Annotated in this window: 58 protein-coding genes and 1 tRNA gene (2 of these 59 running past the window's edge); 26 read left to right on the top strand and 33 right to left on the bottom strand. The window is 68.2% G+C overall.

Features of this window, described 5'->3' with window-relative positions; all coding sequences use genetic code 11:
* On the top strand, window positions 1-514 hold the final stretch of the coding sequence (locus G9373_RS07565) for a GAF domain-containing protein (protein ID WP_007296469.1). 1133 nt of this gene lie to the left of the window's left edge; the window shows 514 of its 1647 coding nt (coding positions 1134-1647); the start codon falls outside the window, past its left edge; the stop codon is at window positions 512-514.
* A gap of 8 nt (window positions 515-522) precedes the next feature.
* Here the strand turns inward: G9373_RS07565 and G9373_RS07570 are convergent, their stop codons facing one another.
* Window positions 523-1158, bottom strand: coding sequence for a response regulator transcription factor (locus G9373_RS07570; protein WP_005254213.1), 636 nt, complete (start codon window positions 1156-1158; stop codon window positions 523-525).
* A 172-nt stretch (window positions 1159-1330) separates the two neighbouring features.
* On the opposite strand from G9373_RS07570, the gene G9373_RS07575 reads away from it, so the two are divergent.
* Together G9373_RS07575 and G9373_RS07580 are read left to right on the top strand one after the other, a co-directional pair.
* The gene (locus G9373_RS07575) at window positions 1331-2194 is read left to right on the top strand and encodes a nitroreductase family protein (protein WP_133985084.1); all 864 of its coding nucleotides are present in this window, start codon (window positions 1331-1333) and stop codon (window positions 2192-2194) included.
* A 23-nt stretch (window positions 2195-2217) separates the two neighbouring features.
* Complete coding sequence (locus G9373_RS07580; protein WP_065492129.1) at window positions 2218-3168, top strand: acyl-ACP desaturase; 951 nt, start codon at window positions 2218-2220, stop codon at window positions 3166-3168.
* Here the strand turns inward: G9373_RS07580 and G9373_RS46285 are convergent.
* From G9373_RS46285 to G9373_RS07600, 4 genes are all read right to left on the bottom strand, one after another.
* A complete protein-coding gene (locus G9373_RS46285; protein WP_054245480.1) occupies window positions 3165-3914 on the bottom strand; it encodes a hypothetical protein in 750 nt (249 codons plus the stop codon). The two genes, G9373_RS07580 and G9373_RS46285, sit on opposite strands and share 4 nt — an antisense overlap.
* A 90-nt stretch (window positions 3915-4004) precedes the next feature.
* Window positions 4005-4895, bottom strand: coding sequence for a universal stress protein (locus G9373_RS07590; protein WP_054245520.1), 891 nt, complete (start codon window positions 4893-4895; stop codon window positions 4005-4007).
* A 49-nt stretch (window positions 4896-4944) separates the two neighbouring features.
* Window positions 4945-5985, bottom strand: coding sequence for an LLM class F420-dependent oxidoreductase (locus G9373_RS07595; protein WP_167114543.1), 1041 nt, complete (start codon window positions 5983-5985; stop codon window positions 4945-4947).
* Between the two features lie 72 nt (window positions 5986-6057).
* The gene (locus G9373_RS07600) at window positions 6058-6942 is read right to left on the bottom strand and encodes a universal stress protein (RefSeq protein WP_005254220.1); all 885 of its coding nucleotides are present in this window, start codon (window positions 6940-6942) and stop codon (window positions 6058-6060) included.
* A gap of 250 nt (window positions 6943-7192) precedes the next feature.
* On the opposite strand from G9373_RS07600, the gene G9373_RS07605 reads away from it, so the two are divergent.
* Window positions 7193-7669 (top strand): Rrf2 family transcriptional regulator, encoded by a 477-nt coding sequence (locus G9373_RS07605; RefSeq protein ID WP_005573596.1) that lies wholly within the window; start codon window positions 7193-7195, stop codon window positions 7667-7669.
* Between the two features lies 1 nt (window position 7670).
* The gene (locus tag G9373_RS07610; protein ID WP_005254222.1) at window positions 7671-8852 is read left to right on the top strand and encodes a globin domain-containing protein; all 1182 of its coding nucleotides are present in this window, start codon (window positions 7671-7673) and stop codon (window positions 8850-8852) included.
* 18 nt (window positions 8853-8870) lie between these two features.
* On the opposite strand, the gene G9373_RS07615 is transcribed toward G9373_RS07610, so the two are convergent.
* On the bottom strand, window positions 8871-10379 hold the full coding sequence (locus G9373_RS07615) for a glutamate-cysteine ligase family protein (protein ID WP_005573594.1): 1509 nt from the start codon (window positions 10377-10379) through the stop codon (window positions 8871-8873).
* 118 nt (window positions 10380-10497) lie between these two features.
* Here G9373_RS07615 and G9373_RS07620 point away from each other — a divergent pair, with 118 nt between their 5' ends.
* Window positions 10498-10758, top strand: a complete 261-nt coding sequence (locus tag G9373_RS07620; protein ID WP_005251602.1) for a hypothetical protein — start codon at window positions 10498-10500, stop codon at window positions 10756-10758.
* A gap of 4 nt (window positions 10759-10762) precedes the next feature.
* On the opposite strand, the gene G9373_RS07625 is transcribed toward G9373_RS07620, so the two are convergent.
* Complete coding sequence (locus tag G9373_RS07625; protein ID WP_167114546.1) at window positions 10763-11551, bottom strand: M23 family metallopeptidase; 789 nt, start codon at window positions 11549-11551, stop codon at window positions 10763-10765.
* 113 nt (window positions 11552-11664) lie between these two features.
* Entirely contained in the window at window positions 11665-13143 is a 1479-nt protein-coding gene (gene cycA / locus G9373_RS07630) for a D-serine/D-alanine/glycine transporter (protein ID WP_005573593.1), read from the bottom strand.
* 176 nt (window positions 13144-13319) lie between these two features.
* Between cycA and G9373_RS07635 the strand changes: the two genes are divergently transcribed.
* Entirely contained in the window at window positions 13320-13577 is a 258-nt protein-coding gene (locus G9373_RS07635) for a hypothetical protein (RefSeq protein ID WP_005573592.1), read from the top strand.
* Here the strand turns inward: G9373_RS07635 and G9373_RS07640 are convergent, their stop codons facing one another.
* A complete protein-coding gene (locus tag G9373_RS07640) occupies window positions 13578-14348 on the bottom strand; it encodes a dienelactone hydrolase family protein (protein WP_005573591.1) in 771 nt (256 codons plus the stop codon).
* Window positions 14349-14419: 71 nt separating this feature from the next.
* On the opposite strand from G9373_RS07640, the gene G9373_RS07645 reads away from it, so the two are divergent.
* Window positions 14420-14492 (top strand) — tRNA-Arg (locus G9373_RS07645).
* 410 nt (window positions 14493-14902) lie between these two features.
* A complete protein-coding gene (locus G9373_RS07650) occupies window positions 14903-15346 on the top strand; it encodes a VOC family protein (protein WP_005573590.1) in 444 nt (147 codons plus the stop codon).
* A 42-nt stretch (window positions 15347-15388) separates the two neighbouring features.
* Here the strand turns inward: G9373_RS07650 and G9373_RS07655 are convergent, their stop codons facing one another.
* Complete coding sequence (locus G9373_RS07655) at window positions 15389-16264, bottom strand: amidohydrolase family protein (RefSeq protein ID WP_005251588.1); 876 nt, start codon at window positions 16262-16264, stop codon at window positions 15389-15391.
* 64 nt (window positions 16265-16328) lie between these two features.
* On the bottom strand, window positions 16329-16856 hold the full coding sequence (locus tag G9373_RS07660; protein ID WP_005573589.1) for a ribonuclease H: 528 nt from the start codon (window positions 16854-16856) through the stop codon (window positions 16329-16331).
* Window positions 16857-16928: 72 nt separating this feature from the next.
* On the opposite strand from G9373_RS07660, the gene G9373_RS07665 reads away from it, so the two are divergent.
* From G9373_RS07665 to G9373_RS07700, 8 genes are all read left to right on the top strand, one after another.
* A complete protein-coding gene (locus tag G9373_RS07665) occupies window positions 16929-17855 on the top strand; it encodes a DNA-3-methyladenine glycosylase (protein WP_043793517.1) in 927 nt (308 codons plus the stop codon).
* 127 nt (window positions 17856-17982) lie between these two features.
* Window positions 17983-18678 (top strand): energy-coupling factor ABC transporter permease, encoded by a 696-nt coding sequence (locus G9373_RS07670; RefSeq protein WP_005573587.1) that lies wholly within the window; start codon window positions 17983-17985, stop codon window positions 18676-18678.
* Window positions 18675-19037 (top strand): PDGLE domain-containing protein, encoded by a 363-nt coding sequence (locus G9373_RS07675; protein ID WP_005573586.1) that lies wholly within the window; start codon window positions 18675-18677, stop codon window positions 19035-19037. The genes G9373_RS07670 and G9373_RS07675 overlap by 4 nt, the downstream gene beginning before the upstream one ends.
* A 2-nt stretch (window positions 19038-19039) precedes the next feature.
* Complete coding sequence (cbiQ, locus tag G9373_RS07680; RefSeq protein ID WP_005254234.1) at window positions 19040-19804, top strand: cobalt ECF transporter T component CbiQ; 765 nt, start codon at window positions 19040-19042, stop codon at window positions 19802-19804.
* Window positions 19801-20595 carry an ABC transporter ATP-binding protein gene (locus tag G9373_RS07685; protein ID WP_005573585.1) on the top strand — a complete coding sequence of 265 codons (795 nt, stop codon included), beginning with the start codon at window positions 19801-19803 and terminating at the stop codon, window positions 20593-20595. The genes cbiQ and G9373_RS07685 overlap by 4 nt, the downstream gene beginning before the upstream one ends.
* Before the next feature lie 51 nt (window positions 20596-20646).
* Window positions 20647-21717 carry a methyltransferase domain-containing protein gene (locus G9373_RS07690; protein WP_005573583.1) on the top strand — a complete coding sequence of 357 codons (1071 nt, stop codon included), beginning with the start codon at window positions 20647-20649 and terminating at the stop codon, window positions 21715-21717.
* A 180-nt stretch (window positions 21718-21897) separates the two neighbouring features.
* Window positions 21898-22500 (top strand): hypothetical protein, encoded by a 603-nt coding sequence (locus G9373_RS07695; RefSeq protein WP_037203198.1) that lies wholly within the window; start codon window positions 21898-21900, stop codon window positions 22498-22500.
* 191 nt (window positions 22501-22691) lie between these two features.
* Window positions 22692-23120, top strand: a complete 429-nt coding sequence (locus G9373_RS07700; protein WP_005251571.1) for a hypothetical protein — start codon at window positions 22692-22694, stop codon at window positions 23118-23120.
* 54 nt (window positions 23121-23174) lie between these two features.
* Here the strand turns inward: G9373_RS07700 and G9373_RS07705 are convergent, their stop codons facing one another.
* The gene (locus G9373_RS07705; RefSeq protein ID WP_043793516.1) at window positions 23175-24371 is read right to left on the bottom strand and encodes a CaiB/BaiF CoA-transferase family protein; all 1197 of its coding nucleotides are present in this window, start codon (window positions 24369-24371) and stop codon (window positions 23175-23177) included.
* 8 nt (window positions 24372-24379) lie between these two features.
* Entirely contained in the window at window positions 24380-24745 is a 366-nt protein-coding gene (locus G9373_RS07710; protein WP_005254240.1) for a metalloregulator ArsR/SmtB family transcription factor, read from the bottom strand.
* A 167-nt stretch (window positions 24746-24912) separates the two neighbouring features.
* Here G9373_RS07710 and G9373_RS07715 point away from each other — a divergent pair, with 167 nt between their 5' ends.
* Genes G9373_RS07715 through G9373_RS07735 form a run of 5 tightly spaced genes read left to right on the top strand, consistent with a single transcriptional unit; the run spans window position 24913 to window position 30118 of the window.
* The gene (locus tag G9373_RS07715) at window positions 24913-26481 is read left to right on the top strand and encodes a long-chain-fatty-acid--CoA ligase (protein WP_043793507.1); all 1569 of its coding nucleotides are present in this window, start codon (window positions 24913-24915) and stop codon (window positions 26479-26481) included.
* On the top strand, window positions 26478-27521 hold the full coding sequence (locus G9373_RS07720; protein WP_005573577.1) for an MBL fold metallo-hydrolase: 1044 nt from the start codon (window positions 26478-26480) through the stop codon (window positions 27519-27521). Before G9373_RS07715 ends, G9373_RS07720 begins: the two co-directional genes overlap by 4 nt.
* Before the next feature lie 12 nt (window positions 27522-27533).
* Window positions 27534-28295, top strand: coding sequence for a crotonase/enoyl-CoA hydratase family protein (locus G9373_RS07725; protein ID WP_005573575.1), 762 nt, complete (start codon window positions 27534-27536; stop codon window positions 28293-28295).
* A gap of 47 nt (window positions 28296-28342) precedes the next feature.
* Window positions 28343-29221 (top strand): LysR family transcriptional regulator, encoded by an 879-nt coding sequence (locus G9373_RS07730; protein ID WP_005573574.1) that lies wholly within the window; start codon window positions 28343-28345, stop codon window positions 29219-29221.
* 12 nt (window positions 29222-29233) lie between these two features.
* Window positions 29234-30118, top strand: coding sequence for a LysR family transcriptional regulator (locus G9373_RS07735; protein ID WP_005573573.1), 885 nt, complete (start codon window positions 29234-29236; stop codon window positions 30116-30118).
* Here the strand turns inward: G9373_RS07735 and G9373_RS07740 are convergent.
* The gene (locus G9373_RS07740) at window positions 30100-31062 is read right to left on the bottom strand and encodes a nitronate monooxygenase family protein (protein WP_120660482.1); all 963 of its coding nucleotides are present in this window, start codon (window positions 31060-31062) and stop codon (window positions 30100-30102) included. The two genes, G9373_RS07735 and G9373_RS07740, sit on opposite strands and share 19 nt — an antisense overlap.
* A gap of 270 nt (window positions 31063-31332) precedes the next feature.
* Between G9373_RS07740 and G9373_RS07745 the strand changes: the two genes are divergently transcribed.
* Window positions 31333-32157: an enoyl-CoA hydratase-related protein gene (locus tag G9373_RS07745; protein ID WP_005569548.1), complete on the top strand. Its 825-nt coding sequence runs from the start codon at window positions 31333-31335 to the stop codon at window positions 32155-32157.
* Here G9373_RS07745 and G9373_RS07750 read toward each other — a convergent pair.
* The 5 genes from G9373_RS07750 to G9373_RS07770 all read right to left on the bottom strand — a co-directional run bounded on the left by G9373_RS07750 (window position 32126) and on the right by G9373_RS07770 (window position 37747).
* A complete protein-coding gene (locus G9373_RS07750) occupies window positions 32126-32557 on the bottom strand; it encodes a hypothetical protein (RefSeq protein WP_120660481.1) in 432 nt (143 codons plus the stop codon). The genes G9373_RS07745 and G9373_RS07750 overlap by 32 nt on opposite strands.
* 177 nt (window positions 32558-32734) lie before the next feature.
* Window positions 32735-34384: an AMP-binding protein gene (locus tag G9373_RS07755; RefSeq protein ID WP_005569544.1), complete on the bottom strand. Its 1650-nt coding sequence runs from the start codon at window positions 34382-34384 to the stop codon at window positions 32735-32737.
* A gap of 17 nt (window positions 34385-34401) precedes the next feature.
* Window positions 34402-35166: an SDR family NAD(P)-dependent oxidoreductase gene (locus tag G9373_RS07760; protein WP_120660480.1), complete on the bottom strand. Its 765-nt coding sequence runs from the start codon at window positions 35164-35166 to the stop codon at window positions 34402-34404.
* A gap of 34 nt (window positions 35167-35200) precedes the next feature.
* On the bottom strand, window positions 35201-36334 hold the full coding sequence (locus G9373_RS07765) for a thiolase family protein (protein ID WP_120660479.1): 1134 nt from the start codon (window positions 36332-36334) through the stop codon (window positions 35201-35203).
* Between the two features lie 84 nt (window positions 36335-36418).
* Window positions 36419-37747 (bottom strand): MFS transporter, encoded by a 1329-nt coding sequence (locus G9373_RS07770; RefSeq protein WP_005251536.1) that lies wholly within the window; start codon window positions 37745-37747, stop codon window positions 36419-36421.
* A gap of 331 nt (window positions 37748-38078) precedes the next feature.
* Here G9373_RS07770 and G9373_RS07775 point away from each other — a divergent pair, with 331 nt between their 5' ends.
* Together G9373_RS07775 and G9373_RS07780 are read left to right on the top strand one after the other, a co-directional pair.
* Window positions 38079-39236, top strand: a complete 1158-nt coding sequence (locus tag G9373_RS07775; protein ID WP_167114549.1) for an acyl-CoA dehydrogenase family protein — start codon at window positions 38079-38081, stop codon at window positions 39234-39236.
* A gap of 49 nt (window positions 39237-39285) precedes the next feature.
* Entirely contained in the window at window positions 39286-40050 is a 765-nt protein-coding gene (locus tag G9373_RS07780; RefSeq protein WP_005261385.1) for a trans-aconitate 2-methyltransferase, read from the top strand.
* 26 nt (window positions 40051-40076) lie between these two features.
* Here the strand turns inward: G9373_RS07780 and G9373_RS07785 are convergent, their stop codons facing one another.
* The 6 genes from G9373_RS07785 to G9373_RS07810 all read right to left on the bottom strand — a co-directional run bounded on the left by G9373_RS07785 (window position 40077) and on the right by G9373_RS07810 (window position 46936).
* Window positions 40077-41018, bottom strand: coding sequence for a TAXI family TRAP transporter solute-binding subunit (locus tag G9373_RS07785; protein WP_054245493.1), 942 nt, complete (start codon window positions 41016-41018; stop codon window positions 40077-40079).
* The gene (locus G9373_RS07790) at window positions 41015-42430 is read right to left on the bottom strand and encodes a HAMP domain-containing sensor histidine kinase (protein WP_005261383.1); all 1416 of its coding nucleotides are present in this window, start codon (window positions 42428-42430) and stop codon (window positions 41015-41017) included. Before G9373_RS07790 ends, G9373_RS07785 begins: the two co-directional genes overlap by 4 nt.
* A 1-nt stretch (window position 42431) precedes the next feature.
* Complete coding sequence (locus tag G9373_RS07795) at window positions 42432-43091, bottom strand: response regulator transcription factor (RefSeq protein ID WP_005261382.1); 660 nt, start codon at window positions 43089-43091, stop codon at window positions 42432-42434.
* Between the two features lie 15 nt (window positions 43092-43106).
* Window positions 43107-44474 (bottom strand): MFS transporter, encoded by a 1368-nt coding sequence (locus tag G9373_RS07800; protein WP_005261381.1) that lies wholly within the window; start codon window positions 44472-44474, stop codon window positions 43107-43109.
* Window positions 44475-44612: 138 nt separating this feature from the next.
* Complete coding sequence (locus G9373_RS07805) at window positions 44613-45767, bottom strand: CoA transferase (protein WP_065492146.1); 1155 nt, start codon at window positions 45765-45767, stop codon at window positions 44613-44615.
* Window positions 45764-46936 (bottom strand): acyl-CoA dehydrogenase family protein, encoded by a 1173-nt coding sequence (locus tag G9373_RS07810; protein ID WP_005261379.1) that lies wholly within the window; start codon window positions 46934-46936, stop codon window positions 45764-45766. The genes G9373_RS07805 and G9373_RS07810 overlap by 4 nt, the downstream gene beginning before the upstream one ends.
* A gap of 147 nt (window positions 46937-47083) precedes the next feature.
* On the opposite strand from G9373_RS07810, the gene G9373_RS07815 reads away from it, so the two are divergent.
* A complete protein-coding gene (locus G9373_RS07815) occupies window positions 47084-48118 on the top strand; it encodes a LacI family DNA-binding transcriptional regulator (RefSeq protein ID WP_054245498.1) in 1035 nt (344 codons plus the stop codon).
* Here G9373_RS07815 and G9373_RS07820 read toward each other — a convergent pair whose 3' ends face one another.
* From G9373_RS07820 to G9373_RS07855, 8 genes are all read right to left on the bottom strand, one after another.
* The gene (locus G9373_RS07820; protein ID WP_054245499.1) at window positions 48119-49642 is read right to left on the bottom strand and encodes an acyl-CoA synthetase; all 1524 of its coding nucleotides are present in this window, start codon (window positions 49640-49642) and stop codon (window positions 48119-48121) included.
* A 45-nt stretch (window positions 49643-49687) separates the two neighbouring features.
* The gene (locus G9373_RS07825) at window positions 49688-50296 is read right to left on the bottom strand and encodes a hypothetical protein (RefSeq protein WP_043791242.1); all 609 of its coding nucleotides are present in this window, start codon (window positions 50294-50296) and stop codon (window positions 49688-49690) included.
* Between the two features lie 160 nt (window positions 50297-50456).
* Window positions 50457-51239 (bottom strand): enoyl-CoA hydratase, encoded by a 783-nt coding sequence (locus G9373_RS07830; RefSeq protein ID WP_005569535.1) that lies wholly within the window; start codon window positions 51237-51239, stop codon window positions 50457-50459.
* Window positions 51240-51282: 43 nt separating this feature from the next.
* Window positions 51283-52464: a fumarylacetoacetase gene (gene fahA, locus G9373_RS07835; RefSeq protein ID WP_133985090.1), complete on the bottom strand. Its 1182-nt coding sequence runs from the start codon at window positions 52462-52464 to the stop codon at window positions 51283-51285.
* Window positions 52461-53318: a hypothetical protein gene (locus tag G9373_RS07840; RefSeq protein WP_120660477.1), complete on the bottom strand. Its 858-nt coding sequence runs from the start codon at window positions 53316-53318 to the stop codon at window positions 52461-52463. Before G9373_RS07840 ends, fahA begins: the two co-directional genes overlap by 4 nt.
* Window positions 53315-54514 (bottom strand): homogentisate 1,2-dioxygenase domain-containing protein, encoded by a 1200-nt coding sequence (locus tag G9373_RS07845; protein WP_005569532.1) that lies wholly within the window; start codon window positions 54512-54514, stop codon window positions 53315-53317. The genes G9373_RS07840 and G9373_RS07845 overlap by 4 nt, the downstream gene beginning before the upstream one ends.
* Window positions 54515-54613: 99 nt before the next feature.
* Entirely contained in the window at window positions 54614-55168 is a 555-nt protein-coding gene (locus G9373_RS07850; protein ID WP_005261372.1) for a MarR family transcriptional regulator, read from the bottom strand.
* A 133-nt stretch (window positions 55169-55301) separates the two neighbouring features.
* A protein-coding gene (locus G9373_RS07855; RefSeq protein ID WP_133985092.1) for a polyamine aminopropyltransferase crosses the window boundary here: on the bottom strand, window positions 55302-56640 show its 3' portion. The gene runs 233 nt beyond the window's last position; only the last 1339 of its 1572 coding nucleotides appear in the window; its start codon lies beyond the right edge, outside the window; its stop codon occupies window positions 55302-55304.

Below are 56640 nucleotides of genomic sequence, written 5' to 3' on the forward strand. Positions count from 1 at the left end.
GCAGAGCACGCACGCGGTCGGAGACGTCCCGGACGGCGTGCGCTCCATCGTGGCCACCGCGGTCGAACAACTCGATCGCACGGTGCGCGAGATCCGCACCACCATCTTCGATCTGCAGGCCACCGGCATCGCATCCGCGACGAGTCTGCGCCGTCGCCTCCTCGACGTGATCGGCGACCTCACCTCCCAGTCACCGATCGCGCCGAACGTACAGTTCTCCGGCGCCATCGACACTCTCGTGCCCAGCCGCATCCACCAGCACGCGGAGGCGGTGCTGCGGGAAGCCCTGAGTAATGCGCTGCGGCACGCGCGGGCCACCACCATCGACATCTCGGTGGCCGCCGGGGACGACCTCACCGTTACGGTCGCGGACGACGGCATCGGGATCGCCGACGGCGCCCGGCGCAGCGGACTGGACAACCTCGATCGGCGCGCCGAGCACTGCGGCGGCGCCTGCACCGTCGACGCCGAGGGCGGCGGAACCGTCGTCACCTGGCGTGTTCCGTTGACGTGATGAAGAATTCAGCGCTGGTTGCGTAGTTCGGTGGCCAGCACGGCCGCCTGCGTGCGTCGTTGCATCCCGAGTTTGGACAACAGCCGCGACACGTAGTTCTTGATCGTCTTCTCGGCGAGGAAGAGCCGCTCGGCGATCTCCCGGTTGGTGAGCCCCTCGCCGATCAACTCGAACACGGCGCGTTCCTGCTCGGACAGTTCCGCCAGGGGGTCTTCCCGCCGCGCGGACCTGATCCGGTTCATCAGCGCCGACGTCGCCCTGCTGTCGAGCAGCGAACCGCCCTCCCCCACCGTTCGCACGGCGGCGACCAGGTCGGTGCCGAGGATCTGTTTGAGGACGAATCCGGACGCTCCGGCCATGATGGCGTCGAACAGCGCCTCGTCGTCCGAGTACGACGTGAGCATCAGGCACCGCAGTTCGGGCAGAGCCGCGCGGAGGTCCCGGCACAGTTCGACACCGTTGCCGTCGGGCAACCGGACGTCGAGCACGGCGACGTCGGCGCCGCAACCCGGGATGCGCGCCATCGCCTCGCCGACGGACGCGGCCTCCCCGACCACCTCGAGGTCGGGCACGCTGCCGAGTAGATCGACCAGGCCTCGTCGCACGATCTCGTGGTCGTCGACCAGGAACACCCGCGTGGTCATGTCTGCACCTCCACCGTCTTCTCCTCGAACCGTACCGCGCCGGCGACCGGAGCCCACCCCTCCGGGACCTCTCCCCCACGCATTGGGGACCTTCGACCCAAGCGCAGGCGCCGCGGTGCGCGGAAAGCTGAGGATGCGGGGGAACACCCGGACACCACAAGTGGAGGTCGCGATGAACAGCTGGTCGCTCAGTGACATCGAGGTGGTCTCCCGCGCCATCGTCTCGGCCCCGTCGATCCACGACACCCAGCCGTGGGATCTGCGGCTCGACGGCAGCTGCGCGGAGATCAGCGAGCGTCGCGGCTTCACGGACACGCCGCGCGCCGACCGCGTGATCTCGTGCGGCGCGGGCGTCGCGAACGTGGAGCTCGCGTTGCGGGCGCTCGGCAGGAAGATCGAGACCGACCTGCTGCCCGATCCGCGCAGGCCCGACCTCGTCGCGTCCGTTCGGGCCGTGGGCACGGCCTCGCCGTCGAGTACCGAGCTGAGGCTGTTCTCCGCCATGGCTCGCCGCCGGAGTCATCGAGAAGCGTTCGCCGACATACCGGTTCCCGCAGCAACCATTGACGACATCATCCGCGCGGCGGCGACGGAGGGCGTCCGCGCCCGGCTGCTCGCCGCGGACGAGGCGCCCGCGCTCGCCGACGTGCTCCTCTATTCCGCTGACCGGGTTCGGCAGGATCCCGGTCACCAGCGCGACCTCTTCCCGTGGACGTCGCACTGGCTGCCGCAGGGCGGTCACGAGTCGGTCGACACGATCCGCACCGTCGTCACCCGCGGCGTCCCCGATTCGGCACGCCTCGCCGCGGCGATCGAGGGCGAGACCGTCCTCGTGTTCGTCTCGGACACGCAGGAGTCGATCGACCTGGTCCGCACCGGAATCGCGGTCGAACGAGCGTGGCTGACCGCAGTCGACGCCCGGCTGGGCGCCTCCATCCTCTCCCACCCGCTGCGCGTCGACGATTCGGCGCGTCGCCTCGCACATCGACTCGACGTGCCGGGCCATCCACAGCTGATCCTGCGAATCGGATACTGACAGACCAGAAACGGAGTGCCCTTGTGAGCCGCGTACTCACGGACCGCGAACTGCTGCACGAACTCGAGGACGTCGCCGAGGACAACGTCAACCGCCACCTGGCCATGGCGAAGGACTGGCATCCCCACGACTACGTTCCGTGGGACGACGGCCGCAACTTCGCGGCGCTGGGCGGGGAGGACTGGGATCCGGAGCAGTCCCAGCTCAGCGACACCGCGCGGGCGGCGATGATCACCAATCTGCTGACCGAGGACAACCTGCCGTCCTACCACCGCGAGATCGCCCAGCACTTCTCACTCGACGGCGCCTGGGGCACGTGGGTGGGCCGGTGGACCGCGGAGGAGAACAAGCACTCCATCGTGATGCGGGACTATCTGGTCGTGACGCGAGGGGTCGACCCGGTAGCGCTCGAGCAGGCTCGAATGGACCACATGACACAGGGCTTCGATCCCGGTGGCGGGTCCATGCTGGATTCGGTGTCGTACGTGACGTTCCAGGAACTGGCCACCCGGGTGTCGCACCGGAACACGGGTAAGGCGTGCGGTGATCCGATCGCGGACCGGATGCTCGCCCGGGTGGCGGCCGACGAGAACTTGCACATGATGTTCTACCGCAACATCGTCGGTGCCGCCCTGGACGTCGCACCCGACCAGGCCATTGCCGCGATCCACAAGGTGGTGACCAACTTCCAGATGCCCGGTGCGGGCATGCACAATTTCCGCCGCAACGCGGTCCTGATCGCGAAGGGCGGCATCTACGACCTGCGCCAGCATCTCGACGACGTCGTCCTACCGGTGCTCCGGAAGTGGAACATGTTCGAGCGTAACGATTTCGGACCGGACGGTGAACGCTGCCGCGAGGAACTGGCGGTGTTCCTGCAGAGCCTGGAAGCCAAGGCCGCCCGGTTCGAGGAGTCGCGGGATCGCGCGCTCGCCCGCGAAGCCCGGCGCGGCGGGCGCGTCGCGGCCCGCTAACGCACCTCGAAGACCAGTGGGAACCGCGACGCGGCGTCGTCGAGTTCGGGTGCCGGAGCCCCCTTCAGGAAGGGTCGAACATCCCTGCCACGAGGTCGTTGGTGGTGTCGACCACCTCCTGGCGGGGAGCCGTGCCGAGGCTGAAACCGGCTGGCAGGCGGATTCGAGTAGTCGTCGCCCCCAGAACCTGTCCCGGCCTTCGGGCTCTCCGCGTGACGCGAGTTGAGCACGCTGAGCAGTGGAGTGCCGGGATCCTGGGAGACGATCGGGCTCGCCGTGTTCGCGTACAGGAGCGCTCCGTCGAAATCGACCCCGGCGTCCACCCGCGGTTCGTCGAGGAGGACCTGCGTGGTGGTGGCTCCGCCGTTCGAATGACCGAACATCCCGATCCGGTCGGGATCGACGGCCTCGGGGAGACCGTCCGGCAACAGCCCGCCGATCCCGTCGGGGTCGTCACCGCGGGAGAGGGATTCGACGGTGTCGACGACGAAACTCGCATCCTCCACCCGGGTGTCGAGCGCCTTCTTCTGGGTGTCGGCGGCGTACGGGTCGGTGATCTGTGACGTGACGACGCGGCCGTTCGGGAACACCGTCGCGAGGGCCTCACCCGTGTGGTCCATGCTGATCACCACGTAGCCGCGGCTCGCGAGATCCTCGGCGGCGATCGTGTACAGCGTCCGCGGCGCATGGAAGCCCGGCGAGAAGAGGACGACGGGAAGCGAGCGGGGAAACCACTGAGCCGGCAACCAGTCCCCGGAGTATGAGGGTTGCCTTCACTCGAGCCTCCTCTGCGAAGTCGAGCGAAGGCTACCGCACCATCGTCGCGATCGGGGGTGCTAGCTTTCCGGCCTGACGATCATCACCGGGCAATCCGCGGTGTGGAGCAACGCATTGCTGGTGGAGCCCAGCAGCATTCCCGTGAAGCCACCCCGGCCGCGGCTGCCCACGACGATCAGCTGCGCCTTCTCGGCGAACTCGCTGAGCACCCGCACCGGGCGGTCCCGCGCGACGACGCGTTCGACCGTCACATCGGGGTACCGCTCCTGGTACCCGGCCAGGCGCTCCGACAGCACCACTTCTTCGCCCGTCTGGATGCTGCTCCACAGCGCGTCCTCCGGGCTGGCGCCGAGTGACGGCTGCACACTGACATCGCTCCACACGTTGACCGCGACCAGGCTCGCTCCGCGGGCGGCGGCCTGCTCGAATGCCACTTCCACCGCCGCCTTGCTGCTTTCCGAGCCGTCGATGCCGACCACGATCGGCCCCTCGGTCGGTGGCTGCCCGTCCATGGTCCGCCCCCGCACGACCACCAGCGGGCAATGACCGTGCGCCGCGACCGCGGAGGTGGTGGAACCGACCAGCAGACCGGTGAACTCACCGTGCCCGCGCGAACCGAGCACCACCATGTGCGCGTTCGCGGAGAGCTCGATGAGTGTCTGGCTCACCTTGCCCTCGTGCTGTTCGGTGGTGATGTCGAGCGGCTCGTCCACCGTCTGCTTGGCGTGCACCCGCGCGCTGCCGAGCCGGGCCTTCGCCGTGTCCTCGAGTTCTTCCTTGAAGCTCTCGGCCAGGTACGGCTCGGTGTAGTAGAAGGCAGGAATGTGCACCACTGTCACGATGTGCAGCGGGAGCGACAGTGCGGCGGCGGCGCGAGCAGCCCACGCCACGGCGGCCGAGGCCGCCTCGGATCCGTCCACACCCACGACGATCGGCTTGATTCCGGTCATGGTCACCTTTCCTGATTCTTCCGGCTGGGCACTGCTGGGGTTCGCGGGGCTACCCGCAGATCTTGCGGAGCTTCTCGACCAACGCGACGCGTCCCGCACGATCCGCGGCGAGCGGGGTGACGGTGAGCGTGGTGACCCCGGACTCGGCGAAGGCGGCCACCCGCTCCGCGACGTAGCTCTCCGGACCGATCAGCGACACGGCCCGCACCAGATCGTCCGGCACCGCGGCGGCGGCCTCGTCCTTCTTGCCCGACAGGTAGAGGTCCTGGATGGTCTCGGCTTCCTTCTCGTAGCCGTACCGGACCGCGAGGTCGTTGTAGAAATTCTTGCCCTTCGCGCCCATGCCGCCGATGTACAGCGCGAGCCCGGGGCGGACCCAGTCGAGCATGTGCTCGACGTCGTCGCCGATGGCGAGGGCGGGCGACGCGAAGACCTGCAGCTCACCGAGGCTGGGGTCGCGCTTCGCCTTGCCCTTGGCCAGGGGCTCGCCCCACACGCTCGCCGCCTTCTCCGGGTGGTAGAAGATGGGTTCCCAGCCCTCGGCGATCTCGGCGGTCAGCTCCACGTTCTTCGGCCCGAGTGAGGCGATGACGATCGGGATGCGATCACGCACAGGGTGGTTGATGATCTTCAGCGGCTTGCCCAGCCCGGTGCCCTTGTCGGCGGGCAGCGGAATCTGGTAGTACTTACCCTGGAACTCGACCTTCTCGCGGCGCCACACCTTGCGGCAGATCTCGACGACCTCGCGGGTGCGCCCGAGCGGGGCGTCGTACTTGACGCCGTGAAAGCCCTCGATCACCTGCGGTCCGGAGGCGCCGAGGCCCATCACGAAGCGTCCGTCCGACACGAAGTCGAGGCCGGCGGCCGTCATGGCGGTCAGGCTGGGCGTGCGGGTGTAGATCTGGAAGATCCCGGACGCGAGTTCGAGTGTCGTGGTCTTGGCGGCGAGGTAGCCGATCTGGCTCACCGCGTCGAACGAGTAGGCCTCGGGCACGAACGCGATGTCGAGTCCGGCTTTCTCCAGGTCGGCCACCTCCTCGACCGTCTCGGCGAAACCGCCGCTGTAGTTCAAGCCCATACCAATGCGCACGTCGTTCCCCAATCCTGGCGTTATCTGCAACCTGTTCCTGCTTCAACTCAGACACTACTGCGAGCAATGGCGTCAGGGGCGTGCAGGCCTCACGACGACCACCGGGCAATGTGCCCCACCGACCAGGCTGTTGCTGGTCGATCCGAGCAGCATCCCCTTGAAACCGCCGCGCCCCCGGCTGCCGACCACCAGCAGTTGCGCCTTCTTCGACCACTCGAGCAATCGCGCCCGCGGATTGTCGATGTACACCTCCCGGGTGACCCGCACATCGGGGTACTTCTCCTGCCAGCCGGCGAGGCTCTCGGCGAGAACGGCGTGTTCGTCCTCCTCGAGCCCCTGCGGCACCAGCGCCGCGGCCCGCGGGTCCTCGAACGCTGCCGGTCCGAGGTCGCTCCAGACGTGGACGGCCACCAACGGCGCGTTCCGCAGCGACGCCTCCTGGAAGGCCACCGAGATCGCCCGCTCACTGGTGGGGCTGCCGTCGACGCCGACCACGACGGGTCCGTCGGCGTGGGCGTCGCCGCGGACCACGACGACCGGGCAGTGGGCGTGACTGGTGACGTTGATCGCCGTGTTCCCGAGCAGTGCGGTGGCTGCCGCTCCGGACCCGGACGCGCCGACCACCACGATCCGGGCGTTCTCGGACAGGTCGACGAGCCACTGGGCACTGCTGCCGATCGACAGTTCGGTGTGGACGTCGATGATGGGATTGACCGCGAACGCCTGCTCCTGCGCCTCGGCGAGAATCGCCTTGCCACTCGCTTCGACCCACTCGTACACGCCGCCCGAATCCATGTAGGGACCGCCGAACCCGTACGGAGCGAAGTCGAGTGCGTGGATGATCTTCAGGTTCAGTCCACGTTCGGTGGCCAGTTCGGCGGCCACCCGAACAGCGGACTTCGAGGTGTCCGATCCGTCGACACCGACGACGACGCTGTTGCGGTCCCGTGTGCTCATGACTTCACACTATCCCCGGCCTCCACTTCGCGTCTGCCGCCCTTCGCCTTTCGACGAGGGACTTAAGTCCCCACCATCTCGGGCTCTCCGCCCGTAGCCGTGACGGCCGACTTCGGCGATGATGAAAAGATGGAGTGGTCTGTCCAGCGCGAAACCGACTGGGCCACTGCATTTTCCGCTCAGATTCTGTCGGGAGCGACGTCGGTCACAAATTTGGTATCCGAGATGAGAATTAAAGTACCTTCGGGTCATGCAACTCACACAGTTCACCGACCTCGGACTGCGGGTGGTCATGCGACTGGCCGTCGCCGGGGACGGCGAACGACCGGGGAGCCGGGCGATCGCCGAGGAACTGTCGGTCTCGTACACCCACGCCGCCAAAGTGATTACCCGGCTGGGTGAGCTCGGCATCGTCGACGCACGCCGGGGACGCGCGGGCGGTCTGGCCATCACCGAACTCGGGCGCACCGCCTCCGTCGGCTGGCTCGCCCGCCGACTCGAAGGCGATTCGGAGGTCGTCGACTGCGACGGCGCCCAACCGTGCCCGCTGCGATCGGGGTGCCTGCTGCGGTCGGCGCTGCGACGCGCACAGAATGCGTTCTTCGAGTCGCTGGACGCCCTCACGATCGAAGACCTCACCCGGTCCCCCACCGGAACCGTGCTGCTCGCCCTCCCGCGAGTATCTGCCGCCACAACTTCCCAGATTTCTCGAACGATCGGAGAATGACATGCTCTCGCCCACCTCGACGGACGTCATCCGCGCCACCCTGCCCGTGGTCGGCGCCGCGATCTCGGACATCACGACGCTGTTCTACCGCAAGCTGTTCGACGCGCACCCCGAACTCGAACGAGACCTGTTCAACCGCGGAAATCAGAAGCAGGGCGAACAGCAGAAAGCGCTGGCCGGGGCCATCGCCGCGTTCGCGGCCCTCCAACTCGAGCCCGATCAGGCGCGCGTCGACCTCATCCTGTCGAGGATCGCGAACAAGCACGCCTCACTGGGGATCGAGCCCGCGCAGTACGCGATCGTGCACACACACCTGTTCGCGGCCATCGTCGAGGTCCTCGGCGACGCCGTCACTCCCGAGGTCGCTGCGGCCTGGGACGAGGTGTACTGGCTGATGGCGGAGACCCTGATCGCGATGGAGGCCGGGCTCTACGCCTCGGCGGGAGTGACGGTCGGGGACGTGTGGCGGGACGTGCGGGTCCGCGAGCGCCGCCACGAGTCCGCCGACACGGTCTCGTTCGTGCTCACCTCCCTCGACGGCTCGCCGCTTCCGTCGTTCGCTCCGGGGCAGTACCTGTCCGTGGCGGTACACCTGCCGGACGGCGCGCGACAGATCCGCCAGTACAGCCTGTCGTCGGCCCCGTCGCGCGGCGACTGGAGGATCTCGGTGAAACGAGCGGGCGAGGTGTCGAACTTCCTCTACCAGAACGTCTTCGAAGACGACGTCCTCGCGGTGTCGACGCCGTTCGGCGATCTCGTCCTGCAGGACGACGACGCTCCGCTGCTGCTCGTGTCCGCGGGCATCGGGTGCACGCCGATGATCGGGATGCTCAGCCACCTCGCGGACACCGAGGACAGCCGACCGATCTCGGTACTCCACGCCGACCGGTCCGCCAGCAGTCACGCGCACCGCGCGGAGCTGACCGAACTGGTGGAACGCCTGCCGTTCGCGGTGATGCACCGCTGGTACGAAGACCTGGGCGCCCGCCGGCCCGAGGGCAGCCTGCGCGAGGGACGGGCCGACCTCGGTGAGGTCACGATCGCGCCCGGTACTCGCGCCTACCTGTGCGGTCCGTTGCCGTTCATGCTCGGAATGCGGGAGGCGCTCCTCGCGAAGGACGTGCCCGCCGAGAACATCCACTACGAGGTGTTCGGTCCGGACAGCTGGTCGGCCACCGTGTGAGAGCCACGGCGGCGCCGTTCACACCGGCCAGGTGTGGACGGGGCTGCCCTCACGCATGTTCTCCACGTACTGACGCAGCATGGCGGCCAGGGCTTCCGGCCGGCTCAGACCGGCGTTCTCGTGCCGGACCACCTGTGCACGCTGCCACGACGCCCCCGTCTGCCGGGTGACGCACCGGCCCTCGATGACGCTCAGGTAGCGGTCGCGGGCCTTGGCGGACAGCCCGAACGCGGCGAGCCCCTCGTCGGCGATCGGCAGCAGTCGCCGCAGGACGAGCTCGTCGGCGCCCGCGAACCCGACACCGGGCCAGTACAACTCGGCGTCCATGCCGTACTTCGCGCCGGCGTGCAGGTTCTCCTCGGCCGCATTGAACGACATGTGCGACCAGACGGGCCGATCCGATTCGACGAGCCCGCGCAGCGCGCCGTAGTAGAACGCGGCGTTCGCCATCGTGTCGAGCACAGTCGGGCCCGCGGGCAGCACCCGGTTCTCGATCCGCAGGTGCGGCTTGCCGTCGTCGCTGTCGTATACCGGGCGGTTCCACCGGTAGATGGTGCCGTTGTGCATCTGCAGTTCGCTCAGGTCCGGTACCCGGCCCGCGTCGAGTTCGGCCGACGGGTCGACGTCGGACACCTCCGGCAGCAGTGCCGGGAAGTATCGCGAGTTCTCCTCGAACAGGTCGAAGACCGACGTGATCCACCGCTCCCCGAACCACACGCGGGGCCGCACGCCCTGGTTCTTGAGCTCCAGTGGACGCGTGTCGGTGGCCTGCTCGAAGATCGGGATGCGGGATTCGTGCCACAGCGCCTTGCCCGCCATGAACGGCGCGTTCGCGGCGAGGGCCACCTGGGCACCGGCCAGGCACTGCGCGGCGTTCCAGTGTGCGGCGAATTCGTCGGGCGCGACGCGCAGGTGCAGCTGCAGCGACGTGCATGCGGCTTCCGGGAGCACCGAATTGGCGTCCACCTTCAGCTGTTCGGCGAGCCGACCCTCGAGCGGCACACCCTCGAGGTCGAGTTCGATGTCCTCCCCCCGCGCGGCGAAGATCTGATCGTTGAGCTGCTCGTAGCGGGGATTCGCGGTGATCCACTCCCGGCCGAGGTGCTCGAGCTGCAGCGTCGGCAGCATGCCCACCATCACCAGCTGGGCGTCGTGCCCGTGGATCCGCGCGTCGGCGACGTGCAGCGACGCGCGCAGGGTGCGTTCGAGCTCGAACGTCCCCTCACCGATCAGGGGACCCGGCCGGACGTTCATCTCGACGTTGAACTGACCGAGTTCGGTCTGGAACACGGCGTCGTCGTCGATCGACTCGAGGACGGCGAGATTGGACATCGCGGGCGTCATGTCGGCGTGGACGAGATTGAACTCGATCTCCATACCCAGCATGGGCCTGGGCGGGTCGACCTCGTCGACGAACGCTCCCTCCCGCAGCATCCTCTCGAGCGCGTCGACGCACATGAGCACCTTCTGCCGGAACAGGCGCCGGTCTTCTCGGGTGAATGTCCGAGACGTCACTTCGCGACCCATACCACTCCCCAACTGCGCGTCGAACTGCGCTCACGGGGGAGCATATCCGTTCATCCCGCGCGAATGCGGGATGGCGGGCTAACCTCGAACCAGACGCTGGTGAGCGGAAGGACTTGAGATGACGCCTGATACCGACTCCAAGAAGAAACCAGAGTTCTCCGTGGGCACGCGCGTGAAAACGCGGCATTCGGCCGATCACGAACTGGCCGAGAAGAAGTGGCCCTTGGAGGCCGGCGTCATCGTCGACGATTTCGCCGGCGTCCAGGACATCAGCAACGATTCGTACGGCCGGGACTGGGCCGTCTCACGACGCTGGGCGATCGCCCTCGACAGCGGACCACTCGTGTTCCGCAACGACGACGACCTCGAGCCGGAATAGGCCCTTACGCGTTGGCGCCTGCGTCGCCCCAGGTGACGGACACGCCGCGATCCTGCAGCCAGCGCCCCGGATCGACCTTGTTTCCGTTCGCGTCGTGTACCTCGAAGTGCAGGTGCGGTCCGGTGGACTGGCCGCGGTTGCCGACGTGGGCGATTTCCTGCCCGGCGGTGACGCGCTGCCCCACGCTCACGGTGTAGTCGTTGACGTGTCCGTAGACGGTGACGGTTCCGTCGTCGTGCAGCAGACGCACCCACAGTCCGAAACCGGACGCCGCGCCGGCATCGATGACCTGGCCGTCGGCCGCCGCGAGCACCGAGGTGCCGATGGGCGCCGCGATGTCGATCCCGCCGTGGTGCGCTCCCCAGCGGGAACCGAAGTTGGAGGTCAGCTTGCCCGACACCGGCTGGACCGCGTGCGGCTTGACCGGGTTGACGTTGGACAGCCACTGCTGCGCCTGAGCGCCGAGGTCCGGGCCGCCGAGGTTCTGGGCGGCGGCACCGAGGTCTGCGGGCAGTTCGAAGCCGGCGGGGAGGACACCGGCCGGGATCTCGAACGGCAGGCCCGGCAGGGTCTGCGCGCCGCTCGTCTCGTGGGAGTCGACGGGGGCGGCAGCGGCGTTTCCGGCGCCCAACTGGGCTGCACCGACCACGATGGCTCCGGTGGCGGCCGCAACAGTCGCGGCCTTGATGCCCACACCCGCTCCGGTCTGCTGGTTGCGATGGCGTCCGCGCGCCGCGTCCGGATCGATCTCGAAGCGAATGGAAGACCCGTTCGCCCGGAGGTGGGAACCCACAGTAAATACCTCGTCAGTCGTCGGATTGCAGCTCTCCCCATCCGGGGTGGGCTCCTCTGTCTGGCGACGAATGTAACAAAACGGTATAGGTCCGCGCCACCGTTACCGAACGTTTATGTTCGGCGCTCCTCGAGCTCGGCCTTGAATGCGGCGTAGCGGGCGCGGTGCGGGGCACGCCGGCGGATCACCGCCCACGCGATCCCGAGCACGACGAACCATACCGGGGTGACGAGGAGCGCCTCGAGGGTGTCCGCCTCCTGGGTCAACGCCCAGATGAGAAACACGAAGAACGCCAGGACGACCCAGCACATCACCACACCGCCGGGCATCTTGAACTTCGACGCCTCGTGCAGTTCGGGTCGACGCTTCCGGTACACGATGTAGCTCGCCAGGATCATCGTCCACACGAACATGAACAGCACCGATGAGATTGTCGTCACAGTTGTGAACGCCTCGATGACGGAGTCGCCGGAGAACAGCAGTGCGATCGCCGACAGCAGGAAGGCGCACGAGAACATCAGCGCATTGGCCGGGACCTTGCGGGAGGAGAGCCGGCCGAGCCGGGCCGGCGCATCCCCCTCCTGCGCGAGGCCGTAGACCATCCGCGAGGTCGAATAGATGCCCGAGTTCGCCGAGGACGCCGCGGACGTCAGCACCACGAACTGGATGACCCCGGCCGCGATCCCCAGGCCGGCGAGGGTGAACATCGCCGTGAACGGGCTCTCCCCGGGGACGACCTCACGCCACGGCGTGACCGAGATGATCACGATCAGCGAGACCACATAGAACAGCAGGATGCGGATCGGGATCGAGTTGATGGCCTTCGGCAGGTTCTTCTCCGGGTCCTTCGCCTCGGCCGCGGTGGTGCCGACGAGCTCGATACCGACGAACGCAAAGACCGCGATCTGGAATCCGGCCACGAAGCCCATCGCCCCGGTCGGGAACATGCCGCCGTCGTTCCACAGGTTGTCGAAGCCGGCCTCGGACCCGTTGGGCGACGTGAAGTGCGTGAACACCATCACGAGTCCGACAACGATGAGGCTGACGATGGCGATGATCTTGATCAGCGCGAACCAGAACTCGGTCTCACCGAACGCCCGCACGGTCGGCAGGTTCAGCAGCAGCAGCGCCGCGATGGCGATCAGCGCCGGGATCCACAGCTGGAGGTCGGGCCACCAGTACTGCACGTAACCGGAGATCGCGATGATGTCGGCGATGCCGGTGACGATCCAGCAGAACCAGTACGTCCACCCGGTGAAGAACCCGGCCCAGGGGCCGAGCAGGTCGGCGGTGAAGTCGGAGAACGACTTGTAATGCAGGTTGGAGAGCAGCAGCTCGCCCATCGCCCGCATCACGAAGAACAGCATGAAGCCGATGATCATGTAGACGAAGATCACCGACGGTCCGGCCAGCGAGATCGTCTTCCCGGATCCCATGAAGAGACCCGTGCCGATTGCTCCGCCGATCGCGATCAGCTGGATGTGCCGGTTGGCGAGCTGCCTGGAGAGATGCGGCTCACCGGCCGGTCCCGTCCCTGAGCCATCACCCGGTTCCGATCCGATCGAGCCCGTCGAGGAAGTGCGGTCAGCCATGGAACACCTGCAACCCTTCTCAGTCCTTGCTGTCACCGTCCGAAAGCGTGGGTCACGTTACGCCGGGACCGCCCGCGCACCACGGTCGAGGACGGCATTCCGCATCGAGGGACTTGACAGAAACCGAGTAGCTAAGGCTAACCTCAGTTCGTTACTTCGAGGCGAGGAGCCTGCACATGATCGAGGACCTGATCGAGATCGCGTACGCCCAGGGCGCAGTCACCTGCGTGGCTCAGGCCGCCGACGGCGTCGACGAGTACGAACTCGCACGGGTCGATTCGGTCGCGTCCAGCGTCACGGTCACGGTGCGGGCCGACGGCAAATTCGCGAAGGCCACCAGCGTCGAGGGCTACCTCAGTCTCGGGCAGGTCGTCCGGGCATGCGGACTCGACTACCGGCAGGCCACGTCGAGCGCCCGCCAGTACATCCACTGATCAACCCAGGTGCTCCCCGAAGAAGCCGTCGATCCTCTTCCACGCGTCGGCGGCGGCTTCCGGGTCGGGCACCATCCCCGTGACCTTCGCCAGGGGACGCAGCACCTTAGGTCCGGCCAGTTCGTCGTTCAAGAACGTATGACCGGCAGTGGGGTACTCCTTCACATCGTGAGCCACGCCGGCCTTCGTCAGCGCCGCCTCCAACTTGGCCGCCGCATTCCGCAGAGCGAAGTCCTTGCCGCCGTAACTGGCGACCACCGGGCACGCACCCGCCACGGCCGCGTCGAGGTCGCGCGGCAGGACCCCGTAGTTCGGGGCCGCCGCATCGAACCCCGTGCGCAGGGTCATCAGGGCGAACCCGCCGCCCATGCAGAATCCGATGACACCGATCTTCCCCGTGCAGTCCGACGAGCCGGACAACCACTGACGGGCAGCCTCGATGTCGCCGTACGCCCGGCCCTTCCCCGAGAGCATCGCCCGCATCGTCGACACCAGACAGCGTCGCGCACCACCCGCACTGAACAGATCCGGCGCAACCGTCAGAAACCCCGCCGCCGCCAGCCTGTCCGCCTGCCGGCGCATCACGTCGTCCAAGCCGAACGCCTCGTGCACCATCACCACACCCGGCCACGGACCCTCACCGGACGGCCTCGCCAGATAACCGTGCAAGTTCAGCGAACCGTCGTGCCGCGCAGCGAGGTCGGTCAAGTCGATCTCGGACATGTGCGTCTCCCGTTCCGTCGTCACTTCCAGAACATCTGCGACAACCATGCCCTCCCCATCGCGAGCGCACCACCATTCCCGCTACACTCACCTCGGTGTACGCCCCGCGCGTGCACCGCGCCTTCGTAGCTCAGGGGATAGAGCAACCCTCTCCTAAAGGGTAGGTCGCAGGTTCGAATCCTGCCGAGGGCACTCTCCTGCCTGCGGCAGTCCTCACTGCGCCCCGCTCCCGCATCTTGGACGAGGTAACGCAGGTCACGCCGCAGGCGATACGCCAGGCAGGTCGGGACGACCCGAGGAGAGTCTCATGAACTGGGTGGACATCGATATCTTCCCGCCGCTGATTGCCAACCTGCTGCACCTGTTGGCCGCCCTGACGAACAACGGGACGGGATCATGATCGGCATACTGCCCGACCTGCCGTACATGGGTTTGGACTGGGAGTTCTTCTTCCCGACCAATCTCTATATCGCGTTCATCAACTGGTGGAATCCTTTCTAGCGCACGGTAGCTCGGTCAGCGGGGTCCGCGCCCGCGCCGACATTCCGGGGATACGGATATTGCGGACCGTGGCTGACCTCGATCGTTCGTATCGTCGCCCCATGACCACTACCGAGAACCGCCCGGCCGCCCTGCACTCCTACTTCGCCTACCGTGACGCCCCGGCCGCTCTGCGCTGGCTCGAGCGCGCGTTCGGGTTCGAGACCACCCTCGAGTTCCCGGACGACAACGGCGGGATCATGCATTCCGAATTGCGGAGAGGCGACGCCGCCATCATGGTCTTCAGCGACGACGGCAACTACGACCGGCCGGCGCTCCGGGGCGAGACCGTCGGGCACGGCACATATCTCAGCGTCGGCACCGACAGCGAAGTCGACGAGGTCTACGCCACCGCCGTCGAGGCCGGTGCCACCTCGGTCTGGGAACCCGCGAACACCCAATGGGGCAACTATCGCTGCCGGGTCCTCGACCTCGAGGGCTTCGAGTGGACGTTCGGCACCCTACGCCCGGGCGAGAGCAGTGGTGACTGGCCGGACGGCGAATGACGGTGACACGGAACCGGATCGACGCGGCACCACACCGGGTCGTCAGTCGATCGCGAAGAGCCGCGCCGCATTGTCGTGGCACACCGCTCGCAGCCACGGCTCGCCGAGGTCGAATCGGGTGAGTCCCTCGAGTGCGTCGAGGTAGGGATATGGGATGTTGGGGAAGTCGCTGCCGAACACGATGCGTTCCTGCAGATCCGCCAGCCGGTGCACCTGGTCGCGTGGAAACGGTGTGGCCGCTTCGGTGTAGTCGGTGAACGTCATCGTGGTGTCGAGATACACGTTGCCGTACTGGTCGGCCAAGTCCAGGAATTCCCGGTACTCCGGCAGACCCATGTGGGCGATGATCAGGTGCAGCCTCGGGTATCGCGACAGCAACTCGGCGATCGGGCCGGGGCCCGTGTAGGTGCCGGGCGCCGGCCCCGACCCGCAATGAATGACCACCGGGACACCCGACTCCTGCAGTACACCCCACACGGGGTCGAGGAGCGGATCGTTCGGCGAGTAGTCGCCCACCTGGATGTGGGACTTGAAGACGCGCGTGCCCGACTCGACCGCCTCGGCGACATAGGTGGCCGCGGACTCCTCCGGGTAGAACGTGGACGTCCGCAGACAGTCGGGGGTCTGTTCGGCGAACTCGACCGACCACTGGTTCAGCCACGCAGCCATCGCCGGCTTGTGCGGGTAGATCATCGACGTGAACCGCCTGACACCGAACCCACGGAGGTGTTCGACGCGGACATCCTCTTCGTGCCGGTAGTGGATGGGCCACTCGCGTCCGGTGAGGGGACCGACTGCGTCGAAGTAGCCCCACACCTTCTCCATCACATTCGCGGGCATGAAGTGGGTGTGGACGTCGATGATGCCGGGCAGCCCCAGCGCACGCCAGAACTCCTGCACCCGCAGATCCTCGGACAACGGTCTTCTTCTCCTCGACGCAGTGCCGGACGCAGAACCCCGGCAGATCAGAACGGGGGCCGAATCAGAACAGCGTGAACGCGTCCTCGGCCTCGGGGGTGGATTGCGCGACTGCTGCCGGTGTAGGCGCGGGGGCAGAGACGGGCGCCGGTGCGAGTGCACCGGAGGCGACGGCACGAGCCGCCTCGCCGGCGAGGACGTCGGCCATCTCGTTGTAGTGGTTGCCGACGTGGCCGCGAACCCAGCGGAAACGCACGGGCCCGGGGCGTTCGCTGATGGCGCGGTCGATGGACTGCACCAGCGCGAGGTTCTTGACGGGAGCGCCACCCGCCGTCTTCCAGCCCTTGCGCTTCCACCCGGGCAGCCACTCCGACGCGCACTTGATGGCGTACTGGGAATCGGACTCGATCAGCAGCGGATCTTCCCCGGGATGCGCGGTGATCGCTTCGAGCAGAGCCCGCAGCTCGGCGATCTGATTTGTCCCGGAGGGTTCGCCACCCGATTGGCTGGGACCCTCGTGATTGACCCATGCCCAGCCGATCGCCCCACCGGGGTTGCGGAGGCAGGATCCGTCGGTACTCACGATGATCATGGCTGGGACTTTACGTGCGCGCTCCGACATCCGCCGGTGGCGGTCGCGTTCGGAGTGGATACGCTGCATTCGATGACGGTTTCGCTGGAGGTGGTCGAGACCACCGTGACCGCGCGGCGCCCCCTGGACGTCGCCATGTCGTTGCAGCCTCTACAACGCGGCAAGGGCGACCCCTGCCACCGCCGGACGGCCGACGGCTCGATCTGGCGGACGTCGGTGCAGAAGTCGGGCCCGGTCACCTATCGCATCACCCAGATCGACCGCCACTCGGTGCGCTGTCAGGCGTGGGGTGCGGGCGCCCACGAGTTGTCCGCCGGACTGGGCCGCCTCATCGGCGACCACGACGACTGCGCGGACTTCGCCCCCGACCATCCGATCCTCGTCGAGGCCCACCGCCGATTCCCGCACCTGCGCCTCGGCCGCACCGACCGGGTGATGGAGGCCCTCGTGCCCGCGATCCTCGAGCAGCGTGTGCACGGCATCGCCGCGTTCGCGTCGTGGCGGCGCCTCGTGTGGAAGTTCGGTGGGCCCGCTCCCGGGCCCGCTCCGGACGGGATGAGGCTGCCCCCGACCGCGGACGTGTGGCGGCGGGTTCCGTCCTGGGAATTCCACCGGGCCAACGTCGACCCCAGCCGGTCCCGGACGATCGTCCGCTGCGCGCAGGTCGCCGACCGGCTCGAGAAGATCGTCGACCTCCCTCGCGAGGAAGCGAATCGCCGGCTGATGTCCATTCCCGGCGTCGGGATCTGGACGGCGGCCGAGGTGTCGCAGCGTGCGCTGGGCGACCCCGACGCCCTGTCGGTCGGCGATTATCACCTGGCCGCGGTGGTGGGGTGGTCGCTGCTCGGCAAGCCCCTCGACGACGCCGAGATGGTGGAGTACCTGGCCCCGCTTCAGCCGCACCGCCATCGCGCCGTGCGACTGCTGGAGGTGAGCGGACACGCCGTCAAACCCAAGTTCGGGCCCCGCACGGCGCTCGTCGACCACACCTGGCACTGACCCGGCATTCGCGGAGACCCCCCACGCGTTTCCCGTACCCATGAACACCTGTTCAAGTGTTCATACGAGAAACTAGACTTCGAAGGATCAGCTGCCGGCCGGAGGAGTCGCCGTGGAACCTGTGGCAATGCACATGAGCGACGGCCTGATCAATGCGCCGACCTCACTGCTGTTCGTCGTCGTCGCGGTGGCGGGACTGTCGATCGCCGCGTGGCGCGCGCGCTCGGAACTCGACGAACGCACCGCACCGATGGCCGGTCTCGTGGCGGCCTTCATCTTCGCGGTCCAGATGGTCAACTTCCCGATCCTTCCCGGTGTGAGCGGACACCTCCTCGGCGGCGCGCTCGCCGCCATCCTCGTCGGCCCCTACACCGGGATGCTGTGCGTCTCGATCGTGCTGATCGTGCAGGCCCTGCTGTTCGCCGACGGTGGGCTGACAGCGCTGGGAGCGAACATCACCAACATGGCGATCATCGGCGTGGTCGTCGGCTACGGCGTCGCGGTGGCCCTGCGTCCGCTCGTCGTGCGACAGCAGCGACTGCGCCTCCGCGTCCTCGGCGGGCTCGCGTTCGCCGCGGCACTGTGCGGAACGGTGGCGGCGTCGATGGGCTTCGTCCTCGAGTACGCGATCGGCGGTCATGCGACGTCCGGAGATTCGACTTCACTGGGCGCGGTGGCGGCGTACATGCTCGGGGCGCACGTGCTGATCGGCATCGGTGAAGGCCTCATCACCGCCGTCACGGTGACGGCCGTCGCGAAGGCGCGCCCCGACCTCGTGTACCTGCTGCGGACGGCACCCCGACGAGTCGAGGTGCGGGCATGAGCACGTCGTCGCCGGTCTCGCTGCGCCGATTCCTCCTCGGTTTCGCGCTGGTGGCGCTGCTCGTCGCCGGCGCGGTCTCCTATCTCGCCAGCTCGAGTCCGGACGGTCTGGCCGCCGCGACCACTCGCGGGTGCGAAACCGTGGAAACCGATGCCGGGGAGACGCTCGTGGGTGACTGCATCGCCCGGAACGCGTCCGCTCATCCGTTGTCGGACTCGCCGCTCGCCGACTACACGGTGGGCGGCCGGTCGCATCTCACGGGTGTCGCGGGCGTGATCGGCGCCACCGCGACGTTCGTCGTCGCCGGTGGCCTGTTCTGGCTGCTCGCCCGCGCGCGGCGGAACCGAACGAGCCCCTGACCGTGGGAGCCGGTCACGCCCATCCGCTCTACCTCGACGGCACGTCACCCCTGCACCGGCTGCCGGCCGAGGTCGAGATCGTCTGCGCCGTCGTCTTCGTCTTCGCGGTGGTCGCGACACCACGCGAGGCGTTCTGGGCGTTCGCCGGGTATCTGGCGATCCTGCTCGTGATCTGGCGGATCGCCGGCATTCCGCTCAACTGGATCGGACCGCGGATGCTGATCGAATTGCCGTTCGTGACGCTCGCACTTCTCCTGCCGTTCGCCGAGGGCGGCGCACGCGTCACCGTCCTCGGACTGTCGCTGTCGGTCGCGGGCCTCTACGCGGCCTGGGGCATTCTCGTGAAGGGCACTCTCGGCGTCCTGGTCTCGCTGACACTCGCCGCGACGACGCCGGCCCGGGACCTGCCGTTGGGTTTGGCGCGGCTGCGCGTGCCCGCGATGCTCACCACGATCGTCGTGCTGATGCTGCGCTACCTCGATCTGCTCACCGCCGAGGTCGAGCGGATGCGCACCGCCCGGCTCTCCCGCGGCGACGACCCGCGGACGTTCCGGCAGATCGGTGCCACCGCCCGTGGCGTCGGCGGATTGTTCGTGCGTTCCTACGAGCGCGGCGAGCGCGTCCACCTGGCCATGCTGTCGCGGGGTTTCACCGGTTCGGTTCCCACTGTCGGGGCGCCGCCTGCGACCGCTGCACTGTGGCGGGCGGGGCTCGTGCCCGCAGTGTGCGCGGTGGGGATCTGTGTCACGGCGTGGGTGCTCCGATGACCGCGGCCGTGCGTCTCGAGGGCGTCTCGTTCGCGTATCCGGACGGCAGGGCCGCGCTGCACCGGATCGATCTCACGGTGCAACCCGGTGAGCGGGTAGCCGTTCTCGGTCCGAACGGGGCCGGGAAGACCACACTGATGTTGCACCTCAACGGCATTCTGACGGCCACCGAGGGCAGCGTCACCGTGGGCGGGCTGGAGCTGTCGCGGGGAGCGTCCCGGGACACGGTGCGGGAGGTCCGGCGCCGCGTCGGCATTGTCTTCCAGGACCCCGACGACCAGTTGTTCATGCCCACCGTCGCACAGGACGTCGCGTTCGGTCCGGTCAATTTCGGGATCACCGGGACCGCACTCGACGAGCGGGTGCACGACGCGCTGGCGGCCGTCGACATGACGGCACATTCCGGTCGCAATCCCGCGCACCTGTCGGTGGGTCAGCGCCGCCGCGTCGCGCTGGCGACCGTTCTCGCATGCGCCCCGGACGTCCTCGTGCTGGACGAGCCGTCGAGCAATCTCGACCCCGTCGCCCGACGCGAACTGGCCGACGTCCTCCTGGGTATCGACACCACGCACCTGCTCGTCACGCACGACCTGCCGTACGCCGCCCAGTTGTGCACGCGCGCCGTGATCCTCGACGAGGGACACCTGGTGGCCGACGGTCCGATCCTGGAACTGCTCGGCGACCCCGCGCTGCTCGCCGAGCATCGCCTCGAGTTGCCCTGGGGTTTCCGGCTTCCCGCGACCGACCCTCATTCGCCCGGCGAACGATCCGTGACACCGCCGATCGGGTAGCCCACGATGGGGAGACGAAGCTTCGCCCCGCACTCCTACCGGAGGTCCGCGATGTCCATACCCGAAGCCGACGCCGGGGCCGTGTCCCAGCGCATTTTCGACGCATCGCTCGGGGCGATCGACCTCCTCGCCGTCCATCTGGGTGACCGGCTCGGCTGGTACCGCAGTCTCGCGTCGGAAGGTCCGGCAACCGCGGACCAACTGGCGGAACGCACCTCCACCCACCCGCGGTACGCGCGGGAGTGGCTCGAACAGCAGGCCGTGTCGGGACTTCTCACGGTCGACGACTCGGAGCCGCGGACGTTCACGCTTCCGGCCGGCGCCGCCGAAGTGCTCACCGACGAGCAGAGTCTCAACTATCTTGCACCGCTGGCGCGGATCTTCGTCGCCGCGACCACGCAGATGCCCGCGTTGCTGGAGGCGTACCGCACGGGCGGCGGTGTGGGATGGGCGCAGTACGGCACGGATGCCCGTGAGTCGCAGGCCGACATGAATCGGCCGTGGTACGAGCAGGTTCTTCCCGGTGCGCTGGCATCGGTTCCCGAGGTCGACGCATTGCTGCGGACGCCCGGCGCCGCCATCGCCGACATCGGATGCGGCGGCGCGTGGTCCACGATCGCACTCGCGCGCGCCTACCCGGACGCCAGACTCCACGGCTACGACATCGACACCGCGACCGTCGAACTCGCGAGGTCCAACGTGCGCGAGCGGCCGGATGTCGCCGATCGGATCACGATCACCGAATCGGATGCGGCGGGAATTCCCGAAAGCACCTATACCGCGGCGTTCGCGTTCGAATGCATCCACGACATGCCGGCGCCCGTCGATGTACTGTCCGCGGTTCGGAAGGCCCTGGTTCCCGGTGGCGCGATGATCGTGATGGACGAGGCGGTGGACGACGAGTTCTCCGCGCCGGGAAGCGACGTCGAGCGGCTGATGTACGGATTCAGCCTCACCGTGTGTCTTCCCGACGGCATGAACCACACACCCAGCGCGGGCACCGGAACGGTCATGCGCCCGAGCACATTGCGCAGCTACGCCGAGGCGGCCGGTTTCGGCACCATGGACATCCTTCCCATCGAGGATTTCGGGTTCTTCCGGTTCTACCGGCTCACGGTGTAATCCCTGCACCGCCACCCCGATACGCACGTATTTTGCGGAAAGGCCGAAAACTGAGGCATCCGAAGGGGGAAGATGTCTGCAGTAGGCAGGTTACGGACGCTTTCGCCGGTCGGGGCAAGTGAAGCGCCAGGTCGAACCAGATTTGTCGTTTGTCATCCGCTACTACGCATGGGAAACACCATGAAACTGCATAGAGTGACAGCACCGGCAGCGCTGCTGATCGCCACCCTGTGTGTCGGAATGGGTACCGCGTATGCCGCCCCCACTCCCGCCGACCAGGCCGTCATCTCGCACACCAGCCTGAGCGCCGACGGCCGATCGGTCGGTACGGCACTCGACGCCGGGCACTTCACCCTGTCGCGGACGGCCGCCGCCGTCGACATCGTCAACGATTCGGGCACCCCGGTGGGCACGATCCCCCTGCGCTATTCGATCGCCGGTGTGCAGTTCGCGATCGATCCGCTCATCACCGACGCCGGCCGGTTCCTGAACCTGACACCCACGACGACCCCTGTCGCGGGAACCCTCGCCCTCACCCCGGTCGACAGGGATTCGGCGTACAACAACATGGTCGAGCAGCTGCAGATCGGTTGGAACAACGGCGGCGGGACCGCGACCGCGATCGGCGCAGGCATCGGATTCGTCGTCGGGTGCATCTTCCTCATCCTCGGCGGGTGCCTCCCCGGTGCCGCGGTAGGCGCAGCGATCGGCGCCGTCACGGGTATCAGCAACGCGAACCCCGCTGCGCCACCAGCGGTTTACGAATTCCTCGGAACCCCGTAGCGGGGCTTTCCGTCCGACTCCGAAGACGATTTCGGGAGGGCTATGGGTTAGTTCGCACACGGGGAGCATCACCGCGCACCCACATATGCATGTAGCCGTTCCGGTTTTCCAGCGAATATGGTCCACGCACAACGATGTTCGGTGCACTCAGGTGGGGGCCGTGTTCGTCCTACGACATGGTGGGAATTTCCATGAAACTCTTGAAAACTCTGGCATTGTCCATATTCGTCGTCTCCGCGATGGCCGTCGGGGCGGGCACTGCGTATGCCGATCCCGCACCTCAGGGAATCGACTGGTCACAGCCGCTGATGACTCCTGCGGCCGACGGCGGCAGCAGCCAGGTGGCCGAACAGTTCTTCCCGGAGAACGAAGTGAAACAGGACGCCTTCGACAAGATGACCAACGAGATCAATACCGGTTGGAACAACGCGGGCCTGCAGGGCATGGCGATCGGTTCCAACGTGGGCATGGCCATCGGGTGCGTGTCGATCTTCCCCAACTTCATCGCCGGCTGCATCGTCGGCGCAGTGGTCGGCACCATCGCCGGCGCCGTCATCGGCATCGGTGTGGGTAATCCCAACGCACAGCCGGCCGTAGAGCAGTTCTTCGCCACACCCTGAGCGAAGAGCGAGCTGCAGCCCCGGCCTCACTCGGGCCGGGGCTGCGGCGCGTCGTCAGCCGACGACGCCCTGGTCACGCATCGTCGCGATATCTTCCGCCGACCAGCCCAGTTCACCGAGGATCCGATCGGTGTGCGCGCCGAGCGCGGGCACGTCACCCATCCGCATCTCCACGTCGGAAAACGTCATCGGGGGCAGCATCGCCCTGATCGGCCCGGCCTCGGTTCCGATGTCACGCCAGCGGTCGCGCTGATCCAGCTGCGGATGGTCGATCAACCCGCCCATGTCGTTGAGCTCCGCCGCCGGGATCCCGGAGTCCGCGAGCGCCTGGTCGAGAGCCGCGCTCGTGAACCGTTGAGTCTCCTCGGCGACGAGGGCGTCCACCTCGGCGCGGTGCTGCACACGCAGCATATTGGTCGCGAACCGGGGATGGTCGGCGAGTTCTGGTCGCTTGAACACGTCGGTCACCAGTTGCCGCCACCCGCGGTCGTTCTGGACACCGATGAGGATCTGTCCGTCGAGGGTCGGGTACGAGTCGTACGGGACGATCGCCGCATGACCGAGCCCGACACGCGGGATCTGCTTGTCGGCGTACATCTTCATGTACATCGGGTGGCCCAGCCACTCCGCGGTCGCGTCGAACATCGACACGTCGATCCGCGCCCCCACTCCGGTGCGCGACCGCCGGAACAGGGCGCCGAGGACGGACGTCATCGCATACATTCCCGCCGCGATGTCGGACACCGGGACACCCGTCTTGGTCGCGGTGTCGGGGGTGCCGGTCACCGAGATCATCCCCGTTTCGGCCTGGACCAGCATGTCGTACGCCTTGCGTTCGCGCCGCGGCCCCGCCGACCCGTAGCCGGACATGTTCACGACGATCAGTTCCTCGTGCTCGGCGCGCAACTCGTCGGCGCCGAACCCCAGCCGGTCGGCGGCATCGGGGGCGAGATTCTGGATGAAGACGTCGGCCTTCGCGATCAGCTTCGCGACGGTGTCCCGGCCCACCTCGGACTTCAGGTCGACGCCGAGCGATTCCTTCGACCGATTCAGCCACACGAAATGCGACGCCTGCCCGAACACCGCGTCGTCGTAGTTGCGGGCGAAGTCGCCCTCGCCGACGCGCTCGATCTTGATGACCCGCGCGCCCATGTCCGCGAGATGGCGGGTGGCGAGCGGGGCGGCCACGGCCTGCTCGAGTGCCACGACGGTGATGCCGTCGAGCGGCAGCAGTCCGGGGTCGTTCTCCATGTCGGGATTCACCTTTTCTCTTCGGCCCCCGTGTGATTGTGGTAGTGCGTGGCCCCGATCGTGTGCAGCAGTTCGTGCACGGTGTCGTCGGTGAGCCGGTACCGCATCGAGCGACCGTCCCGCGTCGCCGACACCCACCCCTGGTTGCGGAGCAGTCGCAGAGCGTGCGAAACGGCGGTGCCGGTCATGTCGAGTGCCGCGGCCAGGTCGCCGACGCAGATGTCGGGGGCGTGGTGCAGACACAGCAGCAGTCGGAGGCGGTTGCCGTCCGACAGCAGTTCGAACCGGTTGGCCCAGCCGTCGATGTCGGGGGTGTGCAGTGCCGCCGCAGCACGCTGAACATCCTCGGGGTTCAGGGCGGGGGTGGCGGCCATCACGCCAGTCTACAAACGCCGCGAGGCCACTCGGTCGGGCATCCATAGGCGATTCCTCACTGTCCGTTCGGCTCTGTGACTTTGTTTCCGCACTCACGCGGGTGGTCGACTGGCAGCACGCGTCACCCGGTTCCCGGCGGCGTCGACGAGTCATCGAGGAGCGTGATGTGAGCGGTCTGCATCTACCCCAGCGTGTGCGGCACCATGCCGCAGAGCGGCCCGGAGCACCGGCAGTGACGTGCGGTGACACCACGCTGACGTACGCGGAGCTCGACTGGCGGACCAATCGGATCGCAACCGCGCTGTCGGCGTTGACCTCCGACGGCGGCCGGGTCGGGGCACTGCTCCGGATGCGCACCGAGGGTGTCGAGGCGTTCGTGGCCGCCGCCAAGTCGGGGCTGGTGTTCGTCCCGCTCAACTGGCGACTCCCGGCGGCCGAGGCAGCCGCGATCGCGGTCGATGCCGAGCTCCAGGTGCTGATCGTCGAATCCGAATTCGCTGCCGCCGCGGACGCCGTTCGCGGCGCGCTCCCGAGTGTGGTCGTGGTGGTCGTCGACGCGGCCGACGGCGACGTTCTTCCGCGCGGCACCTGGACGTGGGACCGGCTGGTCACTTCGGGCACCGCCACCGATCCGGGTCTCGGGGACGACCCCGACGCCGAGGTGCTGCAGCTCTACACATCGGGCACGACGGGTTTCCCGAAGGGCGTGGTGGCGACGCATCGCAACCTGCACAACGAGCCGGAGGGCCTGCTGATCTACCGCTGGAAGCCCGGCTCGGTGGCGCTCGACGCCATGCCGCTGTTCCACATCGCGGGTGCCGGCTGGTTGAGCACGTGTCTGTCGGCGGGCGTCCACGTGGTGCTGCTCGGCGCGTTCGACGCCCGGCGGGTCGCCGAACTCATCGAACGGCATCGGATCACCCACGCCTTCCTGGTTCCGTCGACCATTCAGATGCTCCTCGACGTGCCCGACCTCGACCGCTACGACGTGTCGGGCCTCGAACTGGTCGCCTACGGTTCGGCGCCGATCACCACCACTCTGCTCCGGCGGGCGATCGATCGCCTCGGCTGTGGATTCGTGCAGCGCTACGGCATGACCGAGACGACAGGCTCGGTCACCGCCCTCGCTGTAGAGGACCATGACCCGTCCGGACTCCGTGCGCACCTGCTGCGTTCCGCCGGCAAGCCCATGCCCGGTGTCGAGGTCGAGATCCGGGACGTGGTGACCGGCGCCCGGCTTCCGGTGGGCGTGTCCGGGGAGATCGTGTGCCGCTCACGCAACAACGTCGCGGGCTACTGGCGGCGGCCGGACGAGACCGCGCAACTGCTCACCCCCGACGGTTTCCTGCGCACCGGCGACGCCGGGCACATAGACGGGGAGGGCTACCTGTTCGTCACCGACCGGGTGAAGGACATGATCATCACGGGAGGCGAGAACGTGTACCCGATCGAGGTCGAATCGGTGCTCGCCGAGCATCCGGCGGTGGCCGAGGTGGCGGTGGTCGGCGTGCCGCACCGGACGTGGGGTGAGTCCGTGACGGCGGTCGTCCGGCTCGTCGATCCGTCGAACCAACCGGACGAGCAGGACCTGATCGCGTTCACCGCCGCCCGGCTCGCGTCGTACAAGAAGCCGCGGGAGATCGTCTACGTCGCCGAACTTCCGCGAGGAGCGAGCGGCAAGATCCTCAAACGCACCCTGCGCGAGGGGCTCCGCGCCACGGAGGTGCCGTCGTGATCGTCACCGAAGACGTCGGTACCGTCCAGCGCGAGGCGTGGGCCCTCGGCGTCCTGCCGCCGGTCGAGCAGGTACGCCCCGGATTGTGGTCGATCCCGGTGCCGATGCCGCGAAACCCGTTGCGCTACGTCCTGATCTACGCGCTCGCGCTGCCCGACGGCCTCGCCCTGATCGACGCGGGCTGGGATTCCGAGGAGTCGTGGCGAGCCCTCGTCGACGGCATCGCCCAGACGGGGCACCACGTCACCGACGTCCGGTACGCCGCCGTCACCCACCTGCATCCCGACCACTTCGGTCTTGCGCCCCGGCTGCGGGAGGTCAGTGGGGCCGCGCTCGCGATGCACAGCGCGGATGCCGCACTGCTCGGCCACCATTCGCCGGAGGACACCACCGCCGACGAACAACTGTGGAACACCCAGCTCGCCCAACTCGGGGCGCCCACCGACATCCTCGCGGCCGCCCGCGTCGATCTCGTTCGGCTGGGGGCAGGCGAATCCATGGACATCGTGCTCGGTGACGGGACTCCCCTGGACCTGCCCGGCTGGGATCTGCGGGCGGTCTGGACCCCGGGGCACACTCCCGGTCATCTGACCTTCGTCGACGACACCCACGGATTGATGTTCAGCGGCGACCACATGTTGCCGCGCATCAGTCCCAACATCTCGACGGTCCCCGGCGAGCTGGAGAACCCGCTGCACCGTTACCTGCTGTCGCTGCACGCCACCACCTCCATGCCCGACGGCGAAGTGCTGCCGGCCCACGAGTACCGCTTCCGGGGGATCGCCGACCGTGCCCGGCAACTGATGGGTCATCACGAGGAACGCTTCGCCGAGATCGTCCAGACTCTGGGCGTGCACCCCGAATCGACGGCGTGGGAGATCTCGCACCACATCTCGTGGTCGCGGCCGTTCGAATCCATGTCCGACCGCCTGCTCCGCCTCGCGGTCCGCGAAACCCATGCCCACCTGCTCGTTCTGGCCGACCGCGGGAGCATCCGCTCACTCGGCGGGCACCCCGAACGCTGGACCCCGACACCGTAAGGAAGACACCCCATGAGCGTGGTTCTCACCGAATTCTCCGATGGCGTCGCCGTCATCACCCTGAACCGGCCGGAGGCGAAGAACGCCGTCGACCTCGAGGTCGCCAAGGCGCTTGCCGCCGCGATCGACGAGTTCGAGGCGCGGCCCGACCTGACGATCGCGATCCTGACCGGCGCCGGGGGAACGTTCTGCGCGGGCATGGATCTGAAGGCGTTCACCCGCGGGGAGCGGCCGTCGCTGCCCGGCCGTGGCTTCGGCGGCATCACGGAGGCCCCGCCGACGAAGCCGCTGATCGCCGCGGTGGAGGGCTGGGCGCTGGCCGGCGGCTGCGAATTGGCGCTGTCGGCCGATCTGATCGTGGCCGCCCGCGACGCCAAGTTCGGCATCCCCGAGGTCAAGCGCGGGCTCGCCGCCGCCGCAGGCGGTCTGCTGCGACTGCCGAAGGTGCTGCCGTACCCGATCGCGATGGAGATGGCGATCACCGGCGATCCCCTCACCGCCGACGTGGCGCACGCGCATGGACTGGTCAACCGGCTCACCGAGCCCGGGCAGGCCCTCGGCACCGCCCGCGAACTGGCGGCACGGGTCGCCGCCAACGGTCCCCTCGCGGTGCGCGCCACCAAGCAGGTCGTCGCGATGTCCGCCAACTACACCGATCCCGACGCGTTCGCCGGGCAACGCCGCTTTCTCGATCCGGTGTTCGCTTCCGAGGACGCCCAGGAGGGTGCGCGCGCGTTCGCGGAGAAGCGCCCGCCGGTGTGGCGTGGCCGCTAGCCGCGTGATCGGCGCAGCCCGCATCACGGCTTCCGTACGATGACCGCGTGGACCTGCATCTCGTCACCTACTTCGTCGCGGTAGTCGATCACGGCGGGATCACCAGGGCCGCACAGTCCCTCTACATCTCGCAACCGTCGCTTTCGCAGGCGATCCGCACACTCGAACGCCGCCTCGGTGTCACCCTGTTCGACCGCACCGGGCGGCGTCTCGAGCTGACCGAGGACGGTCGTACCCTCGACGTCGCCGCCCGGCGCATCCTCGCCGACGTCGAGCGGGCCAAGGCCAAGGTCGCCGCCGTGCGCGAACTCGTGTCCGGCCGCGTCGACGTCGTCACCTACGCGGCGTTCTCGATCGATCCGATCGTCGACCTGGTGCGCCGGTTCCGTGAGCAGTACCCCCGGGTGACGGTCCGCATCATCGACGCCGACGGTCCCACCGGCGTCCTCGGCGCCTTGCGCCGCGGCGAGGCCGAGCTCGGGGTGATCGACCTGTCCGTCGACCACAGTGCGCTGCGCTCGGTTCCCATCGGCGACCAGGAGCTGGTACTCGCCCTGCCCGGCGTCCTCGCCGAGACCCTTCCCGATCCGGTGCCCCGCTCGGCCGTCCGCGACATTCCGCTCGTTCAGGATCTCGGGGACAAGAGCGACGCGGCGCTGATCTCCGATCTCGTCGGCGAGCCCGCGAACGTCGTCATCGACTGCACGCATCCGGGCGCCACGTGGGAGCTGGTGATGCGCGGCGCGGGGGCCACCGTCCTCCCCCGCCTGGTCGCCGAGGAACAGTTGCGCGGGGTCTCGATCCGGTCGATGACGCCGAAGCTGACCCGCCCCGTCGGCCTCGTGCAGCGGTCCGGTCCGGGATCACCCGCGGCCTCGGCGTTCGTCGCGATCGCGCAGTCCACCCGAACACCGGCACCCGAGTGAGGAACTGAGCACATGGAGTTGCGCCAGGTCGAGTATTTCCTTGCCGTCGTGGAACACGAAGGCATCAACGGGGCCGCTGCGTCGCTCGGCGTCGCACAGCCCACCATCTCGCAGGCGCTGCGCGGGCTCGAGCGGGAACTGGGTGTGCAACTGTTCCACCGCATCGGCCGGGGCATGGTGCTCAGCGCCGCAGGGCGCAGCATGGTCGGGCCGAGCAGGCAGATCCTGCGCGACGTCACCGCCGTCGAGGACCTCCTCGCCACCTCCGACGGGGCACTCGCCGGCCGACTGGACATCATGGCGTTTCCGGCGTTGGCGATCGGGCCCCTCGTCGACCTCGTCACCGAATTCCGGCGGACCCACCCGAAGGTGATGGTCCGGTTGGGTGAATTGAAAGACGAGGCACAGGCCGGGTCGCTGATCGAGGACGGCCACTGCGAATTCGTGGTGGCGCACCTCCCGCTCGACGACGCCCGCCTGGACGTCCTCGAACTCGGCGAACAGGAGTACTGGCTCGTGTACCCGCCGGGCACCGACGTGCCGGACGGTCCCGTTCCGCTCGCCGCACTCCCCGACATCCCGATGGTCTTCGTCCCCCGCGGCCACTCCGTCGCCAACGAGATCGAGGAATCGATCCGTCACGCCGGGGCACGCCCGACCCTCGCGGCGCTGTCCGATCACCGCGAGGCGCGACTTCCCCTGGTGCTCGCGGGAATCGGCGGAACCCTGCTGGAACGGTCGATCGCGGAGGCGGCCCAGGACCGTGCGGTGGTCCGCCGCGCGGAGCCGACGATCGCCCGCACCTTCGGGCTCGCATTCGATCCCGACATGCTCTCCCCGGTCGGGCACGCGTTCGTCGAACTCGTGCGGGCGGAAGGTTACAGCGCGAGCAGGTAGCTTTTTGCCGCGGCGTACTCGGAGACGAGCCGGTCGACGAGTTCCGCCGTCGGTTGCACGGAGCGCACGGTGCCGATCCCCTGTCCGGACCCCCAGATGTCGCGCCACGCCTTCGTTTTGGCGGTTCCGTCGCGGAAGCTCATGGCGGACGGGTCGGAGTGGGCGAGGTCGTTCGAGTCGAGTCCGGCGGCCTCGATGCTGCCGCGCAGGTAGTTGCCGTGCACGCCGGTGAACAGGTTGGAGTAGACGATGTCGGACGCGGTGGAGTCGACGATCATCTGCTTGTAGCCCTGGTCCGCGTCGGCCTCTTCGGTGGCGATGAACGCGGAGCCGATGTAGGCGAGGTCGGCGCCTGCGGCCTGCGCGGCGAGGACCGAGCGGCCGTGGGCGATGGAGCCCGACAACAGGACCGGCCCGTCGAACCATTCGCGGATCTCCTGGATCAACGCGAACGGCGACAGGGTGCCCGCGTGTCCGCCGGCACCGGCCGCGACGGCGATGAGGCCGTCGGCGCCCTTCTCCACGGCCTTCTTCGCGAACGTGTTGTTGATGACGTCGTGGAGGACGATGCCGCCGTAGCTGTGGATGGCCTCGTTGACGTCGGCGCGGGCGCCGAGGGACGTGATGACGATCGGGACCTGGAACTCGACGATGGTGGCGAGGTCCTCGTCGAGACGGTCGTTGCTCTGGTGGACGTTCAGGTTGACCGCGTACGGCGCGGACGGGGTCTCGGGGTTGTTGGCGTCGTGCTTGGCGAGGGCTTCGGTGATGCGGGTGAGCCATTCCCGCAACACCGGCTGCGGGCGGGCGTTCAGGGAGGGGAACGATCCGACGATGCCCGACGTCGACTGGGCGATCACCAGGTCGGGACCCGAGACGATGAACATCGGGGAGGCCACAGCCGGCAGGCGCAGGCGATCGGACAGCACGGAGGGTAGAGACATCGGTTCTCCTGATGAGGGGGAGTCTTCTGATGCAAGCACTTTCAGGTACCGACCAGTTCAGCACGCAGTCCGGGCGTGGACAAAGATACATCGCCGATGGTCCGGTTAATCGGAACCTATGACGCTCGGCGGTAACCATAGGTTTGACCTCATCCGGTGTATCCCAGAACGACATTGCGGCGGAGCGTCCCCGGTGATCGACTGGCTGGGCGGCACGGCGTCGACCACTCCGGCGTGCGCCGAGAACCGCGCCGACGTCTGGAGCCGCGTATGAGCATCGAAACCGTCACCTCGAACACGGGCACCGAATCCGCCGAACGCGACGTTCTGATCAGCCGGGACGGCGCGGTCGCGACGATCACCCTGAACCGGCCCACACGGCGCAACGCCATGACCCTCGACTCGTGGATCGCGTTGCGCGAGGCGCTCGGCGAACTCGCCCTCGACGACGCCACCCGCGTCGTGGTCCTCACCGGCGCAGGCAGCGACTTCTGCACCGGCGCAGACCTCGACAAGCGCACACCCATGCACCCGCTGAACCGCATGCGTCAGATCAATGCGACGGCACTGGCAGTCGCCGAGTTCCCCAAGCCACTGATCGCGAAGGTTCGCGGCTACGCCGTGGGAGCCGGCTGGAACCTGGCGCTGCTGTGCGACCTGCTCATCACCTCGCGCGACGCGCAGTTCAGCCAGATCTTCGCCAAGCGCGGCCTGTCGGTGGATTTCGGCGGCTCGTGGCTCCTGCCGCGCATGGTGGGACTGCACCGCGCGAAACGTCTGGTCATGCTCGCCGAGATGATCGACGCCGAGCAGGCGGATGCGCTGGGACTGGTCAGCGAGCTCGTCGAGCCGGACGAACTGGACGCCACGGTCGCCCGGTTCGCCACCCGTCTCGCGGCGGCACCGACGGTGGCCGTCATGCAGTCGACGCGACTGATCGAGGACGGCACGACGTCGTCGCTGCGGGACGCACTCGAGAACGAGGCGCGTTCGCAAGCGGTCAATTTTGCAACCGACGCTCCGGCCGCACTACGCGCATTCATCGAGAAGCGTCCCCCTGCGTTCAGCGGGGAGTGGCAGGTGCAGCAACCGTGATCGTCGGGCCGTCGATCGCACAGAAGCTGTGGCACAGCCGAGTGACGATCCGCGGCCCGCGTTCGGGATCGAACCACCGATCTATGTGCGCCCAGTGATAAGGGTGGGTCATATACGGCCCGAGCAGCCCGTCCAGGTTCGCGTACTCCTGCTCCCAGACGTGGGTCCACCGCGCGGAACCGGCCGATTCGTGCACCCAGCTCAGCTGCGAGGTCCCGATCGTGCGGACGTGGAGGTGCGCGATCACGTCTCCCCCGTTGATTCCGCCGGGCAGGGCCGGTGTCACGAGAACGCGCCGAGCCCGGGGAGCAGCGGCCTCACGCAATCGGCCGGCCAACACCGCACCGGTGGAGGCATCTGTGTCGGCGACGAGGTGAACGAGCTTGGTCACCTTGAACATCGGTCATCGCCTCCACATCCGCGGGCGAGCAGGAGACGGTGCGACGCCGGGTGGTGAGGAACTCGTCGGCGTCGGCCCACCAGTTGAGCACCTGTGCATCGTGGCGTGCGAGAAGGCTCTGCTGCCACCACGCGCGAGCGCCCCACAGAGTTGCTTCCACCCAGCGGGAGGAAAACGCTAGGTCGTCGCGGCGGCGAGTTGCTCGCGCAGCTTCGTCTTGAGGATCTTCCCGGCCGCCGACGTCGGCAGCTGCTCGACCACCACGACGTCGCGTACCTTCTTGTACGGCAGCACCCGCTCGGCGACGAACGCGGACACCGCATCCGGATCGATCGTCACGTCCGGCATCGGCACCACGAACGCCACCGGCTCCTGGCCGACGCTGCCGGCCTCCCTGCCGACGACGGCAGCCGAGGACACGTCCGGGTGCGAGACCAGAATCTCCTCGAGCTCACGCGGATACACGTTGTAGCCCTTGTAGATCAGCATGTCCTTGGTGCGGTCGCAGATGAACAGGTACCCGTCCTCGTCCAGGTAGGCGATGTCGCCGGTGTCGAGCCAGCCGTCGACGTACTGCTGCGCCGTGATCTCCGGATGGTTCAGGTAGCCGTCCGTGACCTGCGGGCCGCGGACCCACAGCTTGCCGCGGGTGCCGGCCTCCAGTAGGGCACCGGAGTCGTCCTGGGCACGAATCTGCACCTCCGTGTCGAACACCGGCAGCCCCACGCTGCCGAGCTTGTACGCGACGGAACCGGTCAACGGCGCGGAGGCGACCAGGCAGGTGCCCTCGGTCAGCCCGTACCCCTCGACCACGCTCGCCGACGGGAACGCCCGACCCAGCGCCTCGAGGGTCACATGATCGATCGGCGCCGCACCCGACGACACGACCCGCACCGAGTCGGTGTCGCGAACGGCGGCGTCGGGGTGGGTGGCGACGGCATGCCACATCGCCGGACTGCCGGTGATGTACGTGGCGCGGTGCGTCTCGATCAACTCCAGCATGCGGCCCGGCTCGAACCGTCCGGCGAACACCTGCGTCGCCCCGCACAGCAGCAGGAACGACATGTTGATCAGCGCGTGGGCGTGGAACAGCGGCGACACGACGACGGTCGCTCCGGCGCCGGGCATCACACCGCGGTCCCCGAGACTCTCGACGGGTCGCAGTTCGATCCCGCCGTCGGCGGTGGCGCGCACCTCGTGACCCGCACGCCAGGCGATCATCTGGGTCACGTTTGCGAGGACGTTGCGGTGCAGCACCCGGACACCTTTGGACAACCCGGTGGTGCCGCCCGTGTAGGCGAGGTGGGCGACGTCGTCCCCGGACACCTTCGGGGTGAACGGTGCGGTGGCGTACCCGCGGACGAACTCCTCGAACCCGAACTGACCGCGACCGACACCCGCGGGGAGTCCGGCCACCACGATGGTGCGGACGGTGGTGCCGCTCGCCGCCTCGGTGAGGGTGTCCAGTTGTGCGGGCTGGGTGACGGCGGCGACCGCCGCCGTGTCGACGATCTGCGAGCGCAGGCCGGGGCCGGGCTGCAGCGGGTTGACCAGGGTGACGGTCGCGCCGGCCCGCAGTGCGCCGTAGTAGGCCACGACGAATTCGATGCAGTTGCCGAGATGCAGGAGCACCACGTCACGCTCGGTCACCCCCGCGTCCCGCAGGGCGGCGGCGAACGCGCCCGACCGCTGGTCGAGTTCGCGGTAGGTGCACACCGTGTCGCCGTCGACCACCGCGGCCTTGTCTCCGTACAGGTCCGCCATGCCGGACGGGAACGCCGCCAACGTCAGGTCGGGGTAATGCAGTACCGGTGCAGCAGAATTCACGTTCGGTCCCTTACTCGTCAGCGAGGTGCCATGCGGATGGCACCGTCCAGGCGGATGGTCTCGCCGTTGAGGTAGCCGTTCTCGAGGATCTGGCAGGCGAGCTGCCCGAACTCACTGGGCTTGCCCAGACGCGACGGGTTGGGCACCGACTTCTCCAGCGACGCGCGCACATCGTCGCGCAGCCGGGCGAGGAGCGGGGTGTCCATGATTCCCGGGGCGATGGTGCACACCCGGATGTTGCGGCTGGCGAGGTCGCGGGCCGCGGTGACCGTCATGCCCACGATGCCGGCCTTCGATGCGGTGTAGTTGATCTGGCCGATCTGGCCTTCGAATGCGGCGACGGACGCCGTCAGCACGACCGCGCCGCGCTCGCCGTCGATCTCCTCCTGCCGCGCGATCCGTTCCGCTCCGAGGCGCAGGGCATTGAACGAGCCGACGAGGTTGAGCCGGATCACGAACTCGAAGTCCTCGACGGAACCTGCCTTGCCGTCGGAGTCGAGGATGCGCATTCGGCGGCCGGCCCCGGCGCAGTGCACGATGCCGCGCAGGCCACCGCGGTCGTCGGCGACGTCGAGGGCGGCCGCGAACTGCTCGGAATCGGTGACGTCGGCGGGAGCGAACTGGGCGGCGCTGCCCAATTCCTTCGCCGCCGCCTCACCGTCGGAGTTCGGGAGGTCGATGAGTGTGACCTGAGCGCCTGCGTCGACGAGGCGGCGTGCCGTCGCGAGTCCGAGACCGGATGCGCCGCCGGTGACCGCGGTCGAGATTCCCTTGAGTTCCATCGTGCGGGGGTTCCCTTCGAAAAGTGTTGTCGGATCAGAGAAGTTCGAGAATGGTGGCGTTGGCGAGGCCGCCCGCCTCGCACATGGTCTGCAGTCCGTACCGAATTCCGTTGTTCCGCATGTGGTGGACGAGTCGGGTCATGAGGATCGCGCCGGACCCGCCGAGCGGGTGACCGACTGCGATGGCGCCGCCGAGCGGGTTCAGCCGGTCCGTCGCGGCGCCGGTCTCCGCCTGCCACGCCAGCGGGACGGGGGCGAAGGCCTCGTTCACCTCGAACGCGCCGATGTCGTCGATCTTCAGTCCGGACCGGGTCAGTGCCTTCTCCGTCGCGGCGATGGGTCCGGTCAGCATGATCACCGGGTCGTCGCCGGCGACGGCGCAGGTGTGGATGCGGGCCATCGGGGTCAGACCGAGTTGCGCGGCCTTCTCGCTCGTCGTGACGAGCAGTGCACCGGCGCCGTCGGAGATCTGCGAGGAGTTGCCGGCGTGGATCACGCCGTCCTCCTTGAACACAGTCTTCAGCTTGCCGAGAGATTCGAGTGTGCCGCCGCGGCGGATCCCTTCGTCCCCGGCGAGGACGTCGGAGAGCGGTGCGAGTTGCCCGTCGAATGCGCCCCGGTCCGCGGCGTGCGCAGCGAGCTCGTGGGATCGCAGCGAGTACTCGTCCAGCACCTGACGGGAGAGCCCCCACTTCGCGGCCATCATCTCGGCGCCGGTGCCCTGGCTGAACCCGTCGACGCCGTACCGGTCGAGGACGGCCGCCGGGAAGTGTTCACCGTTCTTGCTCGCGCTGCCCATGGGAACCCGGCTCATGGACTCCACACCACCGGCGACGACGACGTCCTCGTGGCCGGCGATGACGGCGGCGGCGGCGAAGCTCACGGCCTGCTGGCTCGATCCGCAGGCCCGGGTGAGCGTGGTGCCCGGAACCGTCTCCGGCCAGCCGGCGGCGAGGACGGCGGTGCGGGCGACGTTGCCTGCCTGCTCCCCCACCTGGCTGACACAGCCCCAGACGACGTCGCCGATCTCCTCCGGGGAGAGACCGGTGCGCGCCACGAGGGCCTCGAGGACGTGCGCCGACAGATTGGCGGGGTGGATTCCGGACAGGGAACCGCCACGCCGCCCGATGGGCGTGCGGACGGCGTCGACGATCACTGCATCGCGCATGGTGTGTTCCTTCGATCTGAGGGGGTCACTCGAATCAATCACGGGCGATGTCGTCAGCACAACGACTTTCGGCCGATCACAGGGTTAGTTCGTGCCTATGTCCGCAGCGTCGCCCCGGACGAGTTTCTTGTCGCGCTCGGGGTTCGCGAAGACCAGGGCGCCGACGGCGCAGACGGCGGCGACGAGGCCGAGCGACTGGAACGCGGTGGCGTAACCCTCGGCGGGCGAGGCAGCCGCGTCGACGATCAGACCCGTCGCGTAGGGGGCGACGAGGCCGCCGATCGCCATGACGGCGAGGAAGACGCCCAGGGTGCCCGCGGTCTGACGGGGCGGGCAGATCTCCGAGATCGCCGCGTTGAGCAACGGGAACACCGACGCGGCGAAGCCGTAGCCGACGGAGACGACGAGGACGGCGACAGCGGGTGCGGTGATGGACGGGAGTGCCAGCAGGATCGCTCCGCAGATCAGCACCCCGACGGCGGGGACGATGACGCGGACGACGCGGGACGTCGAGCCGCGTGCGAGCAGACGGTCGCCGATCACGGACGAGAGCAACATCAGGATCAGCCCGGCGATGCTCGGGAATGCGAACATCGAGCCGGCCTGGAGTCGGCTGTATCCGAGGCCCACCTCGAAGTACGAGGGCAGCCACGTCAGAACCACGGCGACCAGCGCGTACACGCTCATGACGAGAAGCGCGCCGCTGATGAACGTGCGGGTCCGGAAGATGCGACCCCACGGCACCGCCGGTTCACCCGCGTCACCGGAGGCCGCGGAATCGGCGCCCTTGCCGCTGCGAATGTACGGGCCCTCGCTCCAGACGGTCAGCCATACGACGCACCACAGGACCCCGATGACCGCCAGCGCGACCAGCGCGTAGCGCCACCCGAACGTGACGGTCACGAATGCGAGAGCAGGCGCGACGGCGATCTTGGCGATGGACGCGGCACCGGCGAGCAGGGCGCTCGGCAGTCCGCGTTTGGCGGGTGCGTGCCACGAGTACGCCGCCGTGTGGAGCAGAGCCGAACTCGGACCTTCGGCGAGCCCGAGCAGCAGGCGGCTGACCAGCAGCACCGCGAAAGACGCGACGACCACGAGCGGGAGTATCGCGACGGACCAGGCGATCGCGAGCAGCAGCAGCGCCCACCGCAGCGACATCCAGCGGTTCAGCGCGCCGGCGAAGAACCCGCCGACGGTGAAGGTCAGGAAGAAGAGGCTTCCCACCAGCCCGATCTGCGAGGCGCTCAGTCCCAGCTCGTGGGCGAGGGGTTGGGCGATGATGCCGAGGACGGCCTTGTCTGCGTAGTTGACGACGTAGAGCAGCACGAGGAGCCCGGTCAGGCCCCAAGCGCGGCTGCGGGACTCGGAACCGATGGCGACGGTCCGGTCGAGGATGGCAGTGGAGCGGGTCACGTGGTGATCCCTTCGGAAGGCGTGGTGGCGTGGGTCACAGTGTCACGGTTCATTGAACGTACCGGGGTGCCCGCGATCAATACGCACTCGGCGAAGGCACCGGCTACGTCTGCCTATGAGTCGGCGGATTCGAGGAGCCTGGTGTGCATTGGAGTGCGCTATCCGACCGATAGCCGAACGCCCCTAGCCGGGCCCCGCCGAATCGGGCATTCTCATCCCATGAGCCGCCTCGCCCGGACGTTCGATCCGACGAACAGTCCGAGGTTCGGAAGATGATCATCGGCAAGGGCGTACCAGGCAGTTACGCACTGTAATTCGAAGGAGAAGACCCGTGCAGCGTACGGTGTTCAACGAAGATCACGACGCGTTCCGGAAGACGATCCGCGACTTCATCGCCAAGGAAGTCGCACCCGTCCACCACGAGTGGGAGGGCGAAGGGCATCCCCCGCGCGACTTCTACCGTCGTCTCGGGGAGCTCGGGGTGCTCGGCATCCAGGTGCCGGAGGAGTTCGGCGGCGCCGGTGAGAAGAGTTTCAAATTCGCCGCGGTGGTCGGTGAGGAGACGGCGGCCGCCGGAGTCACGTTCGGCAGCTATTCCGTCCACACCAACCTGATCCTGCCGTACCTGCTCGAGTACGCGAACGACGAGCAGAAGCAGCGATGGCTCCCCGGATTCGCGTCCGGCGACATCATGTTCGCCATCGCGATGACCGAGCCGGGCACCGGTTCGGACCTCGCGAACATCGCGACGTCGGCCAAGCTGTCCGAGGACGGGTCGCACTACGTCCTGAACGGCGCGAAGACGTTCATCACGGGTGGCGCGCTCGCCGACCGGATCCTCGTGGTGTGCCGCACCGCGCCCAGCACGCCCGAAGACCGCCGGGCGGGTCTGACGATCCTCGTCGTCGACACGACGTCCGAGGGTTTCGCGGTGGGTCGCAAGATCGAGAAGATCGGGCTGAAGGCCTCGGACACCGCCGAACTGTCGTTCACCGACGTGAAGGTGCCCGTGGCGGACCGCCTCGGCGACGAGGGGGCCGGTTTCAGCTACCTCACCCACAACCTCGCCCAGGAACGCCTCTCCATCGCGCTCGGCGGGTCGGCCACCGCGGCCGCCGCGCTGCAGCACGCGATCGCGTACGTCAAGGAGCGCAAGGTGTTCGGCAAGCCCGTCGCGGCGTTCCAGAACACCAAGTTCGTGCTCGCCGAGTGCGCCACCGAGGTCGAGGCGATCCAGCTGATGGCCGACCGCGCGCTCGAACTGCACGATGCCGGCGAACTCACGGTCGCGGATGCCGCGAAAGCGAAGCTGTTCTGCACCGAGGCCGCAGGCCGGGTCATCGACAAGTGCCTGCAACTGCACGGCGGGTACGGCTACATCCTCGAGTACCCCATCGCGCGTCTGTACGCGGACACCCGCGTCTCCCGCATCTACGGCGGCACGAGCGAGGTCATGAAGACGATCATCGCCAAGGATCTCGGCCTCTGACCCCACACACCAACAGTATGGGCGTACTGTTTCGGGCGAGGAGGACTACATGTGGGATCCGAACAAGTACCTCGCCTTCGCGGACCATCGCGGGCGCCCGTTCTACGAGTTGCTGTCGCGAGTCGACGCGCGGTCACCGCGCCGCGTCGTCGACCTCGGCTGCGGTCCGGGAAACCTGACCGTCAGCCTCGCCGAACGATGGCCGGACGCCGTCCTCGAGGCCTCCGACAGCTCACCCGAGATGGTCGAGGCCGCGCGTGAACGCGGCCTCGACGCCAGCAGGCAGGACGTGCGCGACTGGACGCCGGAGCCCGACACCGACGTCGTCGTCTCCAACGCCGCCCTGCAGTGGGTGCCCGAACACCGGGAGCTGTTGCGTCGCTGGCCGACTCAACTGCCGTCGGGGGCGTGGATCGCGGTGCAGGTTCCCGGCAACTTCGACGCGCCGTCGCACACGATCGTCCGGGCCCTCGCCTCGAGCGACCGGTGGTCCCGGTTGCTGCCGGACGTGCCGTTCCGCGAGAGCAAGGTCGTCGACGATCCCACCGACTACGCCGGTCTACTCGCCGACGCCGGGTGTGCCGTCGACGCGTGGGAGACCACGTACGTGCAACAGCTGACCGGGGAAAACCCGGTTCTGGAGTGGATCACCGGCACCGCGCTCCGCCCGGTCAAGGACGCCCTCGCGGCGCCGGAGTGGGACCGCTTCCGCGACGAGCTCGTCCCACTCCTCGACGCGGCATACCCCCGGCGACCGGACGGCAGCACGTTCTTCCCGTTCCGGCGCATCTTCGTCGTCGCCCAGGTGCAGTGATCGACCAGGTGCAGTGATCGACCGGCTCAGCCGTGATGTCTCCGGTACGCCGCGGCCGCGCCGGGATGCAGCGGAACCCCCGCGGTGACGATCAGCGACTGCCGGTCCAGGAACTGGCTGCCGGTCGCCTGATCCGGCACCAGTTCCGCCGCGTGGTCGATGAGCACCTCGACGATGGCCCCGGCGGCACTGTCGGACACGGCCGGGTCGGCGAGCAGCAGGTTCGCGAGACCGATCGTCGCGACCGACGTCTGCTGTCCGTACGTGCCGGGCGGAATCAGCACCGGCTCGTAGCGCGGGCCGAACCGCTCCCGCAGCAATTCCAGTTCGGCGGACAGGTCGAGTAGGCGCAGTGGGATTCCGAGATTCGCGAACGACGGGGTGGGCACTCCACCGGCCCACAGAACCGCGTCGACGGTGCCGTCACGCAGCGCCTGCCCCGCGTCGGTCATCGACAGGTGCAGACGGGTCACGTCGCCCGCACCCGCCAGACCCAGCACCTCGAGGATCCGCTCGCCCGTCAGTTCCGCGCCGGAGCCTGTGGCACCCAAGCTGATTCGGGCTCCTCTCAGCTGCGAGGTGTCCGCGATCCCGGAATCGGCGCGCACCGCGAGTTGCATGTAGTTCTCGTACACCTTGCCGATGGCGGTGAATCCGGCGCCGGCCTCGAGAGCCGATACGGCTGCGTCGGCGAGGCTCAGAGCCAGTTCCGCGTCTCCTGATGCCAGCGCCGCCAGATTGTCCATCGACCCCGCGGTGCGGACGGGGACGATGCTCACCGGCAGTGCGGCACGCTCCGCGGCCTGGGCCGTCAATTGGGCGAACTCCCAGAAGAATCCGCCCTCCTCACCGGCGGCGAGCCGCAGCGGATCGCGGCCGCTGTCCGAGCACGCGGCGAGCACCGAACCCGTGGCCGCGGTGGCTCCCACGGCGACGACGCCGCACAGAAGTGCGCGTCGCGTGATCACGGCGCCACCGCCGGAAGGGTCAGCGTCACCCGGAGCCCGTGTGGCTGCTGCGCAGCGATGGTCAGCGCCCCACCGCCGCCTTCGACGAGCGCGGTCGCGATGGACAGCCCGAGCCCGGTGCCCTGCTGCCCCGCCCCGGACCCGCGGAAGAAGCGTGACGACAATTTGCCGATCTCGTCCTCGCCGACCCCGACCCCGTCGTCGCTCACCCGGATCTCGATTCCCGCGGCGGACCGTCCCGTGTCGATCCGGACCGTCGAACCTCGACCGGCGTACTTGTGTGCGTTGCTGAGCAGGACGTCCAGGACCTGCGCCAGGTGGCTGGATCGGAAGTCGGCGACCAGCGGTTCGGCCGGTTCCCGGAGCACGAGGTCCATCGCCGATTCCCCGAGAGCCTCCGTCCAGGCGTCGGCACGGTCCGCGAGGACGGCACCGACGTCGCATCCGCCGTGCGCGGTCTCGTCGTCGGCGGATTCCGCGGGCGATTCGGCGACGGCGAGTGCCAGCAGTCCGTCGAGGATCCCGCCGAGCCGATCGACCTCCATCCCGGTCCGGCGGTAGGTCTCGGCCCCGGACTGGGAGACATGCGGGCCGAGGGAATCCAACCGGATGTGCAGGGCCGCGAGGGGGTTTCGAAGCTGATGGGCGGTGTCGGCGATCAGCTGCCGCTGCGCCTGACCGGACGCCTGGACGGCACCCGACATGGTGTCGAACGCCTTCGCGAGTTCCTGGACCTCGGGCGGGCCGCTGTACCGGCCGGTCGGCCGACCGGTGCTGCGGCGCACCCGCGGACGCGGCGACGGGACCGCGTCGGTGAGGGCCCCGACCCTGGCGGTGAGCGCCCCGAGCGGACGAACGGTCCACCGGGACAGCGCGATCGCGACCGCGGTGACCGCCGCCAGCGCGACGAGCGCCCCCGCGACGATCACCAGCCACGACGTCCGGATGGATTCACGTGCGGCGCGGGTGGACACGTCCAGGACCACGGCACCGTCCACCTGCGCTCCGGTGCCGACGGGTACGGCCGACAGGACACGGTCCGCCGACCACGGGGTCAGCGAACCGCTGATCCCCTGCTTCTGGTTGCGCAGTCCCGCCGTGACCGCCGCGGCGACGTCGGAGTCGTCCGGCGACAGTCCGGCTCCCGCGCGGAGGTTGCCTCTCGCGTCGACGATGAGGACGCCCTCGCCGTACAACTCGTGGTAGCGGGCCACCTCCTCCCGCAGCAGCGTGGTACTCCCGGGCGCCTGGGTCTGTCCGGCGAGGCTGGCGAAATGCGTCGCGTCCGCCTCCCGGCTCAGCCGCAGAGCCTGGGTTCTCCCGGCGCTGGTGGCCAGCGCCAGCGGAACGGCGAAGGCCACCACCGCGACGGCCGCGAACACCAGCAGAACGGCGAGTACACGGCGGCGCACGTCAGGTGCCCCAGCGGTAGCCGTACCCGCGGATGGTCGAGATGAGCCCGGGACGGCCCAGTTTCGCGCGCAGCCCGGTCATGTGCACGTCGAGGGTGCGTGAGATGGCCACGTACGCGTCGCCCCACACCGCATCCATCAGTTGCTGGCGACTCACGGCGGCGCCGGGACGGGTGACGAGCACCTCGAGAAGCTCGAACTCCTTGGCCGTCAACGCCACCGGAGCGCCGCCGACCTCCACCTCACGTGCCGCCAGATCGACCACCACGTCACCCTCGGTGACCGTCTGCTCGGCCGAGGCCGCGGTCGCGCGGCGGCGCTGGGTCACGACGTCGAGCCGGGCCAGCAATTCCGCGAGCCGCGCCGGCTTGACGAGGTAGTCGTCCGCACCGCCCCGCAGTCCCCGCACCACCGACCGTTCGTCGTCGCGGGCGGTGAGGATCACCACCGGAACGTCGCTGACGGCCCGCAGCTGCCGGAGCACCTGCAGGCCGTCCGCATCGGGGAGACCGAGGTCGAGGATCACCGCGTCCATACCGCGATGGCCGAGAAGGAGATCGGAGCCGCGCCGCATGCGCACCGCCTCGTGGCCGTGGGTGGCCAGTGCTTCCACGAGTGCGTCGCCGACTCCGTCGTCGTCCTCGACCACCGCGATCTGCACTTCTCTTCCCTTCGATCAGCTCCGCGAGTCGACCAGCTCGACGTCGTCGTCCGGGGTGTCCTCCCGGCTGGTCGCCCGGTCGAGCGGCGAACCGTCCGAAGTCTCACGCATGAAGAAGTAGACGACGAGCGAGATCGCGATACACCCGGTCACGTAGTAGAAGAATAGCGATTCGTGGCCGGCCCGCTTCAGGGCGAGGGCGACGGTCTCGACCGTTCCGCCGAAGATCGCCAGCGTGAGCGCGTACGGCAGCCCGACCCCGAGCGCGCGGACCTTGGTCGGAAACAGCTCGGTCTTCACGATCGCGTTCACCGACGTGTATCCGGTGACGACGATCAGTCCCAGCATCATCAGGCCGAACGCGACCAGGGGGTTCGTCGTCTTCCCGAGCACGGTCATCAGCGGCACGGTCAGGACGGTTCCGCCGATCCCGAAGAAGATGAGCAGCTTCCGGCGACCGATGCGGTCGGACAATGCGCCGCCGATCGGCTGCAACACGATGAACACCAGCAGGGCCGCGAAGTTGATCCACGCCACCGTGTCCTTGGAGATGCCGGACGTGTTGATCATGTATTTCTGCATGTACGTGGTGTACGTGTAGAACGCCACGCAACCACCGAGCGTCAGGGCGCACACCAGCAGGCACTCGCGGGGGTACTGCAGCAGCATCCGGAGCGAACCTTCCTTCGGCCCAGCGTCCGAGGTGTCTGCGTCACGCTTCGCCTCCACCTCGTCGGTGAACGCCTCCGACTCGTCCATCGTGCGACGGAGCCACATCACCGCGACGGCACCGGCGGCGCCGATCAGGAACGGGATCCGCCAGCCCCACGACTGCATGGCCTCCGCAGGCAGCGTCAGCTGCAGGATGATCTGCACACCCAGTGCGATCAGCTGCCCGGCGACGAGCGTGACGTACTGGAAGCTCGAGTAGAACCCGCGCCGACCCGGCGACGCGACCTCGGCCAGGTACGTGGCGCTGGTGGCGTACTCGCCGCCGACCGACAGTCCCTGCAGCATCCGGGCGATCACCAGCATCACCGGTGCCACGAGCCCGATGCTCGCGTAGGACGGCGTGACGGCGATGACGAGCGAACCCGCCGCCATCACGGTCACCGACAGGGTGAGCGCCGATCGGCGTCCGTGCCGGTCGGCGTACCGTCCCATGATCCAGCCGCCGATCGGCCGCATCAGGAACCCGACCGCGAAAACGGCTGCCGTGGAAAGCAGCTGCGCGGTGGTGTCGCCCTCCGGGAAGAACTCCTTCGCGAAGTACACACTGAACGCCGCGTAGACGTACCAGTCGTACCATTCGATCAGGTTGCCGACCGAACCTTTCAAAACATTGCCGATGACTCGGCGCTCACCCGTCGATGTGGTGCTCACGCGGGACTCCTCTCGATGCCCTGGATCTCTGCGTTCACACCACAGTGGGTCACGTCACATCGATACGGAAGGGCCGCGGAGCCTTCCTAACACTCCCTTAGGGAAGAGCCCCCGTGAGTACTTGTTAACCGCGGGACGTTAACAAGTACTCACGGCTGGGGTGTCCTCGCCGAGCCGCGGCGGCGCGCTGCGATAGCTCGCCGGGGTGGCGCTGAGCCGGATCGGGTTCGCCACCTGACGCACGGGCCGGTCCCTGCGGGGGTCGTCGATCTCGACCACCGGATTCAGCCCGAGCCGCTCGGCGAGCGCCACAGCGTCGGCGATGTCGTTGAGCGGGCCGCACGGGACACCCTGCGCGGTCAGCTTCTCGAACCACTCGTCGGCCGAGCCCGCGGACAGCGCCGCGGTGATGTCCCGGACCAGTTGCTCGCGGTGCGCCACCCGTTGCGTGTTGGTCGCGTACCGCTCGTCGTCGGCGAGTTCGGGCACACCGAGAACCTCGACGAGAGAGGCGAACTGACGGTTGTTCCCCACCGCCAGCACCAGCGGACGGTCGCCGGTCCGGAAGACCTCGTACGGCGCGATGCTGGGGTGCCGGTTGCCCATCGCCTGCGGGACGACACCGGCGCCCACATACCCCGACGTCTGGTTCGCGAGGGCGGACAGCAGCGACGACAGCAGATTCACCTCGACCCGCTGCCCCTCCCCGGTGCGATCACGGTGACGCAGCGCCGCCAGGATCCCGACCGCGGCGTGCAGTCCGGTGATGATGTCGACGACGGCCACCCCGACCTTCGTCGGAACGCCGGGTTCGGGACCGGTGATGCTCATCAACCCGCCGACGGCCTGGATGAGCAGGTCGTATCCGGGCAGGTCGTTCTGGCCGCCGAACCCGGTCACCGAGCAGTAGACGACGTCGGGATTGATCTCCCGCACGGCGTCGTAGCCGAGCCCGAGCCGGTCCATCGTGCCGGGAAGGAAGTTCTCCACCACCACGTCGGCCCGGGCGGTCAGTTCCTGCGCCTGCTGCAGGTCGGCGGGGTCACGCAGATCCCAGGCGAAGGACCGCTTGTTGCGGTTGACGGACTGGAAGTAGGTGGATTCGTCGCCCACCCACGGCGGCCCCCACTGCCGGGTGTCGTCCCCGACGCCGGCGCGCTCGATCTTGACGACGTCGGCGCCGAGATCGGCGAGCAGCATCGTGGCGTACGGCCCGGCGAGCACCCGTCCGAAGTCGGCGATCAGCAGGCCGTCCAGGGATGCGCTCCCAGCCGACTCGAGCGACCTGCTCACCGGAACGCTGCCTCGCCCGTCAGCGCCTTGCCGATCACGAGCTGGTGCACCTCGGACGTTCCCTCGTAGGTGAGCACGGACTCGAGGTTGTTGGCGTGACGGATCACGGGGTATTCCAGTGTGATTCCGTTGGCGCCGAGGATGGTCCGGCACTCGCGGGCGATGGCGATGGCCTCGCGGACGTTGTTCAGCTTGCCCGTGCTGACCTGCTCGGGACGCGCCACGCCGCGATCCTTGAGACGTCCGAGGTGGTACGCGAGCAGGTGGCCCTTACCGACCTCGAGGGCCATGTCGGCGATCTTGACCTGCGTGATCTGGTAAGCGGCGAGCGACTTGTCGAAGACCTGACGGTCCTGCGCGTAGGAGATGGCGGATTCGAGGCAGTCGCGGGCGGCGCCCATCGCACCGAAGATGATGCCGAACCGTGCCTCGTTGAGGCAGCCCAGCGGACCGGACAGTCCCTTGGCCTCGGGCAGCATCGCGGATTCGGGCAGCCGGACGTCCTCGAGCACGAGTTCCGAGGTGACGGACGCCCGCAGCGACATCTTGTGCTTGATCTCGGGCGCCGAGAAGCCGGGGGTGTCGGTGGGCACGACGAATCCGCGGATGCCGTCGTCGGTGCGTGCCCACACGACGGCGACGTCGGCGACGGATCCGTTGGTGATCCACATCTTGGTGCCGTTGAGGATCCAGTCGTCACCGTCCCGCTTGGCGCCCGTGCGCATGCCGGCGGGGTTGGAGCCGAAGTCGGGCTCGGTCAGTCCGAAGCAGCCGATCGCCGTGCCCGCGGCCATGCGGGGCAGCCATTCCTGCTTCTGGTCTTCGCTGCCGTAGTGGTGGATCGCGTACATGGCCAGCGAGCCCTGGACGGACACGAGGCTGCGGATTCCGGAGTCGACGGCCTCGAGTTCCAGGCAGGCCAGGCCGTAGGCGGTGGCGCTCATGCCGGCGCAGCCGTATCCCTCGAGGTGCATGCCGAGCACGCCGAGTTCGCCCAGCCCTTCCGCCAGTTCACGCACGGGCAGTGCCGCCGCTTCGAACCATTCGCCGATGTGCGGCCGGATCTTCTCGTCCGCGAATCGGCGCACGGTGTCGCGGATCGCGATCTCCTCGGTGTCGAGCAGCGAGTCGAGGGCGAACAGCTGGGACAGGGACTGCGGGTCGGACATTGTTCCTCCACGGGGCCGGTGGGGCTGATGTGCAAACGTTCGCGAGAACGATTGCACGAACGATTTCGTCACGTAGACTAAGGCGCGTTCCGGCGGCCGTCAACCACGACGCCCACCGGCCCCCGTCCCCGAGCGCGAGGATTGCCCGTGAACCAGCCGGACCGCCCGACACGCACCTCCGGGCGTCCGCCTACCCTCCGCGAGATCGCCGAACGCGCCGGCGTCCACGTGTCGACGGCGTCCCGGGTGCTCCGGCAGCCCGAACCCGCCGACGGCTGGTCCGAGGCCGCGCTGCGGGTGCGCGAGGTGGCGGTGGAACTCGGCTACCAGCCCAACCTGTGGGCCGCGAGCCTGCGGACCCGGAAGACCACCACCCTCGGCGTCGTCATGCCGCGACTCACCGACGGCGTGGTCGCGACCATGTTCCAGGGCATCGAGGAGACGGCAACGCGGGCCGGCTACTCCGTGCTGCTGTCGAGCCCACCCGATGACCTCGACGCCCAGCGCCGCGCCATCGAATTCCTCGTCAGCAGGCAGGTGGACGGTCTGCTGCTCAGCAGCCTGCACAGTCCCGGCCGCGAATTCGTCGACTCGCTGTCGGTGGGGGCACTGCCGATGCTGCAGCTCAACCGGCACGCCGACGTCGGTCTGCCGTTCGTGTCCGGCGACGACCACCGCGGCGGCTACCTCGCCGGACGCCATCTCCTCGACCGCGGCTTCACCGAGGTCGCCGTCATCGCAGGCCCCGACCATGCGAGCACCTCCCGCGACCGCCTCGCCGGGTTCCGCGACGCGCTGGCCGAGAACGGCATCGAACTCCGCCCGGATCGCGTCGTCCGCTCCGACTTCGACGTGTCCGGCGGTGTCGCCGCGGCCACCGTTCTCCTCGAGTCGGATTCGCGTCCCGAGGCGATCTTCACCGTCAGCGACACCATCGCGATCGGCGTACTCGGCGTCGCCCGGGACCTCGGGCTGCGGATCCCCGAAGATCTCGCGCTCGTCGGATACAACGACATTCCGGTGGTCGCCCAGCTGCCGGTGCCGCTGACAACCGTCCGGTCACCCGCGCGCCTGATCGGCGCGACGGGTGTGCGTCATCTCCTGTCGATCATCGCGGGCAACGACGTGGAATCGGTGAAACTCCCGGTCGAGCTGATCGAGCGGGCGTCGACCAGGAAGTAGTCAGAGCGTCGCCCGCAGTTCGCGTTTGAGAAGCTTCCCGCTCTGGTTGCGGGGCAGCTCGTCCACGAACACCACCTGCTTGGGCACCTTGAACGGCGCGATGCGCTCCTTGACGTGGGCGATCAACCCGTCCGGCGTCACGCCGGCCGCGTTCTCCCGCAGCACCACCACCGCGGTGATCGCCTCGATCCACTTGTCGTCCGGGGTCCCGATGACGGCCACCTCGGCCACGTCCGGATGCGTGTAGACGGCGTCCTCGACCTCGCGCGACGCCACCAGGATGCCGCCGGTGTTGATGACGTCCTTGATGCGGTCGACGACGGTGATGTACCCCTCCGGGTCCCGCGTCACCAGATCGCCCGAGTGGAACCAGCCGTCGCGGAACGCCTCCGCGGTGGCGTCGGGGTTGTCCCAGTACCCCAGGCACAGCTGGGGTGAACGGTAGAGCACCTCACCGGGCGTGCCGTCCGGAACGTCGTTGCCGTCCGGATCCACCACCCGCGTTTCGACGAAGAACACGGCCTTGCCGCACGACGACGGCCGCTCCTCGTGTTCCTCGGGCTGCAGCACCGTGGCGAGCGGACCGATCTCGGACTGTCCGAAGCAGTTGTAGAACCCGAGGTCGGGGTAGCGTTCACGCAGCCTGTTCAGCACCGTCACCGGCATGATCGACGCGCCGTACTGCGCCTTCTTCAGCGACGACAGGTCGCGGGTCTCGAGATCCGGATGTCCGGCGAGCGGCACCCACACCGTCGGCGCCAGGAACAGCGAGCCGATGCGATCCGCCTCGATGCGCCGCAGGATCTCCGGGATGTCCGGGGTCTGCATCAGATTCACGGTGGCGCCCACCGACAGGTACGGCATCATGAAGACATGCATGCCCGCCGAGTGGTACAGCGGCATGCAGATCAGCGGATTGTCGCCGTCGCTCAGCGCGAGGGCGATCACCGAGGACACGTACTCGTGCACGAGACCGCCGTGAGTCATCATGGCGCCCTTCGGCTTCGACGTCGTCCCGGACGTGTACAGCAACTGCGCCAGATCGGTGGACGCGACCGGCACCGCGAGCACGGGTACGTCGCCGGAGCCGCTGTGGGCGAGAAGCGAGTCTTCGGCGTCGCGCAGGGGCACCACGTGTCGCAGTTCGAGCGCGTCCCGGACCGAGTCGAGCGTGCCCCTCAGCGCCGGATCGACCAGCACGGCGGCGCTCCCGGACTGCGACACCAGATAGGTCAGCTCCTCGCCCTCGAGCGCATAGTTGACGGGGACGTGCACGAGACCCGCACGCGCGCAGGCCAGGAACCCGATCGTGTACGCGTCCGAGTTGGTGCCGTACGCGGCCACCCGCTCACCGGCCGACAGTCCGAGCGACTGCAGGTAGGCGGCCGCTCGGCTGACCGCGTCGTCGAGTTCACGGTACGTCCACGTGCGGTCTTCGAACGTCAGTGCCCGGCGGTCGGGGAACTTGGCGGCCGAGCGCCGCAGCACTCCGTCGACGGTGTCGGTACGCGCATCCAGACTCATGCACGAAGGTTATAGGACGTCCAAGTACCTTGCCGGAGGTTTCGGCTACCGCCTTGCAGGCACCAACATCGGCTCGTGCATGTCGTAGTACGACACGTCGCCCATCAACCGCCCCTCTTCCTCGAACAACGACCGCAGGTCGTCCGGGATCTCGACCTTCTCGTGCTCGCGGGCCTCCGATTCCGAGGTGAAGTACACCGCCTCGACATACCCGCCGTCGCCGTACGTGCACAACGTTCCGCCGAGGATCTCCGGGCGCAGCTGATGAACCTGGGGTTCGGCCTGTTCCAGCAGCTCCCGCATCCGACTCGCGTCGGAGGTGTGCCCCTCCATGACCTGAACGAATGTCGCGTCGTCCGAGCCACCACCCATCCACTCCATCACGTCCGGGCAGTCCATGAACGACACGGCACCCTCGAAGCACCTCTCGGTCTCTGCCCACCACGCGCCCTGCTCGGGACGCTCGCTGTTTCGCCGGGCGGCTTCGGCCGATTCGAACCGCGCGAGGGCGATGAACGTTCCGTCGTCGCACAATCCTTGGGTGCAGCCCAGGAAGCCCGTCGCTCCCGGTCGCACGTCCTCCGTCCAGCGGTCCATGCACCGGCGCAGGCCGGCCTCGTCGGACACCTTTCCTTGAATAACCTGGATGAACATCGATAGTCACCTCCCGCGGGGGTCGCCCCGCAGTGAGAACGATCTCGGTGACCGACCCGTCGCGGTCCACCGTCAGCGGGCACCGACGGCCCGCGGCCGCAGCCACTGCACGGTCAATACTTCGCCGGTTCGCTGGACCGCGCAATGCAGACAGCGCGCGCTATTTTCCCTGCCACTGCGGTGTGCGCTTGTCGACGAACGCCTGCATGCCCTCCTGGGCGTCGCATGTGATCGCGTTGGTGGCCATCGTCTCCGCCATCGCCGCGTAGGCCTCGCCTTGAGGGAGCTCGATCTGCCGGTAGAACGCCTGCTTGCCGATTTTCACCGTGAGCGGGCTGGCCTTCGTGATCTTCGCGGCGAGAGCCCGGGTCTGCGCGTCGAGTTCCTCGGGTGCCACGACCAGGTTCACCAGCCCCCAGTCGGCGGCGGTCTCCGCCCCGATCGTCTCACCGGTGAGCAGCATCTGCAGGGCGCGCTTACGTCCGATCGCGCGGCTGAGGGCCACCATCGGAGTGGAGCAGAACAGGCCGATCTTCACCCCCGGCGTCCCGAACACGGCGTTCGACGACGCGACGACCAGGTCGCACGACGCCGCGAGCTGACAGCCCGCCGCGACCGCCGCGCCCTGGACGGACGCGATGACCGGTTGGGGAATGTCCTGCACGGTCTGCATCATCTCGACGCAGGTGTCGAAGATGGCCTGCTCGTCCTCGAGTGTGCGGCCGATCATCTCCTTCAGGTCGTGGCCTGCGGAGAACACCGGTCCTGCAGCCCTGATGACGACGACGCGCGTGGTGTCGTCGTCGCCCAGCTTTCGGAGCGCCGCGGTGACGTCCCGCATGGCCTCGGACGACAGCGGATTGCGCTGCTCGGGGCGGTTCAGGGTGAGGAACGCGACGCCGGTGTCCGGCTCGGCAGTGGTCTCGACGAAGTTCTCGGTCATGACTACTGCCTACCACCCGTGAGTACTTGTCAACCGCCCGCGGTTAACAAGTACTCACGGGTGGAGCTATGCGGGCCCGCACCTCGCCGAAGCCGATGCGGGTGCCGTTCGGGCCCGGCGCGGTGGCGGAGATGGCGATCTCGTCGCCGTCCTCGAGGAACGTGCGCTTCTCGTCCCCCACGACGACGGGTTCCTGTCCACCCCAGGTCAGTTCGATGAACGCGCCGCGCTGATCCTTCTCGGGTCCGGAGATGGTGCCCGACGCGAACAGGTCGCCCGTGCTGGCGGCGGCGCCGTTGACGGTGGTGTGGGCGAGCATCTGCGCCGGCGACCAGTACATCTGCGCGTACGGCGGCCGCGACACGACGTGTCCGTTCCATTCGACGGCCAGGTCGATGTCCAGGCCCCACTTCTCCTCGCCGCGCAGGTACGGCAGCGGCTGCGGATCCTGCGTCGGGGTGTCGATGCGGGCCGCCTCGAGCGCGTCGAGGGGAACCACCCACGGGGAGATGGACGTCGCGAAGCTCTTCCCGAGGAACGGGCCGAGCGGCACGTACTCCCAGGCCTGGATGTCGCGGGCTGACCAGTCGTTCACGACGACCGCACCGAACACGTGCTCCGCGAACTGATCCGGGGTGATGGTCTCCCCCAGCTTCGTCGGGACGCCGACGAGGAATCCCATCTCGGCCTCGATGTCGAGGCGGCGGGACGGCCCGAAGTCGGGGGCGTCCTGAGCCGGGGTCTTGCGCTGCCCGCAGGGCCGGATGACGTCGATGCCCGACACGATGACGGTGCTCGACCGCCCGTGGTACCCGACCGGCAGGTGCTTCCAGTTGGGCATCAGCGGCTCGGAGTCGGGGCGGAACAGTCGGCCGAGGTTGGTGGCGTGATTCTCGGAGGCGTAGAAGTCGACGTAGTCGGCGACGGCCACCGGCAGGTGCATGGTCACGTCGGAAACCGCGAACACCGCGGTGTCGGCGACGTCGCCCTGCACGAGTTCGGTGATCTGCCTGCGGACCTCGGTCCAGCGGGCCCGGCCCTGCGCCATGAAGGCGTTGAGGGTGGGCTGCGCGAAGACGTCGTCACCCAGGGCGGCGGCGAGATCCACGACGGAATCTCCCACCCGCACTCCGACCCGTGGGGCCGAGTCGGCGGTCGAGAACACGCCGTACGGCAGGTTCTCGATCCCGAAGAGGGAATCGGCGGGGATGTCGAGGACGGTCATGCGTGGGCTCCTTGATCTGCGGAGGCGAGGGCGGAAGACGGCACGAGGTTCAGTGCGACGAGATCCTCGAGGGGTTCGAGGATGCTGCACGTGCCGAAGGATCGGAAGGCGGTGCGAACGGCGCCGACGACGTCGGCCGGGAGGTCGCGCAGTGCGCGGGCGAGCAGTGCGCCGTCACGTTCGGCGAGGGTGGCGGCCACCTCGTCGACACCGGCGCCGCCGAGTGCGTGCCGGGTGGCGAGCAGCACGTTGAGGAAACCGTGCTGTTCGAACCCCGTGTGCGGATCGGTGTTGCGGACGGCGTGGTGCAGCCCGGCCGTGGCCTTGAACGGAACGCCCGACGCGATGACGGTGGCGAGGGCGGACGCGAGTTCGTCCCCGTCCGGGTAGGCCTCGGCGACCACGCCTCCCGTGCGGAACTTGGCCGCGAACTGGCTACCGGTCAGCGCGGCGAGGAAATCGGCGCGACGCTCGCCGCGCGGAACCTCCACGAACACGTCGAGTCCGGCGGCCAGCGTCTCGACGGCGTCCATCGCGGCGAAGAACTCCGCGGCCGCCTGCTCGGCCGGCACCGCGATCTCGAGTGCCACCGCGGTGGCACCGTCGATCTGCGCGAGGCGGTCCAGTGCGGGTTCGAGCGTGGCCGGGCCGCCGGGCAGCGTCAGGCTCAGATCGAGCGCACCGGGTGTCAGTTCGTCGAGCCGGGCGACCGGAAAGACGAAGGGACCGACCAGGTCCGCGTACGGCGCCGACAAATGCCTGGCGTGCGCGGGCACGGCGTCGGGCAGGGGTGCGTTACCGGGCGGGAAGAGTGCGGCGTCGTCGCAGAGGCCGGCGAAGAGGGCGGAGATCACTGCTTGGGCCCCCGTCCTGCCCACGTCCACGCGTAGCCCGAGTCCTCGCAGGCCACTGCACCCTCGCCGAGTTCGAGCGGGCGGAACGTGTCGACCATGACGGCGAGTTCGTCGAAGAACTCGGCCCCGATGCTGCGTTCGTACGCGCCCGGCTGCGGACCGTGCGCATGCCCGCCGGGGTGAATCGAGATCGAACCCTGGCCGATGCCGGAACCCTTGCGCGCCTCGTAGTCTCCGCCGACGTAGAACATGATCTCGTCGGAGTCGACGTTCGAGTGGTAGTACGGCACCGGAATCGACAGCGGGTGGTAGTCGACCTTGCGGGGCACGAAGTTGCAGATGACGAAGTTGTTGCCCTCGAACGCCTGATGCGCCGGCGGCGGCTGGTGCACGCGACCGGTGATGGGCTCGTAGTCGGAGATGTTGAACGTGTAGGGGTAGAGGCACCCGTCCCAGCCCACGACGTCGAAGGGATGCTGCGGGTACACCATTCGCGTGCCGACGATCCCGTGCGACGTGCGGTGCTTGACGAGCACCTCCACGTCGGCGCCCTCGACCTGCAACGTGTCGGACGGCCCGTGCAGGTCGCGCTCGCAGTAGGGTGCGTTCTCGAGCAACTGGCCGAACCGGGACAGGTAACGCTTCGGCGGGACGATGTGACTGTTGGCCTCCATCGCGTAGGCGCGCAACGGTTCCGGGCCGCGCGGGATCCAGCGGTGGGTGGTCGACATCGGAATGAGAACGTAGTCGCCCTGCTTCGCCTCGAGCGCGCCGAACACGGTTTCGACGGTGGCGGCGCCGGATTCGACGTAGACCATCTCGTCGCCGATCGCGTTGCGGTACAGCGGCGACTCCTTGCCGGCGACCACGTAGGAGATGCGGACGTCCGCGTTGCCGAGGATCAACCGTCGTCCGGTGACCACATCGGTGTCGGCCCAGACCGTCTCGGGGAACAGGTCGTGCAACTTCAGGTGGCGCGGCTTGAGCGGATGATTGGGAGTCGTGCTCTGGTCGGGCAGCTCCCACACGGTGGCATCGACGATCGCCGACGGGATGTGGCGGTGGTAGAGCAGTGAGGAGTCGGAGGAGAAGCCCTCTTCTCCCATCAATTCCTCGAAGTAGAGCTGACCGTTGTCGTCACGGTGCTGGGTGTGCCGCTTGGGCGGGATGTTGCCCACGTGCCGATAGAACGCCATGACCGGCCTCCCTAGAAGTGCGTGTTCCGTAGTAGTAAACACATTAACTAAATTGCGGGCGTGATAGCAAGCACAGATTTTCCGGGAGGCACAGCAGGCTCAGTTACGACCGCGGACGTCGAACTGGCTGCGATTGGTGATCAGCTTGTCCAGCAGCATGACGAGAATGCGCTGCTCCGGTTCGGTGAGAACACTCGCCCAGGCATGTTCCCGCTCGTTCTGCTCACGGTAGATCTCACCGATCTCGCTCCGGCCCTTCTCGGTGAGCGACAGCTGGACGGACCGGCCGTCCCGCTCGTCCGGAGTCCGCTCCATCAGACCGCCACCGACCAGCGTCTTCGTCAGATTCGAGACCGCAGCCCTGCTCATGCCGGTGAGTTTGGCCGCCGTCTTCGACTCGACGGGGCCGGCCAGCCACGTCACGAACATCAGCCGGAACGCCGACCACGACAGCCCGCGCGGACGGTGAATCGACGACTCCAGGTCGTACGTCACCACGTTCGACGCGCGGTTCAACGTCAGAAGCACCTGGGTGGCGAGTTCGTGCGTCGAGCCGTATTCCGTGCTCAGGCGCCTGTTCGCCAGTTCGATGAACGACCAGAAGTCGAGGCCGTCGGGCACCTCGACGGGCACCGGCGCTGCGTCATCGGTCATGGGGGAACCCTATCGCGAGCCGGTGGCGGGCCCAGTGCCCGCCATCTCCGCATTTAGTATATCCATGAACTATATGCCTTCGGCCTGTGAGTACTTATTAACGCCCGGCGGTTAAGAAGTACTCACGGGCGCGTCAGCGCTCGTAGCCCTTCCGCATGTCGTCGACGATGCGCGGGCGGTCGAGGGTGGAGGGCTCGAGTTCGCGGCGGGGACGGTCGCGCGGGAAGATCGCGGACGCGGCGAGGGTCGGCTCGTCGAGGAAGCGCAGTTCGGGGACGTCGCGGGGTAGGCGCAGGGCCGGCGGTTCGGGTCCGCGCCGGGCGAGGACGTAACCCCAGTCCCCGAAACTCGGCACCAGCACGTGGTACGGCGTGACGGCCAGACCCGCGGACGCGACCGTCGATGTGGTGCGCCAGTACGCGTCCGGCGTCGAATAGGGGCTTCCCGACTGCACCACCATCAGTCCGCCGGGGTTCAGGGCGGCGGCGGCGAGACCGTAGAACTCGGTGGAGTACAGGCGTCCGAGCGCCGGGGTGTCCGGGTCGGGGAGGTCGACGATGACGGCGTCGAATCCCGAGTCGGGTGCGTCGCGTAGCCACCGGAATGCGTCGTCGAGGACGACGTGCACCCGCGGGTCCTGCAATGCCCCCTGATTCAGCCCGGACAACCGGGTGTTCGCGAGTTCGACGACCGCAGGGTCGAGTTCCACCTGCACGATCTCCTGGACCCCGGGCAGTCGCAGGACCTCCCGGGCGGCGAGGCCGTCGCCCCCGCCGAGGATCAGCACCCGTTTCGGGTCGGCGGCCATCGCGGGGTATACCAGCGATTCGGTGTACCGATGTTCGTCGACGCTGGAGAACTGGAGGTCGCCGTCGAGGAAGAGCCGCACGTCTCCCCCGCGCTCGGTGACGACGATCTCCTGGTACTGCGACCTTTCCGCGGCGACCACCGGGTCGGTGTAGAGCCGTTGCCGCGACGTGGTCTCGATGCCGTCGGCGCGCACCAGCAGCACCGCGATGCATGCGGCGGCGACGAGCATTGCCACGACGGCGAGCAGCCGGGTGCGCAAGCTCAGCTGCCACCGCAGCAGGATCAGCGCCACCACCGCGGCGGCAACGAGGTTGATGATGCCGGTGATGGCGGCGCCGCGGATCATCCCGGCGACCGGCAGCAGGACGAACGGCCAGAGCAGGCCCCCGACCAGGGCGCCTGCGTAGTCGGCGGCGTTGAGGTTTGCCAGCACTTTTCCGGTGCTCTCGGCGTCGGTGTCGCTGCGGCCCGACTGCAGCAGCGTCATCAGCAGCGGCACCTCGGCGCCCACCAGCACACCGATCAGTGCGGTGGCGAGCACCAGAACGATTGCGCTGGAACCGAAGAACGTAAAGGTGACGTACAGCGTCACCGCGCTGAACCCGCCGACGAGCCCGAGGACGATCTCGACGACCACGAACGACGCGGCCGCGGTGGAGAGC

This window comes from Rhodococcus sp. A14, assembly GCF_011603105.1.
In the GTDB taxonomy this organism is placed as follows: Bacteria; Actinomycetota; Actinomycetes; order Mycobacteriales; family Mycobacteriaceae; genus Rhodococcus_F; species Rhodococcus_F opacus.

What these genes read in the sequence shown, in the direction of transcription:
- G9373_RS07570 (WP_005254213.1), bottom strand. Translation starts at nt 1,158, where the DNA reads ATGACCACGCGGGTGTTCCTGGTCGACGACCACGAGATCGTGCGACGA.
- G9373_RS07685 (WP_005573585.1), top strand. Translation starts at nt 19,801, where the DNA reads ATGACCGCGGCCGTGCGTCTCGAGGGCGTCTCGTTCGCGTATCCGGAC.
- G9373_RS07670 (WP_005573587.1), top strand. Translation starts at nt 17,983, where the DNA reads ATGCACATGAGCGACGGCCTGATCAATGCGCCGACCTCACTGCTGTTC.
- G9373_RS07780 (WP_005261385.1), top strand. Translation starts at nt 39,286, where the DNA reads ATGTGGGATCCGAACAAGTACCTCGCCTTCGCGGACCATCGCGGGCGC.
- G9373_RS07850 (WP_005261372.1), bottom strand. Translation starts at nt 55,168, where the DNA reads ATGACCGATGACGCAGCGCCGGTGCCCGTCGAGGTGCCCGACGGCCTC.
- G9373_RS07760 (WP_120660480.1), bottom strand. Translation starts at nt 35,166, where the DNA reads ATGGAACTCAAGGGAATCTCGACCGCGGTCACCGGCGGCGCATCCGGT.
- G9373_RS07615 (WP_005573594.1), bottom strand. Translation starts at nt 10,379, where the DNA reads ATGGGTCGCGAAGTGACGTCTCGGACATTCACCCGAGAAGACCGGCGC.
- G9373_RS07690 (WP_005573583.1), top strand. Translation starts at nt 20,647, where the DNA reads ATGTCCATACCCGAAGCCGACGCCGGGGCCGTGTCCCAGCGCATTTTC.
- G9373_RS07740 (WP_120660482.1), bottom strand. Translation starts at nt 31,062, where the DNA reads ATGTCTCTACCCTCCGTGCTGTCCGATCGCCTGCGCCTGCCGGCTGTG.
- fahA (WP_133985090.1), bottom strand. Translation starts at nt 52,464, where the DNA reads ATGACCGTCCTCGACATCCCCGCCGATTCCCTCTTCGGGATCGAGAAC.
- G9373_RS07650 (WP_005573590.1), top strand. Translation starts at nt 14,903, where the DNA reads ATGACCACTACCGAGAACCGCCCGGCCGCCCTGCACTCCTACTTCGCC.
- G9373_RS07605 (WP_005573596.1), top strand. Translation starts at nt 7,193, where the DNA reads ATGCAACTCACACAGTTCACCGACCTCGGACTGCGGGTGGTCATGCGA.
- G9373_RS07700 (WP_005251571.1), top strand. Translation starts at nt 22,692, where the DNA reads ATGAAACTCTTGAAAACTCTGGCATTGTCCATATTCGTCGTCTCCGCG.
- G9373_RS07665 (WP_043793517.1), top strand. Translation starts at nt 16,929, where the DNA reads ATGACGGTTTCGCTGGAGGTGGTCGAGACCACCGTGACCGCGCGGCGC.
- G9373_RS07660 (WP_005573589.1), bottom strand. Translation starts at nt 16,856, where the DNA reads ATGATCATCGTGAGTACCGACGGATCCTGCCTCCGCAACCCCGGTGGG.
- G9373_RS07725 (WP_005573575.1), top strand. Translation starts at nt 27,534, where the DNA reads ATGAGCGTGGTTCTCACCGAATTCTCCGATGGCGTCGCCGTCATCACC.
- G9373_RS07830 (WP_005569535.1), bottom strand. Translation starts at nt 51,239, where the DNA reads ATGACCGAGAACTTCGTCGAGACCACTGCCGAGCCGGACACCGGCGTC.
- G9373_RS07620 (WP_005251602.1), top strand. Translation starts at nt 10,498, where the DNA reads ATGACGCCTGATACCGACTCCAAGAAGAAACCAGAGTTCTCCGTGGGC.
- G9373_RS07640 (WP_005573591.1), bottom strand. Translation starts at nt 14,348, where the DNA reads ATGGTTGTCGCAGATGTTCTGGAAGTGACGACGGAACGGGAGACGCAC.
- G9373_RS07810 (WP_005261379.1), bottom strand. Translation starts at nt 46,936, where the DNA reads ATGTCCGACCCGCAGTCCCTGTCCCAGCTGTTCGCCCTCGACTCGCTG.
- G9373_RS07610 (WP_005254222.1), top strand. Translation starts at nt 7,671, where the DNA reads ATGCTCTCGCCCACCTCGACGGACGTCATCCGCGCCACCCTGCCCGTG.
- G9373_RS07575 (WP_133985084.1), top strand. Translation starts at nt 1,331, where the DNA reads ATGAACAGCTGGTCGCTCAGTGACATCGAGGTGGTCTCCCGCGCCATC.
- G9373_RS07825 (WP_043791242.1), bottom strand. Translation starts at nt 50,296, where the DNA reads ATGTTCATCCAGGTTATTCAAGGAAAGGTGTCCGACGAGGCCGGCCTG.
- G9373_RS07750 (WP_120660481.1), bottom strand. Translation starts at nt 32,557, where the DNA reads ATGTTCAAGGTGACCAAGCTCGTTCACCTCGTCGCCGACACAGATGCC.
- G9373_RS07600 (WP_005254220.1), bottom strand. Translation starts at nt 6,942, where the DNA reads ATGAGCACACGGGACCGCAACAGCGTCGTCGTCGGTGTCGACGGATCG.
- G9373_RS07820 (WP_054245499.1), bottom strand. Translation starts at nt 49,642, where the DNA reads ATGAGTCTGGATGCGCGTACCGACACCGTCGACGGAGTGCTGCGGCGC.
- G9373_RS07675 (WP_005573586.1), top strand. Translation starts at nt 18,675, where the DNA reads ATGAGCACGTCGTCGCCGGTCTCGCTGCGCCGATTCCTCCTCGGTTTC.
- G9373_RS07745 (WP_005569548.1), top strand. Translation starts at nt 31,333, where the DNA reads ATGAGCATCGAAACCGTCACCTCGAACACGGGCACCGAATCCGCCGAA.
- G9373_RS07710 (WP_005254240.1), bottom strand. Translation starts at nt 24,745, where the DNA reads ATGGCCGCCACCCCCGCCCTGAACCCCGAGGATGTTCAGCGTGCTGCG.
- G9373_RS07635 (WP_005573592.1), top strand. Translation starts at nt 13,320, where the DNA reads ATGATCGAGGACCTGATCGAGATCGCGTACGCCCAGGGCGCAGTCACC.
- G9373_RS07845 (WP_005569532.1), bottom strand. Translation starts at nt 54,514, where the DNA reads ATGGCGTTCTATCGGCACGTGGGCAACATCCCGCCCAAGCGGCACACC.
- cycA (WP_005573593.1), bottom strand. Translation starts at nt 13,143, where the DNA reads ATGGCTGACCGCACTTCCTCGACGGGCTCGATCGGATCGGAACCGGGT.
- G9373_RS07705 (WP_043793516.1), bottom strand. Translation starts at nt 24,371, where the DNA reads ATGGAGAACGACCCCGGACTGCTGCCGCTCGACGGCATCACCGTCGTG.
- G9373_RS07590 (WP_054245520.1), bottom strand. Translation starts at nt 4,895, where the DNA reads ATGACCGGAATCAAGCCGATCGTCGTGGGTGTGGACGGATCCGAGGCG.
- G9373_RS07735 (WP_005573573.1), top strand. Translation starts at nt 29,234, where the DNA reads ATGGAGTTGCGCCAGGTCGAGTATTTCCTTGCCGTCGTGGAACACGAA.
- G9373_RS07695 (WP_037203198.1), top strand. Translation starts at nt 21,898, where the DNA reads ATGAAACTGCATAGAGTGACAGCACCGGCAGCGCTGCTGATCGCCACC.
- G9373_RS07765 (WP_120660479.1), bottom strand. Translation starts at nt 36,334, where the DNA reads ATGCGCGATGCAGTGATCGTCGACGCCGTCCGCACGCCCATCGGGCGG.